The sequence below is a fragment of the Stieleria mannarensis genome (assembly GCF_014154935.1).
GTDB classification, from domain to species: domain Bacteria; phylum Planctomycetota; class Planctomycetia; order Pirellulales; family Pirellulaceae; genus Stieleria; species Stieleria mannarensis.
Genome location: NZ_JACEHH010000007.1, coordinates 173,015 through 230,685, shown reverse-complemented (window position 1 = coordinate 230,685; position 57,671 = coordinate 173,015). Strand labels below are relative to the sequence as shown.

The 57,671-nt window shown below is 60.1% G+C and carries 43 protein-coding genes (1 of these 43 cut by a window edge); 31 read left to right on the top strand and 12 right to left on the bottom strand.

Annotated elements, in window-relative coordinates:
• Positions 1–77 precede the first annotated feature (77 nt).
• Positions 78–1,382, top strand: a complete 1,305-nt coding sequence (locus H1B37_RS07305) for a hypothetical protein (RefSeq protein WP_286177501.1) — start codon at positions 78–80, stop codon at positions 1,380–1,382.
• 80 nt (positions 1,383–1,462) lie between these two features.
• On the opposite strand, the gene H1B37_RS07300 is transcribed toward H1B37_RS07305, so the two are convergent.
• Positions 1,463–2,452, bottom strand: coding sequence for a threonine ammonia-lyase (locus H1B37_RS07300; protein ID WP_182865967.1), 990 nt, complete (start codon positions 2,450–2,452; stop codon positions 1,463–1,465).
• A gap of 24 nt (positions 2,453–2,476) precedes the next feature.
• Positions 2,477–3,682, bottom strand: a complete 1,206-nt coding sequence (locus H1B37_RS07295) for a Trx7/PDZ domain-containing (seleno)protein (protein WP_220498084.1) — start codon at positions 3,680–3,682, stop codon at positions 2,477–2,479.
• A 461-nt stretch (positions 3,683–4,143) separates the two neighbouring features.
• Between H1B37_RS07295 and H1B37_RS07290 the strand changes: the two genes are divergently transcribed.
• The 6 genes from H1B37_RS07290 to H1B37_RS07265 all read left to right on the top strand — a co-directional run bounded on the left by H1B37_RS07290 (position 4,144) and on the right by H1B37_RS07265 (position 13,166).
• Positions 4,144–5,178, top strand: coding sequence for an AAA family ATPase (locus H1B37_RS07290; RefSeq protein ID WP_436298242.1), 1,035 nt, complete (start codon positions 4,144–4,146; stop codon positions 5,176–5,178).
• A gap of 11 nt (positions 5,179–5,189) precedes the next feature.
• Positions 5,190–6,080, top strand: a complete 891-nt coding sequence (locus H1B37_RS07285) for a DUF58 domain-containing protein (RefSeq protein ID WP_182865965.1) — start codon at positions 5,190–5,192, stop codon at positions 6,078–6,080.
• A gap of 3 nt (positions 6,081–6,083) precedes the next feature.
• Positions 6,084–8,093, top strand: a complete 2,010-nt coding sequence (locus tag H1B37_RS07280; RefSeq protein WP_182865964.1) for a vWA domain-containing protein — start codon at positions 6,084–6,086, stop codon at positions 8,091–8,093.
• A 332-nt stretch (positions 8,094–8,425) separates the two neighbouring features.
• On the top strand, positions 8,426–9,001 hold the full coding sequence (locus H1B37_RS07275) for a hypothetical protein (RefSeq protein WP_182865963.1): 576 nt from the start codon (positions 8,426–8,428) through the stop codon (positions 8,999–9,001).
• A gap of 96 nt (positions 9,002–9,097) precedes the next feature.
• The gene (locus H1B37_RS07270) at positions 9,098–10,453 is read left to right on the top strand and encodes a polysaccharide biosynthesis/export family protein (RefSeq protein ID WP_182865962.1); all 1,356 of its coding nucleotides are present in this window, start codon (positions 9,098–9,100) and stop codon (positions 10,451–10,453) included.
• A 70-nt stretch (positions 10,454–10,523) separates the two neighbouring features.
• Entirely contained in the window at positions 10,524–13,166 is a 2,643-nt protein-coding gene (locus tag H1B37_RS07265) for a VWA domain-containing protein (RefSeq protein ID WP_353620797.1), read from the top strand.
• Positions 13,167–13,310: 144 nt separating this feature from the next.
• Here the strand turns inward: H1B37_RS07265 and H1B37_RS07260 are convergent, their stop codons facing one another.
• From H1B37_RS07260 to H1B37_RS07250, 3 genes are all read right to left on the bottom strand, one after another.
• Positions 13,311–14,162: a DUF2092 domain-containing protein gene (locus H1B37_RS07260; RefSeq protein WP_182865961.1), complete on the bottom strand. Its 852-nt coding sequence runs from the start codon at positions 14,160–14,162 to the stop codon at positions 13,311–13,313.
• A gap of 195 nt (positions 14,163–14,357) precedes the next feature.
• The gene (gene dusB, locus H1B37_RS07255) at positions 14,358–15,428 is read right to left on the bottom strand and encodes a tRNA dihydrouridine synthase DusB (protein WP_182865960.1); all 1,071 of its coding nucleotides are present in this window, start codon (positions 15,426–15,428) and stop codon (positions 14,358–14,360) included.
• A gap of 36 nt (positions 15,429–15,464) precedes the next feature.
• On the bottom strand, positions 15,465–16,514 hold the full coding sequence (locus tag H1B37_RS07250; RefSeq protein WP_182865959.1) for a transporter: 1,050 nt from the start codon (positions 16,512–16,514) through the stop codon (positions 15,465–15,467).
• A 428-nt stretch (positions 16,515–16,942) separates the two neighbouring features.
• On the opposite strand from H1B37_RS07250, the gene H1B37_RS07245 reads away from it, so the two are divergent.
• The 6 genes from H1B37_RS07245 to H1B37_RS07220 all read left to right on the top strand — a co-directional run bounded on the left by H1B37_RS07245 (position 16,943) and on the right by H1B37_RS07220 (position 25,385).
• Positions 16,943–20,095, top strand: coding sequence for a hypothetical protein (locus H1B37_RS07245; RefSeq protein WP_182865958.1), 3,153 nt, complete (start codon positions 16,943–16,945; stop codon positions 20,093–20,095).
• 330 nt (positions 20,096–20,425) lie between these two features.
• Entirely contained in the window at positions 20,426–20,689 is a 264-nt protein-coding gene (locus tag H1B37_RS07240; RefSeq protein ID WP_436298241.1) for an RNA-binding S4 domain-containing protein, read from the top strand.
• Between the two features lie 279 nt (positions 20,690–20,968).
• Positions 20,969–21,499 carry a translation initiation factor IF-3 gene (infC, locus tag H1B37_RS07235; RefSeq protein ID WP_147870874.1) on the top strand — a complete coding sequence of 177 codons (531 nt, stop codon included), beginning with the start codon at positions 20,969–20,971 and terminating at the stop codon, positions 21,497–21,499.
• Between the two features lie 185 nt (positions 21,500–21,684).
• Entirely contained in the window at positions 21,685–22,482 is a 798-nt protein-coding gene (locus H1B37_RS07230; RefSeq protein ID WP_182865957.1) for a Nif3-like dinuclear metal center hexameric protein, read from the top strand.
• 511 nt (positions 22,483–22,993) lie between these two features.
• A complete protein-coding gene (locus H1B37_RS07225; RefSeq protein WP_182865956.1) occupies positions 22,994–23,761 on the top strand; it encodes a glycosyltransferase family 2 protein in 768 nt (255 codons plus the stop codon).
• Positions 23,762–23,768: 7 nt separating this feature from the next.
• Positions 23,769–25,385, top strand: coding sequence for a hypothetical protein (locus H1B37_RS07220; protein ID WP_182865955.1), 1,617 nt, complete (start codon positions 23,769–23,771; stop codon positions 25,383–25,385).
• 268 nt (positions 25,386–25,653) lie between these two features.
• On the opposite strand, the gene H1B37_RS07215 is transcribed toward H1B37_RS07220, so the two are convergent.
• Positions 25,654–26,658: a leucine-rich repeat domain-containing protein gene (locus tag H1B37_RS07215; protein WP_182865954.1), complete on the bottom strand. Its 1,005-nt coding sequence runs from the start codon at positions 26,656–26,658 to the stop codon at positions 25,654–25,656.
• A 154-nt stretch (positions 26,659–26,812) separates the two neighbouring features.
• On the opposite strand from H1B37_RS07215, the gene H1B37_RS07210 reads away from it, so the two are divergent.
• The 16 genes from H1B37_RS07210 to H1B37_RS07135 all read left to right on the top strand — a co-directional run bounded on the left by H1B37_RS07210 (position 26,813) and on the right by H1B37_RS07135 (position 50,865).
• Entirely contained in the window at positions 26,813–28,120 is a 1,308-nt protein-coding gene (locus H1B37_RS07210) for a hypothetical protein (protein WP_182865953.1), read from the top strand.
• 126 nt (positions 28,121–28,246) lie between these two features.
• Positions 28,247–29,860, top strand: coding sequence for an ABC transporter permease (locus H1B37_RS07205; RefSeq protein WP_286177500.1), 1,614 nt, complete (start codon positions 28,247–28,249; stop codon positions 29,858–29,860).
• Between the two features lie 306 nt (positions 29,861–30,166).
• Complete coding sequence (locus H1B37_RS07200; protein WP_182865952.1) at positions 30,167–31,957, top strand: arylsulfatase; 1,791 nt, start codon at positions 30,167–30,169, stop codon at positions 31,955–31,957.
• Positions 31,958–32,368: 411 nt separating this feature from the next.
• Entirely contained in the window at positions 32,369–33,349 is a 981-nt protein-coding gene (gene folK, locus H1B37_RS07195; RefSeq protein ID WP_182865951.1) for a 2-amino-4-hydroxy-6-hydroxymethyldihydropteridine diphosphokinase, read from the top strand.
• A gap of 186 nt (positions 33,350–33,535) precedes the next feature.
• On the top strand, positions 33,536–34,225 hold the full coding sequence (locus tag H1B37_RS07190) for a cytochrome c3 family protein (protein WP_182865950.1): 690 nt from the start codon (positions 33,536–33,538) through the stop codon (positions 34,223–34,225).
• 70 nt (positions 34,226–34,295) lie between these two features.
• Positions 34,296–37,628, top strand: a complete 3,333-nt coding sequence (locus H1B37_RS07185; RefSeq protein ID WP_182865949.1) for a TAT-variant-translocated molybdopterin oxidoreductase — start codon at positions 34,296–34,298, stop codon at positions 37,626–37,628.
• Between the two features lie 123 nt (positions 37,629–37,751).
• Positions 37,752–39,182: an NrfD/PsrC family molybdoenzyme membrane anchor subunit gene (gene nrfD / locus H1B37_RS07180; RefSeq protein WP_182865948.1), complete on the top strand. Its 1,431-nt coding sequence runs from the start codon at positions 37,752–37,754 to the stop codon at positions 39,180–39,182.
• Positions 39,183–39,225: 43 nt separating this feature from the next.
• Complete coding sequence (locus H1B37_RS07175) at positions 39,226–40,710, top strand: quinol:electron acceptor oxidoreductase subunit ActD (RefSeq protein ID WP_286177499.1); 1,485 nt, start codon at positions 39,226–39,228, stop codon at positions 40,708–40,710.
• Positions 40,711–40,818: 108 nt separating this feature from the next.
• Positions 40,819–42,096 carry a hypothetical protein gene (locus tag H1B37_RS07170; RefSeq protein WP_182865947.1) on the top strand — a complete coding sequence of 426 codons (1,278 nt, stop codon included), beginning with the start codon at positions 40,819–40,821 and terminating at the stop codon, positions 42,094–42,096.
• A gap of 82 nt (positions 42,097–42,178) precedes the next feature.
• Positions 42,179–42,508, top strand: a complete 330-nt coding sequence (locus tag H1B37_RS07165; RefSeq protein WP_182865946.1) for a hypothetical protein — start codon at positions 42,179–42,181, stop codon at positions 42,506–42,508.
• Complete coding sequence (locus tag H1B37_RS07160; protein WP_182865945.1) at positions 42,483–43,439, top strand: SCO family protein; 957 nt, start codon at positions 42,483–42,485, stop codon at positions 43,437–43,439. Before H1B37_RS07165 ends, H1B37_RS07160 begins: the two co-directional genes overlap by 26 nt.
• Before the next feature lie 85 nt (positions 43,440–43,524).
• The gene (locus H1B37_RS07155) at positions 43,525–44,706 is read left to right on the top strand and encodes a cytochrome c oxidase subunit II (protein WP_286177498.1); all 1,182 of its coding nucleotides are present in this window, start codon (positions 43,525–43,527) and stop codon (positions 44,704–44,706) included.
• Positions 44,707–44,986: 280 nt separating this feature from the next.
• Entirely contained in the window at positions 44,987–46,756 is a 1,770-nt protein-coding gene (locus H1B37_RS07150) for a cytochrome c oxidase subunit I (RefSeq protein ID WP_182865943.1), read from the top strand.
• 119 nt (positions 46,757–46,875) lie between these two features.
• Entirely contained in the window at positions 46,876–48,141 is a 1,266-nt protein-coding gene (locus H1B37_RS07145; RefSeq protein WP_182865942.1) for a cytochrome c oxidase subunit 3, read from the top strand.
• A 70-nt stretch (positions 48,142–48,211) separates the two neighbouring features.
• Positions 48,212–48,577 (top strand): cytochrome C oxidase subunit IV family protein, encoded by a 366-nt coding sequence (locus tag H1B37_RS07140; RefSeq protein WP_182865941.1) that lies wholly within the window; start codon positions 48,212–48,214, stop codon positions 48,575–48,577.
• 716 nt (positions 48,578–49,293) lie between these two features.
• Positions 49,294–50,865, top strand: a complete 1,572-nt coding sequence (locus H1B37_RS07135) for a prenyltransferase/squalene oxidase repeat-containing protein (protein ID WP_182865940.1) — start codon at positions 49,294–49,296, stop codon at positions 50,863–50,865.
• Positions 50,866–50,924: 59 nt separating this feature from the next.
• On the opposite strand, the gene H1B37_RS07130 is transcribed toward H1B37_RS07135, so the two are convergent.
• Positions 50,925–51,653 (bottom strand): YqjF family protein, encoded by a 729-nt coding sequence (locus H1B37_RS07130; RefSeq protein WP_182865939.1) that lies wholly within the window; start codon positions 51,651–51,653, stop codon positions 50,925–50,927.
• 93 nt (positions 51,654–51,746) lie between these two features.
• Here H1B37_RS07130 and H1B37_RS07125 point away from each other — a divergent pair, with 93 nt between their 5' ends.
• Entirely contained in the window at positions 51,747–52,202 is a 456-nt protein-coding gene (locus tag H1B37_RS07125; protein WP_182865938.1) for a DUF3859 domain-containing protein, read from the top strand.
• A gap of 47 nt (positions 52,203–52,249) precedes the next feature.
• Here the strand turns inward: H1B37_RS07125 and H1B37_RS07120 are convergent, their stop codons facing one another.
• The 5 genes from H1B37_RS07120 to H1B37_RS07100 form a co-directional block, all read right to left on the bottom strand.
• The gene (locus H1B37_RS07120) at positions 52,250–53,242 is read right to left on the bottom strand and encodes a ThuA domain-containing protein (protein ID WP_182865937.1); all 993 of its coding nucleotides are present in this window, start codon (positions 53,240–53,242) and stop codon (positions 52,250–52,252) included.
• A 469-nt stretch (positions 53,243–53,711) separates the two neighbouring features.
• Entirely contained in the window at positions 53,712–53,906 is a 195-nt protein-coding gene (locus H1B37_RS07115) for a hypothetical protein (RefSeq protein WP_182865936.1), read from the bottom strand.
• 28 nt (positions 53,907–53,934) lie between these two features.
• On the bottom strand, positions 53,935–55,185 hold the full coding sequence (locus H1B37_RS07110; protein WP_182865935.1) for a DUF1559 domain-containing protein: 1,251 nt from the start codon (positions 55,183–55,185) through the stop codon (positions 53,935–53,937).
• 223 nt (positions 55,186–55,408) lie between these two features.
• Positions 55,409–56,188: a metallophosphoesterase family protein gene (locus tag H1B37_RS07105; RefSeq protein ID WP_182865934.1), complete on the bottom strand. Its 780-nt coding sequence runs from the start codon at positions 56,186–56,188 to the stop codon at positions 55,409–55,411.
• Entirely contained in the window at positions 56,189–56,956 is a 768-nt protein-coding gene (locus H1B37_RS07100; protein ID WP_182865933.1) for a metallophosphoesterase family protein, read from the bottom strand.
• Between the two features lie 171 nt (positions 56,957–57,127).
• On the opposite strand from H1B37_RS07100, the gene tsaB reads away from it, so the two are divergent.
• Positions 57,128–57,671 carry the 5' portion of a tRNA (adenosine(37)-N6)-threonylcarbamoyltransferase complex dimerization subunit type 1 TsaB gene (gene tsaB, locus H1B37_RS07095; protein WP_182865932.1) on the top strand. 170 nt of this gene lie beyond the right edge of the window, so 544 of the gene's 714 nt are visible here — the first part of the coding sequence; the start codon lies at positions 57,128–57,130; the stop codon falls past the right edge of the window.

Sequence of the window (57,671 nt, the reverse complement as noted above, 5' to 3'; positions counted from 1 at the left end):
GGGAATTTGCCTCCAGTCACAACTGGCACCTGCGTTTCCTCTCCCGCCACCAAGCTCTCCGATTTCAAATCATCACCATGCACAGCGGCGTCATCGATTCGCGGATCACCCCTCGTCTGTTGCAGATCGTGTGCGTGATTGCCGCGATGGGAATTGGACTGCACTGCCGGCCGCTCCCGGCTCAAGTCGACCTCAGTATTGATCTCGAAGAGCCGCCGTTTGAATACACCAAGACCGAAGCAGAAAATCCGGTCAGCCGGCTGATCGAAGGGTTGGAGGCCAAGACGATTCAACTGGAGTACACGCGCGAGACCGGTTACCTGCGTTCGGTTCTTAAGGCGCTCGAGATCCCCGAGTCGTCGCAAGTCCTGGTGTTTTCCAAAACCAGCATGCAGGTGCAAGCGATTTCGCGTCGCAATCCGCGGGCGATCTACTTCAACGATGACACCTATGTGGGATGGATTCGCGGGAGTTCGTTGATGGAGATTTCGACCGCAGATCCGAAGCTGGGAACCGCGTTTTACACCGTCGACATGATGCCCTGGCGGGCCAAGATCAAACAGGCACATTACGACTGCCTGGCCTGCCACGCCACCTCGATGACGCAGGGCGTTCCCGGGCACACGGTCCGCAGCGTGCACCCGGAGGTCGACGGCAGCGTGGCGTCGCAGCGGGAATCGTACATCACCGATCACTCCAGCCCGTTTTCGCAGCGGTGGGGCGGATGGTACGTGACCGGACGGCACGGCGAGATGCGTCACATGGGCAACACGTTCCTGCGGGGTGGGCAATTGGATGTGCGGGACAACGGAAATCGATTGAGTCTATGGGACGAGTTCGATACCCACGACTACCTTTCACCTTACAGCGACATCGTCGCGCTGATGGTGTTGGAGCATCAGACTCAAATGCACAACGCGATCACCCAGGCCGATTTTACGGTGCGTCAGATGGTGCATGATCGTGACGCCGACGAGAGTCGCAACGTGGACCAGGACGAGTGGAACGCTCGGCTGCAATTGATCGCCAAGCCGGTGGTGGACTATGCGTTGTTCTGCGATGAAGCACCCTTGACCGATCCGGTCAAGGGGTCGGTGATTTTTGCCGACGAATTCACCCGGCGCGGACCGGTGGATAGCCACGGTCGATCGCTGCGCGACTTTGACTTGGAGACCCGGATGTTCAAATACCCGTGCAGTTACCTGGTTTATTCGCCCGCGTTCGACGCGATGCAAAAGCCGCTCAGACGTGAAGTCACGCGTCAGTTGTTGGCCGTGCTGACCGGTGCGAACCAGGACGCGGCCTATCGGCACCTGGACGCACAAACGCGGGCCGACACGCTGGAGATCTTGCGTGAAACGACCCCCGAATGGTTCGAGTGAACGGCGCCATTGATTTTGACACGAGCGACGCTCGCCAGAGCGCCGAGAAACGCTGTGGATCCACCTTCTGGCGAAGGTAGCTACGGAGGGCAGCTCATCACATGGCGATTTCTGCCCAGGCTGCAATCCCCGAAATTTAGGTTCCCGCCGCTGATGATGACCGCGACAGATCGGCCGGCAAAACGTTCGGCGTTTTCGACCAATCCCGCGTATGCCACCGCGCCGGACGGCTCGGCCACCAGATGCGCGTCTTCGGCGATCGAGCGCATCGCCGACAGGATTGATTCCTCAGAAACCAGAAACAGGTCATCGACCAACGCTTGGATGATCGGGAACGTGTGGTCGCCGACCCCGGTCCGCAGCCCGTCGGCGACCGTGTCGTAGCGCGTCGGCGGTTGTGGGGATCCGGCGGCCAGGCTGCGCGCGGTGTCATCGGCGAATTCCGGTTCGACGGCAAAGACTTTGATCTCCGGCCGCAGCGACTTGATCGCGACCAGGATTCCCGCCAACAGGCCTCCACCGCCGACGGGGACGAACAGGGCGTCCAAATGGCTGATCTGCTGAAGCAGTTCCAGCGCGACGGTGCCCTGGCCGGCCATGACCGCCGGAGTTTCAAACGGATGAATCAACGTCGCGCCACTTTGTTGCTGCAGCTCGGCGGCCGCCTGTTCACGTTGCTGCGTCGACGGGCCGCAAAACACCGGTTGGACACCGTGCGATCGGACCGCGGCGATCTTGATGGGTGATGAGTTTTCGGGCATGACGACGAACGCGGGGATGCCGCGCAGCTTGGCCGCGCGGGCCAGTGCGGCGGCATGATTGCCCGAGGAATGGGTGACGACGCCGCGGCGGGCAGCTTCGTCACTTAAGCTCATCACGGCGTTGACCGCGCCGCGCGCTTTGAACGCGCCGACATGTTGCAGGTTCTCAGCCTTGAACGCGACCTGACAACCGAGCCGTTTGGAAATCACTTCGTTTGTGATCGCGGGGGTTCGGACTACATGGTCGGCGATCCGTTGCTCAGCCGATCGGATGTCGTCGAGCGTGATCGCGTGTCGTTTCGATGCCATCGACATGATCCCTCCTGCGCGAACTCATTTCTGAATCGGCAGCGTATAGCTCAGTTCCTTTCCGCCGCGCAAGACGGTGACGTCGACCTTGTCGCCCGGCTGCTTCGACGTGACCACATACGTCAATAAATCCTGTTCGCTCGACAGATTCGTTCTTCCGTCGAAGGACGTGATCACGTCGCCCTCGCGAATGCCGGCTCGCTTGGCGGCTCCGTGGGCTCCGTACTTGCCGACGCGTTTGACGTGCAACGCCATGGTCGCGTTTGGGGCCGTATTCGATCGGGCTTCGGATCGGGTCGACGGTTCCAACTGCATTCCGCCGGCAGCGATCCGTCGCAGCCCCCACGTGGTCACGCGCCAGGACAGGTCACCGGCGCGGCGCCAATCCTTAGGAAACCGCAACTGCGTGGTGACCGTGGATCCGGCGCGGTTGATTTCGGCGGGCACCGTGCCGCCGTCGGGATCGACGTTGTGCAGCACCCATTGGATGTCGGCGATCGACAGCAAGGGCTGACCGTCCAGCGTGGCGATCACGTCGCCGCTGCGAAGGCCTGCCCGGGCGGCAATCGAATCCGTGGAAACCTCTTTGACCGTGGCCATTTCGTTGGGGTCCATGATCAATCCCACCGACTTGGGATGCGGGTACGGCCACAGCACTTTGTCGGGAATCGGTTGCTTGGCGTGCCAGTAATACTCGCGTTGGGCGTCGCCGATCTGGTGGCAGTGGATGCAGCTTTTCACGACATCGCCCTGATAGTTCAGCTTGTCGGTGAACTTGTCCTTCAGCGAGGGATAGAGTTCCGGCGAAGCGACTTCCATCGGCTGGCCGCGTTTGCCGGCCAAGGCGTCTTTGACCTTGGCGTGTTCGGCATGCAGGTCCAATGCCCCTTGCAGCGCTTTGGCAAGCCCTTTCAACGAGACGTCGCCCATCCATTCGGTGCGGTGCGAACGGGTGCCGAAGCGTCCATAGATGGTCTTGTCGGCGGCCAGGAAGAAAACGGCAAACGATTGATCGGTGTCGTACTGGAACAGGTCCAGATCCAATCCGTTGGTCGCGACCTGACGCACGCAGACGAATTGCTCCAACAGCGGCCGGATCACCGGATCGGTATCGACCAATTCATCGTCCAATTTGACGCACTCGTGACAGGGCAGGCAGCGGAGCACGACGACGATCGGCTTTCCCGTCCGTTCGGCTTCTTCAAAAGCCCCCGGAATGTCGTTGTACATCCAGAAACCTTCCCGCTGGACTTTCTCTTTGTCCCCGCGAACGATTTCCTCTCGGGTCTGGGCGGGCAGTGTGGTCGTGAGGGTAACGGCAAGGCCGAGGACAAGGGGGCCTAGGACAAGGGGACCTGGGACAAGGGGACCTGGGACAAGGGGGCCTGGGACAAGGGGACCTGGGACAAGGGGCCACGTTGAAAATACGCGCATCGGATTTTGAAAGAGGTGGGTTGATGAAGTTCGATTCGCCATCGGTGATCATCAATGTACCGCAACGAAGACGCGGCGGTTGGCAGGTGTCGCCCCCGATCGATCGGGGAGCGAAAGATTTTTTCCAGACAATCCGTCTAACGAAATTGACCAAATCCTTTGCATCTGCTGACCAGAACGGTTATCACTAACGTCCCGATGCCGGGGGATGGCGGACCGGTCAATCCAGCCGGCAGATCGCCCCGATCAGATTTCCAATGCGAGACGGAATACAAACGATGCAGTTGTCCGAGGAAGAGTTTCGTGCCGAGCTGAGGCGTTTCCGCAGCGAGTTCGAGCAGTTGCGAGCCGAGGTGGCCAAGCGAATCGTCGGACAGGAGCCGATCGTCGACGGGGTGTTGATCTCGATGATCGCCGGTGGGCACGTGTTGCTCGAAGGCGTGCCGGGGTTGGGGAAAACGTTGCTGGTGCGAACGCTCAGTGAAGTGTTGGAGGCACCGTTCAGTCGAATCCAATTCACACCCGACTTGATGCCCGCCGATTTGATCGGGACCAACATCCTGGTCGAAGGCGACGGGGGGCAGAAGGAATTTCAATTTCAGCGTGGGCCGTTGTTTGCCAACGTCGTTCTGGCGGATGAAATCAACCGTGCGACGCCGAAGACCCAGTCCGCGTTGTTGGAGGCGATGCAGGAACACAGCGTGACGGTCGCCGGCACGTCACACCAGTTGGACGGCGTGTTCTTTGTGCTGGCCACGCAAAACCCGTTGGAGATGGAAGGCACGTATCCGTTACCCGAAGCCCAACTGGATCGTTTCCTGATGAAGTTGCTCGTTCCGTTTCCGACGACCGAGGAAATGGAAACGATCATGGACCGGACGACCGCCGGTGAAATCCCTCCACCGGGAAAAGTGATTTCGGGCGATCGGGTGTTGCGGCTGCGTGATCTTTCGCGGCAGATCCCGATCGCCGATGAAGTGCGACGCTATGCGATTTTGTTGGTGATGGGCACCCATCCCGAACACGAGGCGGCCACGGCGATGGTGCGTCAGTTCGTGCGTTACGGCAGCAGCCCCCGCGGTGCCCAGGCGCTGATCTTGTGTGCCAAAATCAAAGCCGTCTTGGACGGCCGTTTCCACGTCTGCAAAGACGACCTGAGGTCGGTCGCCCACGCCGTTCTGCGTCACCGGGTGATGTTGAACTTTGAAGGCCAGGCCGAAGGCATCGTGGTCGACAAGATCATCGATGACCTGCTGGAGAAGGTGGGTCAGGAAGCGGCATTGGCCGGGTAGCCGCATCATTCATGTTCGACTCCGATTTCCTAAAACAGCTCGAATACCTGTCTCTGCTCAGCAAGCGGATGTTCCAGGGCCAACTGCTCGCACAGCGGCGGACGATGCAGACCGGTGGCGGCATCGAGTTTTCCGACCACCGCGAGTACATGCACGGCGATGACCTGCGCTACCTGGACTGGAACGTGTATGCGCGGCACGGCGACTTGCTGCTGAAGCGGTTCCAGGAAGAAGAGGACTTGCACGTCTACCTGTTGCTCGATGCATCGCAGAGCATGCACGTGGAAACCAACGGGGCGGTCGACCCGGACCCGCCGAAATTCACGCTCGCGCGGCAGATCGCCGCCGCCTTGGCCTACATCGCACTGGCGGATTTGGACCGGGTGTCGATCGTCGCCTACGCCGACGGTGTCAAAGTGGTGATGCCGCTGGTGCGCGGGAAAGACCAGATTTTGAGTGTGCTGCGGTTTCTGGAAGGGCTGAAGTGCCATGGCGAAAAAACGGACCTGCGCCGCACCGTCGGCGAGTTCGTCGGACGCGCCCCACGAACCGGTTTGGCGATCGTGATCAGCGACCTGTTTGATCAAGAAGGGTTTCGCGAAGGCGTCGATCGTTTGCGTTACGCACAGTTCGAACCCCACGTGATTCAAATTCACACCCGCAGCGAAGCGGACCCGAAGCTTTTGGGGGACGTCCAGTTGGTCGATTGCGAAACGGGCACGGAGAAGAAAGTGACGGTGACCGAACGAAAGCTTCGACAGTACCGCCAGCTGTTCGAAACGTTTGTGCAGGACGTCGAAACGTATTGTCGAACGCACGGGTTGGCCCACACACGCACCACAACGGACGTCCCGTTTGATGCCGTGTTGTTAAAAATGATGCGCGCCGCGGCGGTGGGGTAACCGATGTCATTTGCTTCTCCGGACAAATTGTTTTGGCTGTTGGCCGCGCTGCCGATCATCGCCTTTTACATTTTGAAAACTCGGTTGCGCCGGCGTCCGGTGGCAACGTTGTTGTTCTGGGACCAGGTTTTCGAACAGAAGCGTCAACGATCGCTTTGGCAGAACTTGCGACACTGGATTTCGCTGTTGCTGCAATTGGTGTTCGTCACCTTGCTGGGTTTGGCGATCGCCGATCCGCTTTGGAATTCGCAAGAAGACACCGGTCAGGATCTGATCCTGGTCGTCGACAACTCGGCCAGCATGCGGGCGGTCGACCCGGCGTCGGGCAAGAGTCGGTTGCAACAGGCGATCGAGCGGGCATCGGACGTTGCCGGAACCCTGCGTTCGGGCGACAACATCGCCTTGATCACCGCCGGGGCCAGTGTCCGCGTGGTGGTGGGGATGTCCGATTTCGCGCCGACCGTGCAAGAGGCGTTGTTGGAAATTCAACCGACCGATGGTCCGACCCGAATCGGCGAGGCGATCGCTGCGGCGCGGCGATTGGCGGCCGATGATCAAAAGCGGCGGATCGTCGTCTTCAGCGATGGCGGCATCCCGGATCGCGACCGGCTGGCCGGTCAACAGTCACCCTCTGGCGTGCTCAGCGATGACGCCGAATTCGAAGCCGCCACGGTGCGACCCGACCTGCTCTCCGGTGACCTGCTCTCCGGTGACGATGTCCGCTGGATCCAAGTCGGCACTTCGGCCGACAACCTGGCGATCACCACGTTCCAAGTCCGACGTTCCACCGTCGATCCGATCGGGTATTCGCTATTGGTCGAAGTCAAAAACTTTTCCTCCGATCCGGTCGAGACCCGGCTGACGCTCCAATTGGACGACGCTCTGGTCGATGTGATCCCCTTAGAGATCGAAGCCGAGGGGGCGTTTCGCAAACAGATCGACGGTACGTCCAGGGCCGGAGGCGTGTTGACGGGAAAATTGAAAACGGACGACGTGTTGCCGGCGGACGACGTCGCGCGGGCGATCTTGCCCGATCGGCCGGAGATCCCGGTCAGGCTGGTCACCGGTGATGCGTCCGAGTCGTATTACCTGCGACGTGTATTGGAGTCGATTCCGTTGGTCCGGATCATGGCTCCCGATTCGGAAAGCAACGACGCGACGACGCCGTTGAGTGTGTTTGCAGGCACCGTCCCCGAGCGTCTTCCCGATGGACCGGTGTTGTTGGTGGACATTCCGGATTCGGGGCCGCCTGTTGGTCCGGACGGGCAGCCGGCGTGGCGGTTGGGCCAGCGGGTCGAGCAGCCGATCATTGCCGACCAAGACAAACAGTCTCCGCTGCTGCGGCACGTGCAACTGCAAAACGTGATTTTGTCCGGCGGGCGTGACCTGGAGGTCAACGAAGCGTTGGGCGCGCCGACGACGTTGTTGGAAACCGCCGGTGGGGATCGCGTGTGCGTGTCGATCGAACGCAGCGAAGGGCGGATCTTGTTGTTGGCGTCGGATTTGGACAGCAGCGATCTGCCGCTGCGGATCGCCTTTCCCGTCTTGATGACCAACGCGATGAATTGGTTCTATCGCGAAACCGGCGAGATTCGTCCGGCGATCGCGACCGGCCAGACCCGCGATGTCCCCTGGGACGTTGCCGACGAATCGTCGTCACAAACGGCCCAGCTGATCGCGCCCACGGGTGAACGTTCGTTGGTCACCGTTGATCGCAACAAGGTCAAACTGGGGCCGCTGGACCAGACCGGTGTGTATCGTTTGGCCAGCGAAGACGACGCCGACGCAGAGCGTGCAGAAACCGCAACGCCCGGTGCCGGTGACGACGCCAATCTGGTCGCCGTCAATCTTTCCAATGCCAACGAAAGCGATTTGCGGGTACCGGAATTGCCCGAAACGTCCGCCGGGGAATTGCCGCCGGCCGGTCGCTCTCCCTGGTTCTATCTGATCCTGCTGGCCGCCGGGCTGGTGATCACCGAATGGGCGCTCTACCAGCGCCGGGTCGTCGCGTAGGGCGATCGCTTGCGTAGCGTACGATTGTCCCTTCCGGGGTGGCGCCCGTGGGGCTCTGCCATGCGCGTCCCTCTGGCCGTCTTTATTCCGGCTGTAACACTTGTCGCGGATGAACCGACTCGGCAGGAATCAGGCGTCTCGGCGCCGCGAGCTGCCGATCATGAACACTGGATCGGTCGGCAATCCTTGCACGGCATGCGGTGCGTCGATCCGAGACGAAGTCTCAGACAGGTGTGCGACAACGGAGTGACGCAATGCACGAAAACCATCCTCAGCTTCGGGGCAACCCGAGACGTTCCGTCGCACGTTCGGCTTCGCTTCGCTGCGGCGGCATGATCGTTGCACTCGCGACACTTTGTAGCTCCGGATGCGTGGTCGACGCGTTTAAATCGACGTTGCAGCCATTTGCATCGGCGGCAAAACGCAACGTCATCAAGATTCGGGCCACCAAGGAGGCACAGCGCAATTGGGAGCAGAGCTACCAGAGCAGTTACGCTTCGTCGCCCTGTGCGTCCGACGCCGAAGCGGGGTACATCGCGGCCTACGTCGATACCGCGATGGGAATGGGCGAGTGTCCGCCGCCGGTGCCCGAGCGGCGACTGCTGAGTGCCCACGCGATTCACCAAACCTATCCGGCGGCCGTGCCGTGGTACCAGGGTTACAACTTTGGGCACGTCGATGCGGTCGCCCGCGGCGTGGACCGATGGCGTTTGGCACCGCTCAATCCCGAACTGGCGTTGGCGTTGTGCGGTTGTCGCGGAGAAGCCCAGACGACCACGCCGGAACCGACCGAGAGGTACGAGTTGCTCCCCCAGCAGCCGCCACAAACGGCGCCGGAGGTGGAGCTGGAAATGCAGCCGCTGCCCACTCCCGAGACACCGGAAGCAGACAATACCGATTTGATTTAGGTCAAGGACTGTCTTGCAAGCGTCGCACATGGACCGGTGCGGCATGTTGAACGATCGAGCCCATATAAGATTCCCGTTTCGGCAAGGATGCCAAGAATGGACAACCACATTCACAACGTCGCCTCTGTTTGCAGGCTCGCCTTGTATGCCTTGCTGGTCGTGGCAAGCAGCGGCTGCACGTCCGTGTTGACACCGGTGACCGGGATTCCGGTTTTCGATCTGCCCGATGAGTTGTTGGGCGTGCCCAAACGCGACCAGGTGGACGTCCCCGCCGTCTTGCTCGCTCGTCCCAACGAAGACGTCTACATGCTGGACGAGGGCGATGTGTTGAGCGTTTACATCGACGGCGTGCTGCCGTTTTCGGCTCCCAACACTCCGCCGACACCGCCGCCGGTGAATCTTCCGACCGACCAATCGTTTCTGCAACCGTCGATCGGGTACCCGATTCCCGTGCAAGAAGGCGGCGTGGTGAACCTGCCGCTGCTGCCCGCGTTCTCCGTCGCCGGCATGACGCTTGACCAAACCCGGGAGGAGATCACGCGGCGATACCGAGAAGAAGAGATCTTGCCGCCCGGAGTGAATTATCCGGTGGTGTCGTTGATGCAGCGTCGCTCTCACACCATCACCGTCATCCGGTCTAACGCGAGCAGTGAGCGAACCGACGGAACGGCCGCCGGCTACACCCTGGATTTGCCGGAAAAACGAAATGATGTCCTGAACGCGTTGATGGAGTCCGGCGGGATGCCCGGATTCAACGAGAAAAATGAGGTTGTGATTTACAAGACGTCACAAATCCCGGCCGAGCGACGGCATGAATTGATGAGCCAGTTGTTGGCGCAGGATTGCGGCGGCGGATGTTTCGGCCAAGGCGTCCCGCTGGTCCATGATTATCTTTCGACCGATCCGAATTGCATCGCGTTCGATGAACACCTGTTGGAAAAGCAATTCGTGGTTCGGATTCCGCTGCGATACTACCCCGGTAACGAACCCAATATTCGCCCCTCTGATGTGATCCTGCAAACCGGTGACATCGTGATGGTCGAATCGCGAGAGACCGAATTGTTCTACACCGGCGGGTTACTCGGCGGAGGGCAGTTTCCGTTGCCACGTGATTATGATCTGGATGTGCTGGGCGCAATCGCACTCGCCGGTTCTGGCGTGGCCTCGTCCGGCCAAGGTGGAATGGGCGGTGGCGGTGGAATGGGCGGCGGAATGCTGGGAGGTTTGGGCGGACCCAGTCCGTCACAACTGTACATCATTCGCAAGCTGCCTTGCGGACGGACCTACAACATTGCCGTCGACCTGCAAGTCGCGATGAACAACTCGCGAGAGAACATTTTGGTGCAGCCCGGCGACACGCTGATCCTGCGTTACAAACCCCAGGAAGAGCTTGTCAATTTCGGCATCGCAACTTTCTTCACCTTTGGGATCCGGGAGTTGTTCCAAGACTAAATCGGAACCACAGACCTGCTATAGTCTACGCTGTTGCGAACTCCTGTTTTTCACTCGGGGAAACGTTCCAGTGCAGTGGTCCGATTTTACCTGGTTGTACCTGTTGATTCCGGCAGTGCCGTTTTTGATCTGGTACCACCTCCGCTCGTTGAGCGATTTTCCGATCTGGCAAAAACGTGTCTCGCTGGTGTTGCGGGCGGTGGTCTTGGGGTTGCTGGTTGCGGCGCTGGCCGGGCCGGTGCTGATGCGAGAAACCGATCGGCAAATGGTCGTGTTTGCGATCGATCGCAGCGAGAGCATCGACCAGGCGGCGCGGGAGAAAGCGGACACGTTTTTGCAGCAGTCGATCAAGGCGGCCGAACAGGCGGACGTCGAGGTTCGCTTTCTGGAATTTGACCGCCAACCGAGACAGTTGCAGGAACAGTGGTCGTCCGTCGCGGCGGACGAACCGGCGGGGGAAGACGCATCGCCGGACGCTGAGGCAACCGGCGATCCGCTCGCCGCCGATGAAACGTCTCCGCCATCGACTGGCGCGGCGGACGAACCGGCAGATGATCCGGCAGCGCGTCGCGGGACCGATTTGGAAGCCGCCGTCCGGACCGCGATCGCATCGATGCCGCCGTCGCGGGTTCGCCGAGTGGTGTTGTTGTCCGACGGCAATGCGACCGAGGGAGGCGACGTGATCGCCACCGCGGCCCAGGGCGGTGTGCCGATCTGGACCGTCCCGCTGCCGTCACGTAGCGATCCCGAAGTCCAGCTGACGCGCGTCGACGCTCCGACACAGGTCCGGCAAGGCCAACCGTTCTTCGTCGAAGTTGTCGTCAGCAGCAATCGGGACACCGAGGGCTACATCGATCTGTATCGCGGCGACATCCAAATTGGAGACGAAGAACCCAAACCGGTCAAAATCAAGAAGGGCGAAAACACGTTTCGGTTCCGTCAAACCGTTTTGGGCAAGCGGCAGGAATCGTTTGCCGCGCGGTTGCGTGGATTCGATGACACGTTATTGGACAACAATGCATCCGAAACCGTGGTCTATGCCCAGGGACGCCCACGTGTGTTGTTGATCGACCCGGACGTGGACCAAACCGATTCACTGCGTTGGGCCCTGGACGAGCAATCGATCGACGTCGAGGTGCGACCGCCCGAGGGGATCCCGAGCGATCTGACGGAGATCCAAGGCTATGAGTGTCTGGTCCTGTCGAACGTTCCCGCGACGGCCATGTCGATGCGGCAGATGGATTTAATCCGAATCTACGTCAAGGAACTCGGCGGCGGATTGATCATGCTGGGCGGTGACCAGTCGTTCGGGCTGGGCGGTTATTACCGAACCCAAGTCGAGGAGATCTTGCCGGTCCGCAGCAACTTTGAAAAGGAACGCGAGAAGCCTTCGTTGGCGATGATGTTGGTGATCGACAAAAGCGGCTCGATGGGCGGCCAAAAGATCGAGCTTGCCAAGGACGCCGCCCGCGCCGCGGTGGAATTGCTCGGGCCGCGTGACGCGATCGGCGTGATCGCCTTTGACGGTTCGGCGTACACCGTTTCTGAATTGCGGTCGACGTCGGACAAGGGGCAAATCATCGATGCGATTAGCACCATCGAAGCCTCCGGCGGCACGAACATGTATCCCGGTATGGTCGACGCCCTGGACGCCCTCCGCGCGGCGACGGCAAAACTGAAACACGTCATCTTGATGACCGACGGCGTTTCCTCGCCGGGGGATTTTCAGGGCGCCGCATCGGACATGTCCGCCAACCGGATCACGCTGTCCACCGTCGCGCTCGGCCAAGGGGCCAGTGAGGACCTGTTGGAGGAACTGGCACAGATCGGTGGCGGACGCTATTACTTCTGCGATTCGCCCGATGCCGTCCCCCAGGTGTTCGCCAAAGAAACGGTGGAAGCGAGCAAGTCGGCGATCAACGAGTTGCCCTTCACCGCACAATTGGTCCGTCCCACCGCCGTCTTGGAAGGCATCGATTTGGAACTGTCACCGCTGTTGCTCGGCTATGTGGTCACCCGTCCCAAACCGACCGCGGAGTTCATTCTGGCCAGCGAGTCGGGAGATCCCTTGTTGGCATGGTGGCGGTATGGATTGGGCATGTCGGTCGCGTTCACCAGTGATGCCAAAAATCGTTGGGCCGGTGAATGGTTGGCGTGGCCGGACTTTGGACCGTTTTGGGCTCAGATCATTCGTCACGCGATGCGCAAGGATGACAATCGAGGCGTGTTCGTCGATGTCCGCCGCGAAGGTGAAACCACGTTCGTCTCGCTCGATTCGGTGGACCAAAACGGTGCGTTCATTGACAACGCCACGACGGAGTTGACGTTGATTGATCCCGGTTTGGACCGCAAGAAACTGTCAATGCGGCAGACCGCTCCGGGACGTTTCGAAGCCCAGATCAAAACCGATCGACGGGGGGCGTATCACCTGGATCTGGCCCAGACGCGGAAATCCGGATCGACCCAGCGCTCCTCGCGCGGGATCTCGGTCGGCTACAGCGACGAATTGCGGTTGTTGCCCACCGCGACAAAGACCCTGGAGCGGGTTGCGACGGTCAGCGGCGGTCGATTCGATCCGTCGCCCGAAGCGATCGCCGAACCGGTCGAGGCGACCGCCCGCGAGCCGATGCCGCTGTGGCCCTGGTTGCTGATGATCGCGATGTCGGTCTTCGTCGCCGACGTCGCGCTGCGACGCATCGAACTGGCGCCGTGACGATCTCACCGCTTCCCTCGCTTCATTATTCTGCCCCGAATCATTCTGCCTTCCCTCCTCTGGTTTCTACCGGATTGGCAGCGCCGTAGAGAGGTAGGAAGATTTAGGAGGTAGGAAGATTTTGGGGGAGGAAGATTGCATCGATCACTTTGTTTGATCGAAGTACGCCTGGACCGATTCGTACTCCTTCGCGCCGGTGATCTTCTTGTAGCGAAACAACGATTCGGCATTGGGGTGATCGATCCGCCACGTGGTGAAATCGAATCGCAGTGCGTAGCGATAGCCGGCGGGCAGTTCCAACCCGCCGCTGGCCCGCAACATCTCCGTCAGATCCACACGCAGACGCAGCGGTCGGGGCGCTTTGTCTTGCGTGATCCACAAGTCCCATTGGACGTTGTCTTCTTGAATGCCCTGGAAGTGGATCGCCGGGGTTTCGCCGCGAAACGGATTGCGGTCGACCAGACGCACCGACTTCATTCCCGCGGTCAGCGAAAGTGCGGGATCGATGCCCGAGAGCGTCAGGGCCAAAACGGGTTCCGGATACGGGCCCATCGCCAGCGGCAACTCGAACACCGCCTGCTGCATCGCGAGCGGCTGATCGAGCTGAGTGAAGGCCTGTTCGGACAGGGCCACCGTCGTGGTTTTGCCGTCGCTGAAAATCCGCACCCGTTGGTTGGGGTCCTTCAAGTAGATCGTGTAGTGATCGGGAGCCTGTGATGCGATCTGGTACACCGAGGTTTGGGTGTTGATCACGGCGCCGTCGATGATCGTGTCGGCGGACAGTTCGACGGTCGCCCGAGTCGATTTCGCTTGGGTTAGCCGGTCGAACAAGGGCTGCAGTGCCTTTAGGTCCGGCGTGGATTCGGCCGACTCTGGCGCGTCGGGTTGCGTTTCCTGCGCCCTCACCCCGGCAAGAGGCATCGTCAAGACGACAAGGGAGACGAACGTGTGAACACGATATCGTGCCGCTAGCAACATCGGGATAACGTCCGTCATTGGCTGAAAGAAATGCAACATTGCACAGGGAGCATCTTGGATTGCCGGCGGATTCCCGACCCGGCGATCAAATTGTATTCGATCGGGTCAAACCGTCGCCGTCCTCTCCGAGGTCGGCGCGGGGGCAAAGCTCTGCTTTTCCGCGTACGCCGAGTTCGGAGAACACGGCGACGCTTGCGACACACCGTCAAGTGGCTACGTCATTGAACTCGCCTGCTCGGCTTCGCGCTCGGCGCGAATTTCTTCTTTGGTCTTCATCGGAAAGTATTCTTCGACCACTCGGTAGAACTCCTCGGCGCTGGACACGCCGGCCACATGGGTGCGGAAATGTCTGGCCCCGTACTTTCCTTGGGCGTAACAACAGGCGTATTTCCGCATCAAAATGGTGCCTTTTTCTTCACCGAAACGTTCCTTGACCAGGTCGTAGTGGTGCAGCATGCATTGGCGTTGCTCACTCAGGCTGGGTTCGGGTGGGATCGGCTGGCCGCGGAGAGCGGCGGCGGCTTGGGCGAACAGCCAGGGCCGACCGAGGCAGGCGCGGGCGATCATGACGCCGTCGACGTCGTAGTTTTGAAACGCATGGACGACTTTTTCCGCCGAGTCCAAGTCGCCGTTTCCGATCAGCGGAATCTGTTTCAGGTGGGCTTTGATTTCGCTGATGCGGTCCCAATCGGCGTGGCCGCGAAACATGTCTTTGGCGGTCCGGCCGTGAACGGTCAGCGCCGCCGCCCCGGCTTCTTCGACCACCCGCGCGACCTCGTTGCAATTGACCGATTCGGGGCTGCAGCCGAGGCGAATCTTGGCGGTCACGGGGGTCGGGGCACAGGCCTTGACCAGTCGCGAAATGATCTCGAACATCCGCTGCGGGGTCCGCAGCAGATAGCTTCCGCTGTGTGCCTTTTCGGTGACCTGACGCACCGGGCAGCCGAAATTAATATCCACGACGCTGACTTGGTACTCTTCGGCCAATCGGCGACCGACCTTGGCCATGGTTTCCGGATCATTGTCCCAGATTTGGACCGCCAACGGGCGCGGTTCGTCTGCCACGCCCCACAAACGCTCGGGGTGCTCGGCTTCGTTTTCGTCCATCCAGACGAAGCCTCGAGCGTTCACCATCTCGGTCGCGATCAGCCCTGCGCCGCCGTATTCACGGACCATCTGCCGGAACGCGGCATTGGTGAAGCCCGCCATCGGGGCTTGCAAAATCGGCGGATCGACGACCAAATCGCCGATTCGAAAGGCTGGTGGGGGGAAGGGGCGTGGCATGGCAAGCGTGTTTACGGGGAATCGTTCCCCGTCACTCTAAAACGCTCGCGACCAACTGGCAATGATCGAATAATCCGTCTCCAACTGGATCCCGTCCAAGTCCTGGGCCAGCGTCGGCACGATTTCGAAGTTCAGGTAGTGGCCTTTCCAGTTCAGCTGGCCGCCGACACCCAGGTTGTACCAGTATCCGCCGCGAAAACTTTCGACGTTGGTACTGATTCCCATGTCAGGGGTCGCCGGGTCCGCACCCTGGATGTCGTCCCGCCAGACGTGTTCCCCCCGCAGCGACAGCGCGAAGTGGTCACAAACCAGATACTGGGTCCAGGTGTTCAGCCGGACTTCGGCTCCCAGACGGTAATCCCGATAGTTCTTGCCCATCGGCAGATCCGACTGGATCTGGCCGCCCCAGCTCCAGCAGTCGGCAAAGTAGCGCACGGTCATGCCGGGGCGGGCGTTGAAGGTCCCGCTGCCCAGTCGCATCGGGTAGGGCAACGCCTGGGACATCATCCCGCCGGTCGGCGTCGTCGAGGTACGAAAGATGTCGCCGGTCGGCACCGATCCGCCCAGGTTCAGCATCCAATCGCAGCGCTCGGTGCTGTACAGTCGCAGCAGTGCGCCGATCGCGGTGTCGCCGAAACCGCTGTTGTGCGTGGTGAACTCGGTCCCCGGGCCGGCGGGGTTCATCGGACCGCGGATGTGGTCCATCGTCAGGCTGGGCAGCATCAGCATTGTGTACAGCGTCACGTTGTCGGTGGCACCGTACATGATGTGCGCCATGTGCATTTCCATGGTCATCTGGGTCGGTGCCGCCATCCGGTTGGTGACCGGTGAACTGGTCGCACCGAAGGCGATCGCTTCGGAGTCGCTGACCGTCCGATCGCCGATCCGATTGTCCTCCATGTACATGTTCATGTACTTGTACTCGACCATCCATTCCCCCTTTTCGTGGACGTGGTCACCGGCGATCCCGGCCGGACCATGTTTATCGGCCAAGGACTTGCGGCCGGGATGGTCGGCGACGGCTGCGAACTGAAGCAGCAGCAGCGACGCCAGGGCTGCGAGGGAACGAAAGGTTTTCACCGTCATGGGAGTGCATCCTTGCAGGGGACAAACAATGGTTTGGGACCCGATTTTCAATCGGCGTAGGAGCCGTCGCGGCGACGCGCGGCCATTGACCGCTAGGAGAGCGAAACTCTTGGCGAGTTCCGCTACGTCATTGCGGGCCCATTCACGGGGGCGGTTTCGTTTTCATCGTCCCGTGGCGGCGCAAGGTTCATCGGCTGCCGTTGGGGTGACTCCAGCCCTCACGACCGGGCAAACCGATTGTTCGCAAACTCGGCTCGACGTGTTCTCCGGCGATTTGCTATAGCCGCCGGGGTGGTGCCAAACTCCGGTGCCGGGCTCCCAAGGGATGGCGAGCCCAATTTCGCAAAACACCGTATCTTTCCGAGTTTCTCGACATTGAGACAGCCCGGTCGCAGCGGTTGGTCATTGACGCAGGACGGATTCGACTGATGGGCGTAATCTTCGGTTTACCGGTTGTTTCGATTTTCATCTTCATTGCCGCCGGACTGTTGCTCGGGCACCTGTTCTGGTACCGCGACACCAGTGGGCTGGACGCAAAGATCAGCGAACTGGAGGAACAGCTTGCCGCTGCCGGCGGTGATTCATCCGATCCAGACGGCTCCGATCGCGATGCCGAGGTCCGCTCGCTGGAGCAATCCCTGCAACAGCACCGCGACGATTTGCAACAGGCGCGCGAGGAAGCCGTGACGCTGCGCGAGGAAGCCACGACGCTGCGCCAAGAAAACGCCACGCTGCAAGCATCGATCGACGAAACTTGCGAAACTGCGACGATCGAAAACGGTGACTTGCAACGTGCTCAAGAAAGACTGCAAGCGTTGCAAGACGACTACGATTCGCTGAAGAGTGAATTGGAGGAGGCGCTGGCCGACAAACATGCCGCGGAATTGCGGATCACGGCCAATGAGACCGCCGCGCTGGAAGCGGGCGACGAACTGGGGCGTCAAACCGCAATCATCGAGTCGCTGACGAAGACCAATGAGGCTCAGGCCGCGGAACTGCAGCACCTCAAAGAGCAAGTGGAACGTCTGGGGGAGGCCAGCGAATCGGACGTCGCCGAGCGCGAGGCTTTGATCGCACGGCTGAAGAATGAGCTGTCCGAAACCGAAATGTACCGCCAGGCGACCCAAGAGAAACTGGATGAGGTTCAAGCCAAAATCGAAGCCTCCGAAGCCTCCGCCGAGCAACTCGCCGAGCAGCGAGAGCAGACGATCGAAGCGCTCGAACGGCAACGCGACGAGTTCCGGCAACAGCGCGACGAGGCGTCGCAGAAGTACGCGTCGGTCGTTACCAGCATCGAGACGATGCAGCAGCAACTCGCCAGTGCCCTGGACCAAGCCGAACGGACCGCCGACCAGAACGAACGACTGGCCGATCTGATCGAACAGAAACAAAACCAGATCACCGCCGCCGAAGAAGACTTGGAAACGGTGCGTGCCGAACTCGCCACCAAAACCGAAACGCTGACCGATCTGGAAATCCGACTCGACGCTGCGACTGGCGAGCTGCAGCAGCGTGACGAAGTGGTGGAATCGCTCCGCAGCGAAATCGACGAACTGAGGATCGCCCGACAAGAAGGTGCCGATGCCCAAGCGGAGGTCCGCCAGCTGCTCGAACAACTGCAGCAGCTGAAACAGGTCAATGAGGCGTTGCATGACAAGAACAACATTCAATCCGAAGAACTCCGGCAGCTGGCGGAGTTGCAAGAACGGATCGAAGAACAGGATGCCGAATTGGAGTTTTCCGCCAGCGAACTCGATGACGAGCGCGCCATCCGCGGCGAACTGGAACGCAAGCTGAGCGAAAAGACGACGACGATTGCCGATCTGTCGAGACGCTGCGAAGCGATCCTGCCGCTGGAAAACGAAGTCAAATCGCTGACCGGCCAGTGCGCCTCGGGCCGGGAAAGCATCGATCGACTTTCGGCCAAATTGAACGAAAGCAACCACATCGTCACCCAACTGCAAGAACGTTTGCAGGTGATCGATTCGCTGGAAACCGAGAAACAGTCACTGCTGGAAAACTTGGACCAGGCCTCCGCGACGATCGACCGGCTGACCGGGAAACTGCAAGACGCCGAGCAAACCGTCGCCTTGCAATCCGAGCGGCTGGAACTGATCGGCACCCTGGAAGGCGAAAAGGGATCGCTGTCGCAGCGACTGGAGGCCTCCTTGGAATCGATCCAACAGTTGACGACGCAATTGCAAGACAGTGAAGCAGCCGTCGCCCACCATTCACAGCAGTTGGAGTTGATGGAGGCGATTGAGAACGACAATCAATCGCTCGCCGGCAAACTGCAATCGAATCTGGAAAAACTCGATCACATGGCGACCAACCTGCGTGATCGCGATGCCGAGATCGTCGAACTGACCGAACGATGCGAACGGCTCGAAGCACTGCAATCCGAAATCGAATCGCTGTCGCAAAAGGTCCAGGAAGGCCAAGCGACGATCGACGATTTGACCGAGCAGCTGGGCGGCCGAGACGACGAGATCCGTGATTTGACCGAGCGATGCGAAACCGTCAATTCCTTGATCGAGGAGAAGCAATCGTTGGCCGAAAGGGTGGCGAAGCTGGAACGGGCCGAGGCGGGGCTGCGGGAATGTTTGAACGATCAAGACCGAGAGATCGAAACCCTGCGGAACAGCGAGCGTGAGCTGGCGAATCTGCAGCAGCGTTACGAGGAAACGCAGTCCGAACTCCACGAAACCGATGCCCAATGCAACGCGTTGCTCGAGACCATTGATGGGCACCAATCCGAAATCGAAACCCTACGAGAGCAACTCGGGCAAGTCGACTCGCTGCGGGCAGAATTGGAGACGAGAGACGAACAACTGGCCAAATCGAGCCGCCAGGCCGAAACCTTGTCGGCGCAGTTGAGCGAGCGCGAGGCGGTGATCGCGGACCTGAATCGACGCATGGGGTCGGTGGTCGATTTGGAAAAACAATTGCACATGCGAGACCGCGACGTCATCGAATTGAAGGAACAGAGCGATCTGCAGACCCGGGCGTTTGCCGAGCAGCGCGACGAATTGTTGCGGCTGCGTCACGGCGTGGCCGAATTGGAAGCCACCAACAAACAGTTGACGATCACCCGCGAACGCTTGGAAAAGGCCAGCACGCGGTGCGACGAACTGGTCGCCGCCAACGGGGCATTGGAAAGCCAGGTCGCCAAGCTCGGCAAAGACCTGGAAGTGCAGGCCGTTTCGGTCGACGATCTGGATCGACGCTTGGCGACAAAGTCGAAACAGCACGACACCGCGATCGCGGACTTGCGTCAGGCGTCCGAGCAGTTGCAGCAGCAAACGGCAACCGTCAAACGACTGCAATCACAATTGGAAGAGTTGGATGAATTGCGGGCGGCCAACAAGATGCTGGCCGCCAAGAGTGCGGACCTGATCGCCCATCTGAAACGCGTCAGTGCCGAACACGAGGACAGTTTGCAAGCCAACGAGCGGGCTCAGGCGACGATCCGCGAGCTGCAAAACGAAATCCACTCGCAAGTGGCCACGATCCGATCACTGCGTCGCGAGCGAGGCTCGATCGGCGGCCTGGATGGCGACGACGACCAAAAAGCGGCGTAGCATTTCGCCCCTCGCTGCCGAGGTCGTGCGTTTTTTGGGAAGCAACCCTCCTGGCAGGAGGGACGAGCGCAGCGAGGGGAGGTCGAACGGTGAATCGCCGGACAAGCTTTCGTTCGCCGGTCGCGTCAAGTCGCGGGGCAACCCTCCCCGCGTCGTCGCTCACTCCTCCGCGACCCTCCCACAGGGAGGGTGAAGTCGTAAACGCCTGTTAAATCAGAGGATATAAACCGCTCGACGTTGGAAGGGAGGGACGCATCAGGCTACGATACGCGCCGTGAAACGTCGGCGTTGCGCCCGACCACGCCCTCTCCTGACGACGTTCCTGATCCGATGACCGACCCAAGTGCTGACGACGACTCCCCGCAACCTGCCGCCGGCCGCTCCGCCGACCGGCCGATGATGCGGCTGGACGATGTGCTCAAGCGGGCCGGACTGGTGGGCACCGGCGGTCAGGCGAAAATCTGGATCCAGGACGGCCAGGTGAGCGTCAACGGCGAAGTTGAGACGCGGCGGCGAAAACAGCTGTTTTTGGGCGATGTGGTGGAAACCATGGGCCAACGCGTCACGCTGGACGAAAGCTTTTTCGATTGTTAGCTGAAAAGTCGTTGAAACCGGCAGTTTCACTGTTGACGCTCCCCGATCCCCCGCCGGATACTGCGCAGAGTCGAGAAATCCGGCGGCGGCAAAATTTCCGCCCTTCTCGGTCTAGTTCACTTCGGTGAGCTACAGTTGACGAACCCGATTTTTTGGACGTTCCAAAGAATCGTGGTCGAACCCCTAAGACAGGAGATTGGTTGATTCAATGCCGCTCCGGTCTCAAGGCCTTTTTTATCGGATGTCCGGAATGCCCACCGGCAGGAGCAGAAACTTTTAGTGGCGTTGGCACGACGAAACCCTCAACCAGACAATCGCGACACCGTTCGCATCAATTCCAGTATCCGCATCAGTCCGATTCGAGTGGTCAGCGAAACCGGCGAACAACTCGGAGTGATCGCGACCGAAGACGCCCTCGAGCGGGCGCGTGATGTCGGACTCGATCTGGTTGAAGTCGCTCCCAATGAGCGGCCCCCTGTTTGCCGAATCATGGATTACGGCAAATACAAATACGACAAGAACAAAAAGACGAACCGCAATCAAAGTCATACCAAGACGAAAGAAATTCGCTTGCGGCCGAAAACCGGTGACGAAGATATCCGGACCAAGATTCGTCGGGCCGAAAAGTTCTTGAAGCACAAAGACAAAGTGCAGGTCAGTGTGCTGTTCCGTGGTCGCGAGATGGCCCACATCGAAGAAGGCCGCAAGGTGATGGAGCAGGTCATCGAATTGCTGGACGAAGTCGGCAAGGTCGAAACCGCCCCCCAGCAACACGGCCGCCGCATGATCTGTATGATCGCCCCACGCTAGCCACACCCCGTTGGATAGCCTTGGTTTCCCCGCAGTGGACGAGGCGACGAGTCCATCCAGGTAATCAATTGCGAGGACTCCTCGCTTGGTTTTTGGGGCGTGGACGAGGCGACCAGTCCGTTCGGATGACCGATTGCGAGGACTCCTCGCATCGTCCACGACCGCTTCCCTTCGCGAAAGGCACCATGCCCGCCGTCACCGTCGATGCCGTTTGCCAAGCACTTGCTCAGTGGGCTCCGCTGAAACTGGCGGAATCCTGGGACAACGTGGGTTTATTGGTCGGGGACCGCGGCCGCGAAATCGCACGCGTTCTGACCTGTTTGACCCTCACGCCCGACGTGGCGACCGAAGCGGTCGATCAGCAGGCCGACCTGATCGTCACCCACCATCCGATCCCCTTTCGCCCGCTGCCACGAATCAATTGCGACTCGATCACCGGCGAAATCCTGTGGCGATTGATCGGTGCCAAAATCGCCGTTTACAGCGCCCACACCGCGTTCGATTCGGCTGCCGAAGGAATCAACCAAAGTTGGGCTCAGTCGCTAGGGTTGGAGTCGGTCCGCCCGATTAACGCCCCCACCCCCGAAAACGAATTGGGCAGCGGACGCTATGGCGTGCTGACAACCGAGATGACGGCGCGTGAAGTGATCCGACGCTGTGCCACGCTGGTTCAATCCGCTTCCGCACCACGCGGGGTGGGACCGTTGGACCAACCGGTCACCAAAGTCGGCTTTGCCTGCGGCAGCGGCGGTTCGTTCGTTGCCCAGGCGGCGCGCTGCGGTTGTCAACTGTTGGTCACCGGCGAGGCGAGTTTTCACGACTGCTTGGAAGCCGAGTCGCGCGGGATGACGCTCGGATTGCTCGGGCATTTCCATAGCGAACGGTTCGCGATGGAACGGCTGGCGGTCCGGATCGGCGAAGAATTCCCGGCGCTGACGGTCTGGCCCAGCAAGGCCGAGGCCGACCCGATCCAGCCGGTGTGACGCGGTTTCGCGCTAGCCGACGCGTAAGAGGTCGTGCCGTTTTGAACCTCTGATTTAACAGGCGTCTACGAATTTACCCTCCCTCTGGGAGGGTCGCGGAGGAGTGAGCGACGACGCGGGGAGGGTTCGTTGTCGCGCAGAAGAACTCAACCACCACGAATCAACCCTCCCCTCGCGACGCTCGACCCTCCCTGCCAGGGAGGGTTAATCCGTCGAGGCGTTTACGACGACGGCCCGGAAGGGGCCATCGTACCTGATCGATCGCCCAGACCCGGCCGCCGAGGGTACCGCGGCCGGATGTCTGTGGCGCGCCATTTGCAACGTGGTTTTCCAGGGCGTGGATTCATGCGACAATGGGCGGTTTGCGACTGCCACAGCGACGCCGAATTTCGCGCTCCCGCTGTAAGGCCGGACTGTGCGGACGAGTACTCTCCCACGGGCCGGACACATCCGTCCCGCCGCCGCAGCCGGCAGCAAACCGAAGTGAACCGACCGTGACGATGGAGTCGAAATGACGAGACGAGAGAAATGGCTTGCCGCCCTGCCGGTTTACAACGAAGTCGATTACGTGGTCGAGATTTTGGACCAGGTCGTTCAATACTCGTCCAACGTGTTGGTCGTCGATGACGGCTCGACCGACGGGACCGACAAACTTCTCGCCCAGCGTGGCGATGTGACGGTGATTCGTCACGAGCAGAATCGGGGCTACGGGGCGGCCCTGCAAACCGCATTTGATTACACGATCCGGCATGGGTTTGACGGCGTCGTGACGCTCGATTGCGACGGCCAGCACCAGCCGAAACGGATTCCCGCCTTCATCGACATGGCCCGCGAGGCCGACATCGTTTCCGGCAGCCGCTACCTGCAGTATTTTGAGGGCGATGATGCACCGCCGGAAGAACGGATGTTTATCAACCGCCGCATCACCGCCGATTTGAACCGCCGGCTGGGTCTGAAATTGACCGATGCGTTTTGCGGGTTCAAAGCCTATCGTCGCGAGGCGTTGCAGCACTTTTCAATCACCGACACCGGGTACGCGATGCCGTTGCAGTTGTGGGTCCAGGCGGCCGAGGCGGGGTTGCGAATCGTCGAAATGGCGGTGCCGCTGATCTATCTGGATCTGCAGCGATCCTTCGGCGGGGCCCTTGATCACGCGGAGACGCGGCTCGCCCTCTACAATCAGGTGATCGACGACGAGATCGCCAGGTTGTGTGCCAGCGGCCGGCACGTGACCCACGCGTCGAGCGGTGATTTGGTTTGCGTTCACGAGTCCCGCTAGACGCCGAATGATCAGCCCAGACCCGACGGTTGGAACGGAGTTCGACTCGAATTTTGAAACGTATCAGGCGCCGCGCGGTCACTGCGAACGCCTGGTCCGGCCTGCGATCGGCGTTGCCGCCAAGGTCATGTCGGACAACGTGTCGCGCGGCGATGCCTATCCCGCGGAGATTTCTTCGCTCCGCCGCCCGGCGCGCGATCAATTGTTGCGTGATGCCAGACGCTACACGTCGGCTTATCGCGACGTGGATTTTGCCGGCACGTCTGAATCCGAAATCGTGATGGCCGGTCACCAGCCGACGCTGTTCCACCCGGGGGTTTGGTTCAAGAACTTTGCACTCGATCACGTCGGCAAGACGACCGGCGCCCTGGCGATCAATCTGGTCGTCGACAGCGACGTCGCCGGGCCCAGCAGTGTGCGGGTTCCGCATTTGGACCGCCGGACCGGGACGCTGCGACACGAAATCGTCGCATTCGACCGCCGCGGCGGTGGGGTGCCGTATGAGCAATCGTTGATCGAAGACCGCGAGCTGTTCGACGCATTTGATCGAAACGTGGCCGAGGCGGTTTCAGGAATCGTTGACGCCCCGTTGATTCATTCGCTGTGGCAGCACGCCCGCGATGCGATCAATCGTTGTGGGTTTGCCGGATGTGCCCTCGCCCAGGGCAGGCACAGCTTGGAGGCCGACTTGGGACTGCAGACGCTGGAGATCCCGCAGAGCGTCGTTTGTCGCGGTGACGCGTTCGCCGCGTTCGCGATGCAGATCCTGCGCGACCTGCCCAGGTTTCACGACTGTTACAACGCCGCGGCGGAATTCTATCGCGCGGCGCACGGGATTCGCAGCAAGGCCCACCCGGTCCCCAACCTGGGCCGCGACGGCGATTGGTACGAGGCTCCGTTCTGGGTGTACGGCAACCAATCGCCCAAGCGACGCAGCGTTTGGGTGCGTCTGTCCCAGGCCGGAACGGTGATGGAGATCAGTGATCGCGACAAACGCCACCGAAAAATCCAAGCGGCCGGGCAGCCCGCCGCCGCGGAAGCCTTTCTGGCGCTGGCCAGCCCCGAGTTCAAGATCCGCAGCCGGGCGTTGATCACGACCATGTACGCGCGGATGGTGCTCAGCGATCTCTTCCTGCACGGCATCGGCGGCGGGAAGTACGACCAACTGGGGGATTTGATCTGCCGGGCATTCTGGGGCACCGACCCGACTGGGATCATGGTGATTAGCGCCACCGTCTTGTTGCCGGGGCATCAACGGCATCCGGTCGCGGAGATCGACGACGCGATCCGGCGCCACAATCGTCAGCTCCGCGAATTGGACTTTCAACCGGAACGTCATGCCGAACAAGGCGGTTTGGATCCGGACAAGGTCGCGGCCAAATGCCAGTTACTGCAGTCGATCCCGCCAGAGGGCCGACGTCGCGATTGGCACCAACAAATCACGACGCTCAATCAACAGATGGCGTCCCAGTTGCAACCGCTGCGCGACCGACTGACCGCAGAAAAGGGCCAACTGCAAGATCGACGCCGCGAGGCAGCGATCTGGAACAGCCGCGAACACTCGTTCTGTATCTATCCGCTGGAATATTTGAGGGACGCGTACGCGGAGATGCTAAACGCGTAGGGCACGTAGGGGGGCTGAAATGTATTGCTGATTCATTACGATGCGTTCCCTCTCTAAAATAGCTCCCCTCTCCCCCGGAAAACCTGACTCGCTGAAGCTCGCCAAGTTTTCCGGGGGAGAGGGGAGCCAGAATCATCAAGACCGTCTTGCAAAGAGACGAGACTACCAAGCTTGGACTGGCAACATTGCCTTGCTCGCAAGGGTGCAACAAGTTTCACATCCCGAGCATGCCACTCGGGATCGGCCAAAGGTCACGCACAGTGCGACCTTACTGCTTGACCTTCACGCCGCAGGCTTTGAGGGCTTCGATGGCGGCGGTCTTTTCCTTTTCGGGGATCTCGTTGCCGCCCAGGAACAACCGCAGGTAGGGGGCGAAACGATTCTCACCGGCCTGGTCCGCCTGGCACGCCTTGACCAACGGCGTCAGGTCTTTGATCGGATTGTTGTTCAGTTGCAGGATGTTCAAACCCGGCAGCTGCGCGATCGGCGTGACGTCTTCGACGTAGTTGTTGCGCAGGTCCAGCGACGTGATCCACTTCAGCCCGGCGATCGGTTCCACCGTCTTGAGTTCATTTCCCGACGCATCGAGCGACCAGATTTTCGACAACGCCGCGATCGGCTCAAGCGACGCGACCCGGTTCTCGGCCAAGTAAAGCGTCCGCAGGTTGGACATCTTGCCCAGCGGGCTCAGATCCTGGATCTCGTTGCGGGAGACATCCAAGTACTGCATCCCCGTCAATTCATTGATCGGTTCGAGGGTCTTGATGCGGTTGCCGGCCAGGGTGACCGATTGCAACCGTTTCAACTTGGCGATCGGCGACAAGTCGGAGATCTGGTTGTCGGCCAAGTCGATCAACATCAGGGCGTGGCAGTGTTCCAGCCCCGACAGGTCCTTGATTTGTTTGCCGACCCCGACGACGCGAGAGATATTGGCCACGTCCTCCTTGGTGATCGGTTCGTCATTGAACCGTTTGGCGAACACTTCGGCCCGCACCGCCTGTTCGAGCGCCTTGTCTTTGAAGGCCGACACGACCGGTTTGGGAGTCTCTTTCTTGGGCTCTGCCTTTTTCTCCGCAGGCTTCTTCGCCGCAGGTTTCTTTTCGGCGGGCTTCTTAGGCTCGGGCTTCTTTTCCTCGGGCTTTTCCGCGCCCACCTTTTCAGTCTTTTCCGCCTCCGGTTTGTCATCGGAGAGGGCCGGGCCAGCCGAAACGGCTAGAAATGCAGCGAGCAGGACTGGTACAAGGAGACGCGATGGGGCGACGAATTGTTGCATGGCAGGCATCAGACGCACGTAGAATGGAATCGGGAGGGGGGGACAGGAAGGTTGGCGCCATTCTAATTGGTTTGCCAAGCTTTGGTGAGTGCCGACGAAAAACGCCCGGCTCCGGGCCCTGCCGCATTTGTTTTCACCACGGAATACGAACGATTTGAAACGGACAAGAAAACGGCTCCTGGGTGTGGCGGTCTGGGCGGTCGCGCTGATCACGGCGGGCGCCGCTGCGGTCCACTGGATGCGAACGGCCGAAAGCGACGATTCGACGCGATCGACCGTCGCGTCGATCGCCCGCTATGTGATGCGGCAGCAGACGGTGATCCAGGTGGTCGACCCGATCGAACGATTGCGTCCGGGAGACCCTGTGTTTTTGGCGACCGAGTCGGGGCAGTATCACCAGGCCGGGCGGGTCGAATCGATCCTGCCGCCGGATCGTGGTGTCCCGACCGACACCGCATTGTTGGGTGGGCGTCGGATCGCGATCACGTGGTACGACTGGGACGTCCCGGCCGATCAATGCCAGCTGTTTCAATACCACAGCACGGGGCGGCTGAGCGAAGTGGTCGAAACGCTATTTCCGCCGGCCAAGCAGAATGCGATTCGCGACGAGTTGTCTGCCGCGATTGCGGCGCACGGCGATGATTTGTCGCGGGCGTTTATCCCATTGGTCGAAGACAGTTTGAAGCAGTCGTTGCCGGTGATCGAGGACGAGTTTCGTCTGGCGGTCGCCCGGCATCGCGACAAACTGGACGCCGCGGCGGAACGATGGGAAGATCAGCTGGTCCAAGAACGCTTGATCCCGCTGGCGCGGCGAGAGATTTTGCCGATCGTCAAAAAGCACGGTCAGCCGCCGGCCGAAGAGATCGGCCGCGAGATGTGGGATCGTGCGTCGCTGTTCCGTTTCGGCTGGCGGGCGATCTACGACAAGACGCCGTTGCCGCGGAAGGATCTGGTGCGCGAGGAATGGCAGCGGTTTGTCGAAGAAGAAGCTGTTCCGGTGTTGGAAAAGCACATGGACGAGGTCGTCGTCGCGATCCAACGCAGCGTCCGTGACATCTCGGCCAGCCCGGCGATCCGCAGGGAACTGGCCGGGGTGGCCGAAGAGATCGCGTCGGATCCTGAGAGTCGACAACTGATTCAAACGATCTTGAAAGAAACGTTTGTCGAAAATGAACGCTTGCGCGACGTTTGGCGTGGGGTTTGGAGCAGCCCCAAGGCCCAGGCGGCCTTTGCCATCGCCGGCGAGCGACTGGAGCCGGTGATCCGCAAGATCGGCGACGAAATCTTCGGTTCCGAGCAAGACGGCATCAATCCCGATTTTGCCCGGGTGCTCCGCAGCCAGATCCTGCGGAAGGACCGCCGCTGGATCCTCGCCTGGCACACCGGCGCCAGCAACGGTACGGTCGAGGTGGCGCGAAAACCGGTGCCTTACCCGATCGTCTATCTGGCGGACGAGCGATAAATGGACAGCGATCATTTGCACACGAAACGTTGTCAATCGCCGAGCCGTCGTAGCTACCTTCGCCAGAAGGTGGATGCCCCGCGTTTCCACGCTCTGGCGAGCGTAGCTACAAAGTGGTGTTGAAACATGCCTGCTGAATCCACCCCCTCGACGACGCCTCCGCTGGAGGACATGCCGGTCAGCCCGCTGTGCTTGAAAGACCTGTGTGTCGTTGCCGGCGATCGCTGTTTGCTCGATCAGGTCGACGCACGATTTCCCGAGGCCAAGATCACGGTGGTGGTCGGGGGCAGCGGCGCGGGAAAAAGCGTCTTGTTGCGGATCTTGGCCGGGCTGTTGCCGCGTCACGGCGACGCGATCCGTTGGTCTGGGGTGATCGGACGCAACGAAACCGGATCAGACCGTCCCCGGGTCGGGATCGTGTTCCAGCAATTCGCATTGTTCGACGAATTGTCGGCCACCGCAAACGTCCAGTTTGCGATCGATCATCGCCCCAAACGGCTCGCCGCGGATTGCAAAAGCCAACCGGTCTCGTGGAACGCGACCGAGTGGTTGGAGCATTTGGGGGTTCCGCTGAAAACCTCCGTCGCCGATTTAAGTGGCGGTCAGAAGCAGCGTCTGGCGATCGCGCGGACCTTGGCCGCCTCGCCGGATGTCTTGCTCTACGACGAACCGACCAGCGGACTCGATTCGGCCAGCGGTCGATTGGTCGCCGAGCTGATTCGGGAAACCCAGTCGACCTATCACCGGACCAGCATCGTCGTGACGCACGACTACGAGACGTTGTTGCCGATCGCGGACAAGGTGTTGTTGCTGGACCCTCAGAAACGAGACCTGGTGGAAATCCCGCGCGAGCAGTGGGGCGAGATCGCCGATCGGATGGTGCCGGTTTCCAGTTTAGAGCGCGACGAGAGTTCCGCAGGGGCGAAACCCACGTCGATGATCGGTCGCATATTTAACCCGTTGTTCGAGACGACCGGTGGGGCGGTTTCGGCAGCGTTCTGGTTGCCGCTGGATTTGTTGCCGATCGTCCCCCGTGTCCGCTGGGCGTTTCGATTCACGCTGCATTACTTGCGGTTGGTCGCCGGGCCGTCGGCATGGGTGTATTTGATCATCGCCGGGCTGATCGTCGGATTCACTTCGACCTACTTCACGTTCCGGTTCTTGCCGTTTCGCTTGTACACCCAGCCGTTGTTGATCGATGAGTTGTTGGCATCGATCGGATTTGCACTCTACCGCGTGTTGGTGCCGATCTTGGCGACGATCCTGGTCGCGGCCCGCTGCGGCGCGGCGGTTTCGGCGGACGTCGGCGTCAAGCAATATGGCGGTCAAGTCGATGCGATGCGGACGCTGGGCGTCGCGCCGCGGGCGTATCTGTTGTTGCCGATCGTGATCGCGTTTGTCGTCGGCACACCGATTTTGGAAACGCTGGCGTTCTATGCGGCGCGTTTTATCAGCATGGTCGCGTTCTCGGCCTCCTTTCCCGACGTGGGGCCGTATTTTTGGGAGCAGCACTTTGGGCGAAACCTTGCCGGCGAGTCACCTTGGTTGCATCACGGCTGGAAGTGGGTGTTGCTGAAAAACGTCGTCTGCGGCTTGGGCACGGCGGTGATCGCGTATTATCAAGGCCTCGCGCCCAAGCGGTCGGCCAGCGACGTCAGCCGATCGATCACGTCAACCGTGCTGTGGACGACGCTGTTCGTGTTGACCGTGCACTTCGCCGTCGCGTTGATGGAGTTTTAGTTCTCGCTGCACGACGGCCCTTCCCGGCTCCGCCCGGGGGTGCATGTACTGAGAGTGGCGGGAGCCATATCGGCAGTGCGTTCCAAGGTGGAACGAGGGATTTTTCCGGTCCAGAATCCTTTCATTGCCGCGCGCATCTTTCGCCGTATCACGCCCCTTCCGAGTCGTCACGCGGTGTTTCCTCGACGATCTTTAGTAGACCGTTGTCCCACGCGGCCGATCGCTCGGGTTAAACTCCCCACTCCCCACTCCCCACTCCCCACTCCCCACTCCCCACTCCCCACTCCCCACCGAGACCTGCTCGAGATGCTTCTTCGACGCTTTCCGTTACCACTCCTCCTCGGATTCGCTCTCTCGCTGCTGGCCGGCGCGTCCGGATGGGCTGCTGATCGACCGAACGTGATCGTCGTCTTGGCCGACGACCAGGGCTGGGGCGACTTGAGCCTGCACGGCAACCCGAACCTGTCGACCCCGAACATCGATTCGATGGCCCGCGACGGGGCTCACGTGGAAAATTTTTATGTGTGCGCGGTTTGTTCGCCGACGCGGGCGGAGTTCCTGACCGGCCGGTATCACACGCGGATGGGGGTCTACAGCACGTCGGCTGGCGGCGAACGGTTCGATGCCGGCGAACAAACGATTGCCGACGTGTTTCGCGATGCGGGTTACGCGACGGCGGCTTATGGGAAATGGCACAGCGGAATGCAGTGGCCGTACCATCCCAACGCTCGAGGGTTCGACGACTACTACGGTTTTTGCAGCGGGCACTGGGGCAACTACATTGACCCGATGCTGGAGCACAACGGTCGCATCGTCCAAGGCAAGGGGTTCATCGTCGATGATTTGACCGATCATGCGATGGACTTTGTCAGCCGATCGGGCGATCAGCCGTTCTTCGTCTACCTGGCACTCAACACGCCGCACTCGCCGATGCAGGTTCCACAGGAGTACTGGGACCGGTTCGCCGAAAAACCGATGGTTCCCGATCCAGAACCCGAGAACAGTAAACGACAAAACGTCCCGCACACGCGGGCGGCGATGGCGATGTGCGAGAACATCGATGACAACGTCGGTCGCTTGCTGGCCCATCTGAAAGCGACCGGCAAGGACCAGGACACGATCGTCGTCTACTTCAGCGACAACGGCCCCAACGGGGCGCGCTTCAACGGAGGGCTTCGCGGTCGTAAGGGATCGACCTATGAAGGCGGTCTGCGGTCGCCGTGCCTAATTCGTTATCCGGACAAGATCAAACCCGGCACGGTGGTGCGGTCGATCAGCGGCGCGATTGACCTGCTGCCCACGTTGGCGGATTTTGCGGGCATCGACTGGAAATCAAAGCAACGGGCCGGAAAGCCACTCGACGGGCTCTCTATCGCCGGCGAGCTGGCCGGCGGCGGACCGGATGCCAGCCAACAAGACCGCGTGATCTTCAGCCGCTGGCGTAAAGGCGTCTCGGCCCGCACGCAGCAATACCGGATGCATGACAACGGCCAGCTGTACGACATCCAGGCCGATCGCCGCGAAAAGACCGACCTGGCGGAGAAACGGCCCGACGTCGCCGAGCAATTGGCTGGGGCGATTGAAGACTGGAAACAAAGTTATGCAGGCGCCCTGGTCGAGGAGTCTCGGCCGTTCCCGCTGGGGCATCCGGAGGCCGAGTGGACGCAATTGCCTGCCCGCGACGCCACCTTCACCGGGGCGATCAAACGCAGCAATCGGTTCCCCAATTGCACGTACCTCTTGAATTGGAGGGACACCGAAAGTGAAATCCGCTGGGACGTCGACGTGCTCGGCAGCGGACGCTACGAAGTGCAACTGTATTACGCGTGTCCACAAGACGACGTGGGGGCGACGATCGAGTTGTCGCTCGGTGAGGCGAATCTGACGACCAAGATCACGACGGCGGTGGAAAGCCCGCTGGTCGGTGCCGAACAGGATCGGGTGAAGCGGCAGGAAGGCTACGTGCGTTGGTGGCAGCCGATGACGCTGGGCACGATCCAATTGACCCCGGGCAGAAAAACGCTGCGATTGAAAGCGACCGAGGTGCCCGGTTCCCAAGTGGCCGAGATGCGGTTGCTGATGTTCCGAAAGCTTTAGAGGGGGCTCGCATCACCGGTTCGCGCCAGCGGCATGGATCGTCGATGAGGTCGAGCGGACTTTGGGAGAAACCCTCCCTGGCGAGGTCGTGCGGTTTTGGGAAATCACCCTCCTGGCAGGAGGGTCGAGCGTAGCGAGGGGAGGTCGAACGGTGGATTGCCGAACAAACTTTTGTCCTTGGTCACATTGAATCGCGGATCACCCCTCCCCGCTCCGAGCGCTCACTCCTCCGTGACCCTCCCTGCTAGGGAGGGGGTAGTCGTAAACGCCTGTTAAATCAGAGGTTGAAAACCGCACGCCCTCCCCAGGAAAAGAGAATCCAAAGGGGGCGTTAAACGTTGCAGAAGTCCAACCGACGCCCCGCGGAGTTGAACATCGCTGATTTGCGCCAATCGGGTTACAATCCCGGCCATGAATCAACCCGGTCACTCCCTGTCGCTTCCCCTGCCCGGCAAACGGGCGGCCAAACACCGCCCCGTCTCCCAGTGCGTGATCAGCTTCGGCAGCAACCTCGGGGACCGGCGCGAGCTGATCGCGTCGGCGGCGAAACAGATCGCTGCGTGTGATTTGATTCTCGACGGCGACGTGTTGAAAACCAGCCGACTGTTCGAGACGCCGCCGATCGGAGGTCCGGGGGGGCAGGAGCCCTTTCTTAATGCGATCGGCGTGTTCCAGACCGAGGCTCCGGCGCGGGCGGTGCTGTCGATGCTGCAGCAGCTCGAACACGAACTCGGCCGCCAGCGGCGGCGGCGTTGGGATGCGCGGTCGATCGACTTGGACGTCGTTTTGCATGGCAACCTGGTCGGTGGGAACACCGGTTTGGTCGTCCCGCATCCGCGCTACACCGCGCGGCAATTCGTGTTGCAGCCGGCTTGTGATGTCGCGGCTCATTTGCGCGATCCGCGATTCGGCTGGACACTGCAAGAGATTTCCGACCATTTGTCGGCAGGTGAGCCCTCGCTGGCCTTGGTGACCGGTCGTCAAGAAACACGCGACTTGCTGTGTCGTCGTCTGGCGGACGAGTTCGGCGTTTGCGTTCGCAGCGAGGCGGTGGCGGGAGAGGAAGGCGAGACCGTTTGTGACGGGCAGCGTTGGGTTTCCAGCTTTCTGCCAAAGTTGCCCAATCGGGTGAAGTCACGTGATCGCGAAGGCCGACCCATCTTGTCTGGAGTGATATCGAGCGGCTTGCCGCGGTTGCTGGTTCGGATTCAAAAGACGAGCAGCGAAAACGGTTGGCCGGCGCCTCATCAGATGTGGCCCGGTGGTTGGCGCTGGCCGGAGTACCGGCTGGAGATCGACGACCTGGATTGGGCGGTTTCGGAGCTTGCTTCGGCGCTCGATTCAATGCGCTGTTCGGCTCAACCGGTGACCGACGACGGGCGTTGGTGGTGAAAATGTCCACCCGGGCGCTCGGTGCGACGATGCGCCCCACGTCGCTGAAGAAAAATTCGCGGCACAATGTCGCTCGGTTGTCGGGTGGCCTTGCCAATTTGCTAGTGCCCGACCGATACTTCCGCTCCGAACTGTCTTCCGTTCTTTTCTGCTTCAACGCGTCCGGATTTGACCCGGCCGATGATCATGCAACGTTTTTTGTTTCCACGCTGGTCCAACCCCTTCTTGCTGGTTCTCGGTGCCGCCTTGGGCGGCGGTGGCTTGTTTGCCGTCGCCGTTGGGGGTTTGGTGACCGACCCGGTGACCTTGAACATTGGCTACGAGCCGGAGCAACCGGTGCCGTTCAGCCATGCGATTCATGCCGGTCAGCTGAAATTGGATTGCCGTTACTGTCACAACACCGTCTTTGACGCCGCTCACGCCGCGGTCCCGCCGACGGCGACCTGCGTGAACTGTCACAGCCCGGCCAACGACCAAGGCCAGACCGCGTTGGCAGCGGTGCGTGCCGACAGTGTGAATCTGAAGCCGATCCACGAAAGCTGGAAGACCGGCAAGAGCATGCAGTGGAAACGCGTGCACAACCTGCCCGAATACGTGTACTTCAATCACGCCGCTCACGTGAATTCCGGCGTCAGCTGTGTCAGCTGTCACGGGCGGATCGACCAGATGGAAGTCGTGTACCAGCACGAGGAGCTTTCGATGGCGTGGTGCATCCAGTGCCACGAAAATCCCAACGAGCACCTGCGGCCGAAGGAGTTTGTCACCAAGCTGGACTGGGAGCCGCCGGCCGACTGGGATCAAGAGGCGTTTGCGATGAAGCAGCGTGCCGAGCAAAACATCCATCCCCAGCGCCACTGTGCCGTCTGTCACCGATAGTTCCGTCCTTCTGTCCGCTTGACCGCCCTGGCCAGTAAACACCGTTTACGACCGATCCATTCGAACCAATATGACCCACAACGAATCCAACGCGAAAAGCAACGCCCCGACTTACTGGCGCAGTATTTCGGAGCTGCACGGCAGCGAGGAGTTCCAGAACAATTACCTGCATCGGGAGTTTCCGGTGGCCGCTTCGGAGTTCCCCGAGGGGGTTTCGCGGCGACGCTGGATGCAGCTGATGGGGGCCTCGCTGGCGATGGCCGGCGTGTCGGGGTGTCGCTATCCCGAAGAGATCATCGCCCCGTTCGTGATCCGCCCCGAAGGCCGGGTTCCCGGCGAGTTCTACGAGCGGGCGACGAACTTTGAATTGGCCGGTTCGGTGCACAATTTGCTGGTCCGTTGTTTCGACGGCCGTCCGCAACACATCGAGCCAAATAAGAGCCACCCGTCGGCCGGCGGGACGAACGCTTACGTCCAGGCATCGATCCTGTCGTTGTACGATCCGGATCGGTCCCGCGGCGATGACGGCCCGGTGTTGATGCGGGGCGAGGGTGAGCGGAAGCAGGAATCGCAGTGGGAGGACTTTGTCCCGGTCGGGCGCGCGGCGATCCAAAAAGCGGCCAGCAACGAGGACGGCAAAGGCTTCGCGGTCTTGATGTCGCCGACGGCATCCCCGACGACGGTTCGCATGCTGGGCAAGCTGAAGGAAAAGCTGCCGGCGGCAACGATCGCCCGATTCGATGGCGTCAACGACGGCGTCATGCGGAAAGCGACCAAGCAGATGCTGGGGACTGAATCGAATCAAGTGCTGGATCTCAGCAAGGCCAAGGTGATCTTTTCGCTCGGCGCGGATTTCCTGGGCGGCGAACCCGGGTCGCTGACCGCGGCGTCAACCTTTGCCCAGCGGCGTGATCCGCTGGCCGGCGAGATGAGCCGTCTGTATGTGGTCGAAGGCGGCTACACGACGACCGGCAGTATGGCCGATACGCGGTTGGCGGTTCGTCCCAGCCAGATGCCGGCATTCCTGGCCGCACTGGGCCGGATGGTCGACGCACTGAAGAACGGCGAAACGCACAACCACGACGGCGACGAATTGCCGTTCAACGATCCCGAAATCACCGCCGCCGAACGGCAGTCGCGGTTCATGGATTGCTTGGCTCACGACATCGTCCAAGCCGGTGAAGACGCGGTCGTGATCGTCGGCCAATCGCTCGGTGCGAACGTGGTCGCCGCCGGAATCGCGATGAACCAAAAACTCGGTTCGCTGGGCAAGGCCCAGTCGTTCACTCCCTGTGTGGACGAGAGCCTGGAGGCCAAGTCGCTGACCGATTTGGTGGCCGCGGTCGACGCCGGCGACATCGAGTCGCTGTTGATCCTGGGCGACAATCCCGTGTTTGCCTCGCCCAGCGATATCGACGTTGCCGGGATGATCGGCAAGGTCCGCCAGGGCGGCAAAGTGTTTTACCTGGGCGAGTACGACGACGAGACCGCCGTGTTGTGCGATTGGTCGCTGCCGCTGGCCCATCCGCTGGAATCCTGGAGCGATTGCATCAACGACGACGGTCTGTATGGCGTTTGCCAGCCCCAGATCCTGCCCTTGATGGGTGGCCGAACCGTTGCGGAAGTCCTGGCGTTGATGTTGGACGAGGAAGTCATCGATCCGATGCAGCTCGTCCGTCAAACCGCCGGCGAAGTCGCCGGTCGCTCGCTCGGCGAAACGGAGTGGCGAAAGCTGCTCCATGACGGCTACTCCGACGACATTCGCTCGGCGGCGCGAACCGCCGAGGTGACCGGCACGGCGCCGGAGCTGCCGGCGGGTGATCCCGAGGTTTCGTCGGCCAAGACGATCGATCAAGACGACATCGAAGTGGTGTTCACGTCCGCCGATGGCCTGTACGACGGCCGGTTCGCCAACAACGGCTGGTTGCAGGAATTGCCGCAGTCGATCACCAAGCTGACTTGGGGCAACGCGGCGATGATGAGCCCCGCGACCGCGCGGGCGCTGGATCTGCATCACGGCTTGTACATCACCCTTCGCAAGGGCGGCAGCAAGATCGAATTGCCGGTCTTCGAAATTCCCGGGGTCGCTCCCGGCGTGGTGATGACTTCGATCGGCTACGGCCGAACTCGCGTCGGTAAGGTCGGCGGGTTCACCGCCGAAGGCATCGACGCGGTCGGGATCGATGTTTCGCCGCTGCGAACCCGCGACCAAATGTTGGTCGCGTACAAGGTCGAAGGCCGGCCGAATTACAACGAGTACGAATTCGCCACGACCCAGGACCACTGGGCGATCGACGACATCGGCCGCGAAGAAACCGAACGCCGTAGCTACAACCTGGTCCGCGAAGGCACGACGAAGTTATTGGAAGATGTGCCGACGTTTGCCAACGAGCAACCCAAAGCACCGCACGTCCCCAAGGTGGGCAAATACGGTTCGCTGGGGACCGAGCCGATCGAGGAGATCGAGTCCGACCCGGCGTTCGATTTCATGCCGCAGTGGGGCATGGCGATCGATTTGACCAAGTGCACCGGATGCAATGCCTGTGTCGTCGCCTGTCAGAGCGAAAACAACATCCCGATCGTCGGCGCCGAGCAGGTCAGGAACAGCCGCGAAATGCATTGGCTGCGGATCGACCGCTATTTCCAAGGCGACGCCGAAGACGCCCAGGTCGTTCACATGCCGGTCGCATGCGTGCATTGTGAAACGGCACCGTGCGAGCAGGTTTGCCCGGTCGCCGCGACCGTGCACACCAACGAAGGCATCAACGCGATGGCGTACAACCGTTGTATCGGAACGCGTTACTGTGCCAACAACTGCCCGTTGAAAGTCCGTCGGTTTAACTACTTCAATTACAACGAAGACGTCGGCGTCGGCTACGGGGTCCAGGCGTTCCCGGGGGCGATCGAATCGGCCAACCGAAAACTGCAGGCTTTGGTCCTCAACCCCGACGTCACGGTGCGTGGTCGCGGTGTGATGGAAAAGTGCACCTACTGTGTCCAGCGTGTCGAAAAGGCCAAGATCCAGGCCCGCAAGGACGGCGGTCGTCCGATCCAAGACGGCGACGTCGTGACCGCCTGCCAGGCGGCTTGCGGAACCAACGCGATCGAGTTCGGCAACATCGCCAACCCGAATTCCGCGGTGGCCAAGAAACACAGCGACGTACGGGCCTACGGCGTGCTGGAACAATTGAACATCAAGCCGCGGACCGAGTATCTGGCACGGGTGAGAAACCCCCACCCGCGGTTGATGACCCTGCAGCAATTGCACGACTTGGAAACGATCACGTCGCATCACGGTCACGGCGATCATGGTCATGAAGATCACGACGGTCATGGTGATCACGATGCCCAAGGCGATGACCACGATCACAGCAAAGGTGATCACAAAGAAAAGGCCCACTGACGTTCCGTCGCCGGCAATGATTCGCGGAAACGAATCAACCGGCGATCGCATGCGGTGCCCAGCGGCCCGTCCCCGAGACTGCTCATCCTACAAACCACTTCCACTTTCTAGCTAACACTGACCATGTCACTTGCCATTCCAAACGGATTGGATAACACCGTCGAACGCCCAGGCGAACGCGCCCCGTTGGTCCTCGGCGAAACGACGTACCACGACATCACCGAAGCGGTTTGCAAGGTCGCCGAACGTCCGCCAAGCAAGGGCTGGATCGGAGGTTTTCTGGTCGCGTTTGCGTTGCTGCAAATGCTCGGATTGCTGATCGTGTATTTGATCTACACCGGGGTGGGCGTCTGGGGCAACCGGGCGCCGATCTTCTGGGGTTGGCCGATCGTGAACTTTGTGTTTTGGGTCGGGATCGGCCACGCGGGGACGTTGATCAGTGCGATTTTGTTCCTGTTCCGTCAGGAGTGGCGGACCAGTATCAACCGAGCGGCCGAGGCGATGACGATTTTTGCGGTCGCCTGTGCGGGGACGTTCCCGGGGATTCACGTCGGTCGTGCCTGGCTGGCGTTTTGGTTGGCCCCGTATCCGAGTTTGAATCTGTGGATGTGGCCGCAATTCCGCAGCCCGCTGCTGTGGGACGTGTTCGCGGTATCCACCTACGGGACGGTGTCGTTGCTGTTCTGGTACATGGGGATGGTGCCGGATTTGGCGACGTTCCGCGACCGATCCAAGAATAAATACCGCCGCATGGCCTACGGCATTCTGTGCCTGGGATGGAGCGGTTCGTCGCGTCACTGGATGCGTTACGAAAAGGCCTACGCGATTCTGGCTGCATTGGCGGCCCCGCTGGTTTTGTCGGTCCATACGATCGTTTCGTTCGACTTTGCCGTGTCGCAGGTCCCCGGTTGGCACACGACGATTTTCCCGCCGTACTTTGTCGCCGGGGCGATCTTCAGCGGTTTTGCAATGGTGCTGACGTTGATGGTGCCGGCACGTCAAATGTTGAATCTTGAAAAACTGATCACGATCCGGCACTTGGAAAACATGTGCAAGATCATCCTGGCGACCGGCTCGATTGTCGGTTTGGCGTACGGGACGGAGTTCTTCATCGCCTGGTACGGCCAGGTTCCGGCCGAGCAGTTCGCGTTCCTCAACCGAGCCTTCGGGCCGTACGCGTGGGCCTACTGGACGATGATTTCGTGCAACGTGATCAGCCCGCAAATCTTCTGGTTCAAGAAAGCTCGCACGACGCCATGGATCATCGTCGTCGTGTCGATTTTTGTGAATATCGGGATGTGGTTCGAACGATTCGTGATCGTCATCAGCAGTTTGTCGCGTGACTATCTGCCGAGTGCTTGGGCGTACTTCTCCCCGACCTGGGTCGACTGGGGCATGCTGATCGGATCGTTCGGGTTGTTCTTCACGCTGTTCCTGTTGTTCTGCCGCACCTTGCCGGTGATCAACATGGCAGAGGTCAAGGCGACGTTGGCCAAGCAGGAGCACATGGCTCATCTGCACGGTCACGGTGAAGAAGCTGGCGAAGGTCACTGAGAAACTGAATCATTCATTTTTAAAGCATTAACGATCTGTTTCGATGGATCAAAAAACTATGTCGGAAACGAAAATAGAAACGACCGTTCACGGAATGATGGCCGAATTCACGACGGTCGATTCGTTGCTGAGCGCCTGTCGCCGGGTTCGGGACGCCGGTTACACGAAAACCGACGCCTACACGCCGTTCCCGGTTCACGGGATCGACAAGGCGTTGGGCATCAAGCCGACGGTGCTGCCGTGGATCTGTTTGATCGCCGGGGCGACCGGGACCTGCATCGCGCTGGCGATGCAGATCTGGATGAACAGCATCGATTACAAGTACATCATCTCCGGCAAGCCCTTTTTGTCGTTGCCCGCGTTCATTCCCGTGGCGTTCGAGCTGACGATTCTGCTCGCTTCCTTCGGGGCGTTCTTCGGGATGTGGGCGCTGAACGGATTGCCGAAGTTCAGCAACCCGATGTTCACCGACCCGCGATTCGATCGGGCGACCGATGACCGGTTTTTCTTGTACGTCGATGCCAGCGATGAACGCTATGATGCGGCCGGCGTTCGCAGCTTGATGGCCGACACCGGCAGCGACTACATCAACGAAGTGGTCGAAGACGACTCGCCCAAGGAAGTGCCCAAGCCGGTGTTCCTGATCTGGGGGCTCTCGGTCGCCGCGTCGTTGGTGCCGTTGATTTGCATCCTGACGATGCGGGTGACCAACAGCTCCCAACCGCGATTCCATATCTTTTTTGACATGGACTTCTCGCCCGCCAAGGATGCTCAACAAGTCACCAGTTTGTTCGTCGACAACCGTGCGATGCGATCCGATGTCCCCGGTACCGTCGCCCGTGGGCAGATGGAAGAGTCGCTGGACATGTTGACCGGGATCGATGTCGAAGCGTTGACGTTGACCGACCCGCCGCGGGTCGAGCGTCTGGTGCGTGCCTACATGCAAGCCGACGACCAGGCCAAAGCGGAAGAACAGGAGACGCTGGAAAAAGAAGCGGAAGCAACTGACGAAGCGACCGAAGCTGCCGAGGCAGCCCCCGCGAGCGTGATGGACACGACGCCCTGGGTGGAAAAGAACCCGTTGACCGTCGACGCCGATTTGTTGGCCACCGGTCAACAGCAATTCGCGATCTATTGCAGCGTCTGCCACGGGATGGATGGGTACGGTAACGGACTGGTCAACCAGCGAGCCCAATCGATCAGCGCCCCGACTTGGGTGCCGCCGGCATCGATGCACCAGGAAACCCTGTATGCGGACAAGTACCCCGACGGAAAGCTGTTTTCAACGATCAGCAACGGCATCCGCAAGATGCCCGGTTACGCCGGCCAAATCAAATTGAAGGACCGCTGGGCGATCGTCGCTTATGTCCGTGCGTTGCAGAAAAGTCAAAACGCGTCGCTGGATTTGGTGCCCGATGCGAAAAAGGCTGCCGTTGAAAAAGCGGTCGAAGAAGCCAAGGCCGAGCTGAAACGCCAGGCCGAAGAAGCTGAAAAGGCCGCCGCGGCACGCCAGCAAGCACAGCAATAACCACGCCAGCGACACCGGCCCGGTCGGTGTCCCAGAACGAATCCCCAACCTCACACGCCCACGCGGTCGCACCCGCGTCACCGCACCAATACGACAACCGATTTGACCATGTCAGAACACGCTGCTCCCGCTGTTAAACCGGCCGATGACCCGGCCTTCCAGCTGCCTGCATCACTCCGCAGTTTGCAGATGCCGCTGTTAGGCGGCGGACTTGTCGCCCTGCTGATCGGCATGGGCCTGGCATTCTCCGTCAGTGACGCGGACATGCCGCGGTTTGGAATGTCCGCCTACCTGACGGCGTTCCTGTATGTGTTGACGATCGTGCTGGGATGTCTGTTCTTTGTTTTGATCCAGCACCTGGTGCGGGCCGGATGGAGCGTCGTGGTGCGACGTGTGGCCGAATGCATCATGATCATGACCGTCCCGATGGCGTTCCTGTTCCTGCCGATCCTGTTTTCGGTGTTCAGCGAAGGCGCCTTGTTCATTTGGACGGACCCAGAGTATGCGTCCAAATTGCACTTGGACGAAAACATGTGGGAAACCAAAAAGCTGTTTCTCAATGCCCCGTTTTTCCTGTTGCGTGCCCTGATTTACTTCGGCATCTGGGGCGCGTTGGCCGTCTATTACTGGCGTGGCAGCGTGAACCAGGACGAGACCGGCGAACGGGCGGCGACCGATCGCATGCAATACTGGTCCGGGCCGGCCGTGATGGCGTTTTCGCTTTCGCTTAGCTTCGCCGCGTTTGACTGGGGCATGAGCCTGGCGCCGATGTGGTTCTCGACGATGTTCGGGGTGTACATGTTTGCCGGCGGAATCCTGGCCGCCCACTGTGCGATCACGTTGATGACCTATGTGTTGCAGCGAGCCGGGGCGCTCAAAGAAGAGGTCACTCCGGAACACTACCATGACCTGGGCAAGTACATTTTCGGGTTCGTCGTCTTCTGGACCTACATCTCGTTCAGCCAGTACATGCTGATCTGGTACGGCAACATTCCGGAAGAGACCGAATGGTTCTTCAGTCGTCAGGAAGGCGGGTTCGGATACCTGTCGATCGGGCTGATCTTCTTTCACTGGTTGTTGCCGTTCTTCGGAACGATGAGCCGGCATGTTCGCCGCCGACCGGGCGTGATGGCGTTTTGGGCGGCCTACATCCTGGTCGTCCACTTCATCGACATTTACTGGATCGTGATGCCCGAGGCCCGGATGGTCGAGCATCACACCATTCCCGGCTTCGGCGGGGCGCTGGGCATCCTGGCAAGTCTGCTGTGCGTGGTCGGGATGACGGCGCTGGTGGTCGGGTTGGTGCTTCGTGTGGCGGGGGGCAATCGCGTCGTCCCGGTGCGGGATCCGCGACTGCGTGAATCGATCATTTTCGAAAATATTTAGCGTTTTGGGGGACACCGCGTCGCACGTCCCTGTTTTTTCGCCCTCCAGACATCGTCCGCTCGATAAACTTCGAAACAGAGCCATGGCCAAATACGACGACCTGAACACCCGCCAGATTTTCATCATCGGAATCGCCTCTGTCGTTGTGACGGCGGTGACCATTTTGGCGGTTCAATACGTGTACTTTCTGTTGGTGGATGCTCATCAAAGCCGACTGCAGGCCGAGAGCAGCTACAAGCGACAGAACGCGATTTTGGACAAACAACTCGATGCCGTTTCCAAATATGGAGCGGATCCGCTGACCGGAAATGTCACCATTCCGATCTCCGAAGCGATGGAACTGGTGGCAAAGGAAAGCCAAGCGGAATCCGACAATCACTCAGACGATGCCGACACTAAAGACGCCACCTAACACACCCGTAGGATCCAGTCATCTGGAGACCGTGCGGCTCGCCGCCGCGATCGCGCTGATGTTCGCCGCGGTGCATTGCGCCCCACGCGACACCGTGGCTCAGGATGCGGTCCGTCTGGGGTCCAAGGTCGATTTGAACGAGGGGCTTCCGCCGGAGGCACGGGGCATCACCGTCGTTCAGAACTTGGGCGAAACGATTCCGACCAATTTGCCGTTGACCGATTCCGATGGCCGGGCGATCAAGACCGGGTACGTCATCAACGGCAACTTGCCCACCATCGTGACGCTCAACTACAGCGATTGTCCGATGTTGTGCAGCGTCCAGCTGAACAAGTTGACCGAATCGCTCAATCAGCTGGATTTACAACTCAACAAAGACTTCCGGATACTGACCGTCAGCATCGACCCCAAAGAAACCAGTCGTCGCGCGGCGGAAACCAAAGACAAATACGTGTCGGTGTTGTCCAATCAACCCGCTGCGGCCCAGGGGTGGACGTTTGCCACCGCCAAACAACCGATCATCACGAAGCTGGCCGACACGTTGGGGTTTCAGTACCGCTACGACGCGGCCAACAAACAATACAACCACCCGGCGATGCTGGCATTCGTTTCGCCTGAAGGAGTGATCACGCGTTACTCGCTGTCGATCGACTTTCCGCCGGAGCAATTGAAACTGGCGTTGGTCGAGGCCGGTGAAGGGACCGTTGGCAACGCGGTCGATCAGTTCATTTTGTGGTGCTACAGCTACGACCCGGATTCCAATTCCTACACCCCGCACGCGTGGCGAATCATGCGGCTGTGCGGTCTGGGATTCATCGGGGTGTTGTTGACCGCATTGGTGCCCTACTGGGTCGGACGCAAGGGCAACCCGCAGGCCGCCGACGAAACACCGCGGCACGTGAGCGACAACCGCGATAATCGCAACGAATAAACCGACAACGATTTTGGGGCTGCCCCGGAGGCAGTCGCCTTTCAACGAATACTTTCCTTTTCCAATGACACAAATAACTCCCGCGATGATGTCTCTGTTAGGCGACTACACCAGCAGCAAGCTCTCGGTTTTCCCAAAATCCGCGTCGTCGTTTTCCGGCGAATCCGACTGGGTGTTTCATTTCATCAGCATCGTCTGCGTGGTGTTTTTCGTGCCCATCGCGGTGGCCTTGTTCGGCTTCGCGTGGAAGTATCGAAAAGCGAAAGGCGAACCGGCCGACAGCCAGACCGATCACAACACGACGCTGGAATTGGTCTGGTCGATCGGGCCGTCATTTCTGTTGGTCGTGATGTTCTACTTCGGCGCCCGCGGTTACCTGGACATGCGTTCGATTCCCGAAGGTGCCTACAACGTCGGCGTGGATGCCTACAAGTGGGGTTGGGGGATGAACTACGGCAACGGCGTCATCCACCCGGAATTGCACGTCGTCGCCGGGGAACCGACCAAGTTGACGATGACCAGCAAAGACGTCATCCACAGCCTGTACATCCCCGCCTTCCGCGTCAAAAAGGACATCGTGCCGGGCCGATTCAATTACATCTGGTTCAAGGCGATGGAGCCGAGCGAGAAAGTGATGTCGGACGAAGAGCTTAAACAACTGGCCGCCAAGGATAAGGAAGAAAACCTGTCTTGGAACTACGACGAGCGTCAGTGCACGCCCGACGGATACACGTTCTATGACCTGTACTGTGCCGAATATTGCGGGACCAACCATTCGGAAATGCAGACGGTTGTGGTCGTGCACGAGACCCAAGAAGAACTGGACGCCTGGATCAAGCAATACAGTTCGCGTGGACCCGATGAGTCGCCGGCCGCCTACGGTGCCAAGCTGTACGAGCGGCGCGGTTGCAAAAGCTGCCACTCGATCGACGGCACGCGGATGGTCGGACCCTCCTACCAAGGCAGCTTCGGCACGATGCGAGAAATCGTCGGCGGCGATCCGGTCAAAGTCGACGAAAACTACATCCGCGAATCGATCCTCAACCCGAAAGCCAAAGTCGCCATCCAACAGGGTGTGGCCTACCAACCGGTGATGCCTAGCTACAAAGGCCAGCTTTCGGACGACGATATTTACAGTCTGATCGAGTTCATCAAGAGCCTGGGTGACGCGTCGGCAGCGGAAGAAGCTTCGGAATCGGCGGCGGACGAAGCTGCCGAAACGGCGGCGGCAGAGGATGCTGACGCCGAACCTGTGTCGGTCGAATGAACCAGTGGCGGTCGCGGCAACAAAGAATCAACAAGAAGCCGGAGTGATCTCCGCAAATTGACTCCCGAACACTCGGGAAATCTGGGACAATCGCTGTTGCGGTTGACCCTGAGAAAACAACCAACCAACCCATTTGTGAATCAAAGAGAAAACATTCAGTAGAAAGAGACGCCGCCGAAACGGCCTTTTCGATCGTCCCGCGGGCTTGGTCCGCTGGGGGCGCTCGACGGCCCGGTCGGTCGCGTGCTCTGGCCGAATGAAGTTTCCATCGAGGTGAGAGATGTCTGCAGGATCCGTGCCGTCGGGCTATGAAGTCAAAGACCCTGGCTATCCGACTTCGCAAGAGAACTACCTGACCAACTCAAAGGGGATTTTGAGTTGGGCGTTCACGCTGGATCACAAACGCATCGGCATGATGTATCTGATCGGCGTGTCGACCGCGTTCCTGCTGGGCGGGCTGCTGGCGCTCGGAATTCGTCTGCACCTGTTCGCCCCCGACGGGATCCTGTTCAACAACGGCTTGTTCCAGTGGCTGGCCCCGGACAAAGCCCCCAACGACATCTACAATCAGGTGTTCACGTTGCACGGGGCGATCATGGTGTTCCTGTTCATCATCCCCAGTATTCCCGCGGCACTGGGCAATTTCCTGGTGCCGGTCATGCTGGGAGCCAAGGACGTCGCGTTCCCGCGTTTGAACCTGAGCAGTTTTTACCTGTGGGTCGGCGGTGCGGTGTTCTTCGTCATGGCACTGTTGGCCAGCGGATTGGACACCGGTTGGACGTTCTACACGCCTTACAGCACGACGACCGATTCGTCGGTCATTCTGGCGACGACGGGAGCGTTCATCCTGGGTTTCAGTTCGATCTTTACCGGACTCAACTTCATCGTCACGATCAACACGATGCGGCCGCCGGGAATGACCTGGTTCCGCATGCCGTTGTTCCTGTGGGCGACCTATTCGACCAGCATTATCCAGGTTCTGGCCACGCCGGTGTTGGGGATCACGCTGTTGTTGTTGATCGCCGAACGCACGATGCACATCGGGATTTTTGATCCCGAGTACAACGGGGACCCGGTGACGTTCCAGCACTTCTTCTGGTTCTACAGCCACCCGGCGGTTTACATCATGATTTTGCCGGCCTTCGGCATCATCAGCGAATTGATCAGCGTGCACAGCCACAAACGGATTTTCGGCTATCGCTTCATCGCCTATTCGTCGATCGCGATCGCACTGTTGAGCTTCATCGTCTGGGGACACCACATGTTCACCAGCGGGATGAGCCCGATCACGACGATCATCTTTAGTGCGTTGACGTTCACCGTTTCGGTGCCATCGGCCATCAAGGTGTTCAACTGGGTGGCGACGATGTTCAAAGGGTCGATCAGTTTGACCACCCCGATGGTCTATGCGATCGCCTTCATCTTCTTGTTCACCATCGGCGGCTTGACCGGGTTGCACCTGGGGACGCTGGCGACCGACATGCACCTGCACGACACGTACTTTGTGGTCGCCCACTTCCACTACGTGATGGTCGGCGGCACCGTGGTTTCCTTCTTGGGCGGTGTGTTCCACTGGTGGCCCAAGATGGTCGGCAAAATGTACAGCGAGGCTGGCGGGCTGATCTCGGCCGCACTGGTCTTCATCGGCTTCAACTTGACCTTCCTGCCCCAGTTCATTTTGGGCAGCCGCGGGATGCCGCGTCGTTATGCGACCTACGATCCGGAGTTCGCGCCGCTGCACCAGATGAGTACCTATGGGGCACTGATCCTGGGCGTGGGGCTGTTTGTGGCCTTGTTCGTGTTGATCATGTCATTGATCAACGGCAAAAAGGCTCCGGCCAACCCCTGGGGTGGTGCGACGCTGGAGTGGAATTGCACGTCACCGCCGCCGTTTTACAATTTCGAGCGTGCTCCGGTGGTCGGCGACCCCTACGAGTTCGGCGACATTCGCTGGGATACGGAATTGGATCGCTATGTGAAGGTCGAACCGGAGCGTGAAGTGGTTCCGTCAGAGACGCCCGCGGAAACGCCCGCCCACGCCGGGGAGTAAAGCGCCGGCGCGTTCATCATGGACCGGATCGTCGCATCCCGATGACGGACGATTCGGTCGATTGTTATCGTTTACGAGTTGTATTTGTTTTTCATTCCTTCGCTTGCTTGATTCATTCAATGGCTACTACCGACGCTGGGCTCGTGTCCGACGCGCATGAACAACCCGGTCACGGACATTCCGACCATGGCCACGGTGATCACGATCACCCGTCGTACTTGGCGCACCATTTTGACACGCCCGAGCAGCAATTCGACAGCGGCAAGTTGGGGATGTGGTTGTTCCTGGTGACGGAAGTCCTGTTTTTCAGCGGGATGTTCTGTGCCTATGCGATCTTTCGTGCCTGGCGACCGGAGGTGTTCGAAGGTTGCAGCCAGTTTTTGAATACCAAGCTCGGTGCGATCAACACCGGCGTGCTGCTGTTCAGCTCCTTCACGATGGCGTGGGGTGTTCGCTGTGCCCAGAAAGAGCAGCACAAGCTGCTGACCGTGATGCTGGCGACGACGCTCTCGTGTGCGACGATATTTTTGGGCGTCAAGGCGATCGAATACTCCCACAAATGGCACTTGGGATTGTTGCCCGCCGGTTTGTTCAGCTACGACCCGAGCAACCCGCATCCGGTCGGCGGCCCGAATTACCTAGCCTACATCTGTGCCCCGTTCGCGATCATCACGGCCGGTGTCGCGGTCTGGTTGGTCGTCAGCTTCCTACGCGGCGCGAAGTTCCAATTTGAATGTGCCAAACCCCTGTTGGTCGTCTGCCTGTGCTTTTTCGTCGGTGTTGGGCTGGGAACGATCCTGGAAAGCGGCGGCGAAGAAGGGCATCACGAGGGCGACCACGCGGCCGTGGCCGCCGTGGAAGGCGAACACGGTGGTGCAGCCGAACATGGCGAAGAACATTCGCATGAGAAGGAAGGCGAGCACGCCGAAGAGCCTGCGGCGGACGCCGTGGTCGATCTGCCGGCGGCCGGTGCGATGGTGAACGAGAGCGCCGACTTGGCGGTCATCGAGCGACTGGCGAGCGATGCAACCAACACCGGCCTGCAAGACGAATTGGCGGCTCGACGGGCTCAGTCACAGCAGTCCGCTGGCGGTATCCTTTACGATGTGACCGATGACACGTCGGCCACCATCGCCAGTGCCCCCGAAGACGTGCTGCGACCGAGTCGCGCCGGCGTGTTCTTCAGCATCTACTACTGCATGACCGGGATCCACGCGATTCACATTCTGGCCGGGATCGGTGTCCTGGTTTGGTTGTTGGTCCGTTCAATCCGCCAGGACTTCAACCGCAATTACTTCGGTCCGGTCGACTACGTCGGATTGTATTGGCACATCGTCGATATGATTTGGATCTATCTGTTCCCGCTGATGTACCTGATTCGATAGCGGCTCCCGCGATCAGTGCCCGGCACCGGGCTGAACCCTCAACAAAACAATTTCCCAGTATCGATCTCTCATGTCTGCTCACGAAAACGCTCAAGAAGGGTACGATTTCGCTCACCCGCTGCCGCTTCCGCTGTTGGCCGGCACCTTCCTGGTGCTGACCCTGTTGACGGTGATCACGGTCGCTCAAGCAAGCTTCAACTTTGGCAGTTTGGACGTCTTGATCGTGATGGTGATTGCAACGATCAAAGCCGTCTTGGTCGGTGCAATCTTCATGCACCTGGCGTGGGACAAGCCGTTCAACATCCTGTGCTTCATCGGTTCGTTTGTGTTCGTCGGATTGTTCATCATGGCCACGTTGTTCGATAGCCGCCAAACGGCCAAAGACGACATCCCCGTGTTGGACGACGCCGTGGTCGCCGCGCCGGCCGAGATGTAGCGGAGACTGGGCCACGGGCATTGGTTTTCGAGGACTTCAAACGTTGAAGTCACTCAACCTGCCAGGCCTCGATTCGATTGCCGCCTTGGGCAACCAGTTTAAACGGGGTTGAACAACACGCGCCGCCTAACGCGCGTGAGCGTTTCGTGGTCCGTTCACATTGCGTCGTTTGTTGAACCCCGATGGGGTTCCAATTCTCATTTCTTCCCGGCACCCGGGGTGCGCTTCGCGACCCCGGGCTGTGTTGTGGCACCGCTTTGCGGTGGAAGTCGAGGGCCACGTTCTGCATCGAAATAGGCGACTGCCCTCTGGGTTGTCGGGCGACAACACTTTACTGGAAAACCAAGTCGCTCAGTAATAAGTTTCACCTCCCTGCGGCTCGGATTCTCTCAAGCATCACCAATCGACCCTCCCTTGCGGGGAGGGGTGCGTCTTCACCTCGGTGCTCGTCCCGACGGATTGCTGGGTAGGGGAGTTTGGTCCGGTGGCGGCCGACGGGTCGGTTTTTAGCGGCGAGCTATACTGGAACGGTGCCGCTCTTAACTTTTTGCGGCGAACTTCTTCCGTCAGTTCGGCCCGTCGTGACCCGCAAAACTGTCCTGACCGATTCAATGCAGACCGATTCGTCGCCAGCCGATTCGGATGCGCGGTGGCGTGACGCGCCGCCGAGCGCATCGACAGGTCACCGTCGGACGCCTGCGCAATCTCAATCTGGCGTGGCGGCGACAGCGCCACCAGCCACCGCACCCCCAATCGAACCCGCCTGTGCGGGAGAACAGCCTTCACCCGCAGTCGACCCCGATGCGTCCGCCGACCAGCAACCGCGGGGAATCGTTGCCCGACTGGCGACGATTCGCAATTCTTCCTGGCTGGTCAGTGCCGTCTTGCACCTGATCGCACTGATCATTCTGGCGCTGCTGACGTACCGGATGGGAGGCACCGAGCGGGGGCTGTTGATCGACGGGGCTTGGTCGGGTCCGGAACCGACCGCCCGGCTGGAAAGTATCACCATTGCCGAGGCGACGGCTGAGAATCAAAACGAGTCGCAGGAGTTGCCTGTCGACGTTGAGAACGTGGTTGTCAGCGACCAGCTTGCCGACGCGTCGGTCCTTGCGCCCGAACAGGCGTCGGTGATGGAAGAGAATTCGCTGCAGGGCGCGCTGTCCGGCGGAGCCACACGGGCGGCCGACCACGTCGTTTTCCTGGGCGGCGGCGGGATGTCCGCGCGAACGCCGGAGGGAAGGAAAAAGTACGGTGATCGCTACGGTGCGACGGCGGCCAGCGAGGCGGCCGTGGAAAACGCGTTGCGCTGGTTGGCGAACCATCAACGACACGACGGTTCCTGGTCGTTCGATCTGCGTTTGGCTCCCTGTGAAGGTCGATGTCGGCACGGCAGGAAGGAGAATGACGACACACCGACGCCGTCAACCGCGGCAACAGGACTGGCCCTGCTGGCGTTCCTGGGGGCCGGCTACACCTCCGAGACCGGACCGTACCAGGATGTCGTCCAACGCGGACTTTACTACTTGCGCGGCACCGCGGCACAGACGCAATTCGGGTACGACTGGCAACAAGGCGGCAGCATGTACGGGCATGGGATCGCGCTGATGGCGATTTCCGAAGCCTTGGGGATGACCAAGCATGACGATCGCTATGACAGCGATCTGTATCATTACGCCAACCTCGGCACTCGATTTACCGTGCTGGCGCAGCATGACAATGGTTCGTGGGGGTACACGCCCGGCAGCCCCGGCGACACCACCCTGACCGGCTGGCAGATCTTGTCACTGATCGGGGCCCGCAAGGCAGGGATTCAAACCCGCAGCGATACCTTCAGCCGCGCCAAAGCGTTCTTGATGAGCGTTCGCGAAGAACCGGAATTCCGGTTCGGTTATCGTTCGCCGAAAGCGGAAAAGACGACGACCGCGATCGCGCTTGCGTTGTTGATTTACTTGGGGCAATCACCCGGGTACACGTTGTTTGATGAGGCGGTCGACCAGCTGGCCGAAGACGGCCCGACGCTGACCAATGTGTATCACGATTATTACGCGACGATGGCGTTGCACCATTATCGCCATCGCGGCTGGGAGACCTGGAACGATCAACTACGCGATCATCTGGTGCGCAGCCAGGCGACCGAAGGCCACGAAACCGGCAGCTGGCACTTTCATGACAAATGGGGCGATATCGGCGGCCGCGTTTACACGACCGCGATGTGCGCGTTGACCTTGGAGGTTTATTACCGGTTCCTGCCGCTGTACGACCAGCCGCCGGAGTTTCCGCTGTGACCGTCGCGTCACTCACTCTCCGTCCGACGGACACAATGATACCGCGACGTCGCCATGCGTCAGTGCAGCGATTTGGTGTCTCGGATTGCAAACACTTCGACATCCACGCCCGGGGAGTAGTGGGCAAGGGCTGGGCGTTGCTGCGGCTTCGGTAGCCCGGCGGAGGCGATCAACTGGTCGTCTATCTCCGTCACTTCGGCCGACCACACGTCATAGGGTTTGTGGTGCACTTGGCCGCAGTACACCCGCCGGTTCTTTTCGACGAACAGTAAGTAACGCTCAAATAAAAAGTGTTCCAGCGAGTCGGGGGTGGAGGGGCCCAAGTGATCGGTCACGCGAAACGCGACTCGGTGATTGGCGCGTCCGCCACGGCGAACGCTCTGGTAGATTTGCTCGTCGCCACGCTGTTCGTTGGACATCCGTGCAAAATAGTATGGAAGCGACCAACCGATCCGTGCCGCCAGGACTGCCAAACGCGAACTGGCGTCGAGCGAAAAGAAGTAGACGCCGGGCCGGTCGTTGTGGACCACATAGGTCCGGACGTTGGTTTCCAGAAAGTTGAACGCCAAGTGGCGCGGCAGCCAGGACGGTCGTATGTGGCGCATCTTGAAGGGAACGATGCCGACGAACGCGCGGCCGCCGTACGTGTCCAATTCCATCGCAGCGGGAAGATGGGGCCGCAGTTGGGCCGCATCGAACTCCCAGTGACAAAATAGCAATGACTCCCAACGTTGCGTGCCCGAATTGGCCCCGGGAGGTCGTTGCGAGGGTGCCAAGCGATCGATCATCGACGTCGCCCATTTTTGAAGATAGGGTTATAGCGGCAGCGAAAGTCGCCAGTGACTTGTTGACAAACTCCGCTAACCCGGGGATCAAATTCGATGGCAAAACAGAAACCGGAAGTCAGCGTACGAACCTATGGACGGTATTCGAAATGGGATTCCGGGTCGAAGGAGTTGCCGTCGTTTCTTGAATCCACCACGCGGATTCCGGCGGAAGTGGACGTCGAGTTCGGATTGGTGATCAACGTGGTGGGCGGCAAGAACCTGCCGCTGCACTTTTGTATCGACCACCCCGGGATTCGTGATGCCCAGGGCAAACGCCGGCCACCCTTTGAAGACGTGGTCTATGTGAAAACCAACGACTGGGATTTCTATCTGGGCGACACCGTCTGGGAACCGATCCAAGACAAGATCGGCACCTGGCGAATGACGCTCACTTTGGAAGACCAGATCGTGGTCGAGCAAAGTTTCGAAGTCTATCACCCCGCCAACCAGCGGCGCGCCGCTGAACCGCTGCGCCGCCAGTATCGCTTGCTATGGATTCCCGGGCTTTAGCACGATTTTTCTGCCCCCCCTTTTTCTGTCCTCTCGGACCTGAGCCGCTAAAACTCCCTCGCGCTACTTTCCGTCGGACTTGGGAAATCCTCCGGCACGTCGGTCAACGTCACCTCGCCGGTCGCCGCCCATTCACAGCCGCGGACCAGTGTGGTAATGAACCCGACTCCACTGAAGGAGACGGCGTCGTGTCCCATCGTGGTGTGGAAGATCCGCCCCTTGTCGTAGTCGATCGTCATCAGCTTGGGTTCGTGGCGGCCGGTGCCCTTGTATTTGGGGTCGGCGTAGGCGGTGGCCAGGATGGTCATGTTGACCGCCGGTCCGCGTAGCTTTTGATACAGTTCGTCTTTGGTGTGCATCCAGGCGCTCGGCAGGCCTTTGACGATCGGGTGGTCGGGCGTGCGCACGACGACCTGGTACTCGTGCGCCGGTCCGTGGTTGCCGCCCGGTCCGGCGCTGGTGTCGCGGACGACTTCGCCGTCCAGGTTCAGGTAGACGTAGGGGCCGGATTGCTCATTTCGGCCGCCCCAGCCGCCCAGGCCGATCATCTTGTTGAACTCGTTCCATTCTGCAAACGAGTTGTCGGCGGCGTGGATCACGACCAGGCCGCCGCCGCCGGCGATGAAGTCTTCCAACGCCTTTTGCGTCGCTTCGGGCCAGGGCGCCGCGTTCCAGCCGAAGTTGCTGATCACGACGTCGTAGTCGGCAAAGTCGGGTTTGAAATCCGGATCGGATTTGGGTTGGGGCAGGTCTTGGTACTGCTTGCCGTCCTCGAGCGGGAATTGTTCGAGCAGTTTGCCGCCTTTCCAAGTGAATTGCGTCCGCTGGATGTCGACGGTGAAGCGGCCGGATTCCTCTAGGTACTGCTTGGTCATCATTGTGGTTTGTGGCCACGCGGCGTGGTTGTTTTGACCGTCGATGATCAACGCCCGCAGTTTCGCGTCCTCACCACTCGCTTGTGTCAGAAAGCCGGAAAGGGGGGCGAGGGCGAAAAGGGACAGCAGGGCGACGTTGATCGCGCGGCGAGTGGCTTGTTTCATGGTGGTGGAGATGTTGTTTGATAAGGTGGGGGCAAAAAAGGACTGCGGGGAATCAATTCTCCAATGTAACTCCCCTAGCCGCAACGTGTGCTCGAGGCACAGAGTTTAGACAAAACCCGCCCTTTAAGTATTGGTGTCTACACGATTTACAATGGCTCCCTTCTCCCCCGGCTTTGCGGGGGAGAAGGGCTGGGGATGAGGGGGCCAGCGCGGCGAAAACTGGTTGGGTCGATGCCCTTTCCCTCCAGCCCCGCTCTGGCCAAAACAGACCGCAGTGGAATTCACTCTGTGATCAAATAAGGATGCGATGGAACGCTGTCTTTGTCGGTTGCCTGTGTGCCCGTCAGCGAGGTCGCTCGGGGCCGTCCCGTTGAGATGTGGTGGGTACTAGGCATGTCACAAAAGAAAAAGCCCCCCGCGATGACTCGCGAGGGGCTCTGTGGCAAACGCAGACTCAGTCCGCGGCGACCTACTCAGGTTTCTGCTGGTCCGGTTCCGCATCGTTTTGGACGTTCGCGTCTTCGGAGATCATGCGTTCGTAATCGGCAAACGCTTGCTCGTCGGCGCTCTCCATCACGTTGGACGGTTGCGGCTCTCCGCACCCGGCCAAGGGCAATGCCAGCAGGGCCGCAAAAACAACGGGCCAGAAAAATTGAGGTCTCATTGCGTGACTCCTTTGGGCAAGCGGAAGACTACTGATTGAGTTGTTCTTCAATCGTTTCATTGCTTGCCCGCGTGCCCAGTGCACCCCAAAGGCCATAGGGGCTGATGCTGCCGGGGGTTTGTCCACCGGTACCATTTCGCCAAACCATACCGGCGCGACTGTTGCCGGCCTCGACCGAATCGGTCATGAACACGACCGCGCCATCACCCATCAGGATGTGCGCACCGCCCTGGTGGCGGCTACTGGGCGGAGCCAGGAAGGTCCCGCCGGGGTTCCGTTGAGCACAGATTTCCGAGTTGGGCGGCAGAATCGTGTGAATCGTGGTCATCTCGACCCGGTGATCGGCCCAGCGGAATCCGCGTCCGTTGGTGCGGTTCATCATTTGCAGGTTCGGCTCCCAGAATCGAGGACGATCCGGATCGAGGTAACCTTGGTCCTCGCACCATTTCGGGTTGTCACGAATCAACGCCCAGGCTTGAGTCGATTCATGGTCCGCCAGCGTACGTTTGTCCCGGTCACCCAGGTCGGTTGCGATTTCGGCCATCGCGATCGTGTTGGACAATCCGTCCAGCACGTCGCGGAACTTCGCCCGTTTGTGTTGAACAAACATCCCGCGGTCGGTCGCCAATGAGTGCTGCATCCAACCGCTGGTTTCCGGGTACGTTCCGTCTTCGGGGTTGGGGAACTGACGCCCGCCGCGAATCGACCAATAACACGAATCGCCCAGGTTGACGGCGTAGTTGGTTCGTCCCAGGGCCGGCAAGCCGACGCCCGGGTCACTCGGGCAGCGCAAGGTCGGGATTTCCGTCACCCAGGGGATGTACCTGGCCTGAGTGGGGACCGGTCCCATCGGTGGCCAGGGCGGATTGTAGACCACCGTCGAGTCGATGGCGTCCTTGTTGTTGGGATTGGAGATTTGGTCCCAAATCCCTTGCTGCTCCATGAACGGGGTCAGGCCAACCAGGGCGCTCAACCGCCACGAGTTAGAGTGGGAATAATTCCGCCACCAATCATGGTTCGGTCCTGTTTGGCCGAATGAGGGTGCGGCTCCGCCGGGGCTGGTCGTTCCCACCCCATGCATCGGCAGCTCTTTGTAGGCTGCGTGGTAATTGTGCACGGCGATCCCGATTTGCCGGAAATTGTTACTGCAGCTCATCCGTCGCGCCGCTTCGCGAGCCGCTTGGACTGCCGGCAGCAGCAGTCCGACCAAGATGCCGATAATGGCGATGACAACCAACAGCTCCACAAGCGTGAAGCCCGATTTCGCATGCCGATTCATAAGAGCCTCCTGAAAAGGAAATAGAAAAGAATGGCAAGGTAGCCTTCAATGTATTCCTTTTTGGGGTGGTTCTACCGGCGAAAATGTCAGTTAATGCGGTTGATTGTCACTTTTGTGGCTTTTCGGCCGTGAATTTGATCTACCAGTAGTGGACGAGGCGACGAGTCCATTCGGATTGCCAACTGCGAGGACTCCTCGCGTCGTCCACTACGGGTTGCCGATGCTAGCGGCCGTCGCGGAGTCGGTAGCCGAGAAAGTTATCGAGTTCGGTCTCGGCTTCGATTTTCGCGATCGTGTCTTCGATGTCGTATTCGACGCGGTGAAAGAAGACCTGTTGCTGGTCGTAGATCACGTAACAGCTGCGTGGATCCAGGTCGCGTGGCTGGCCGACGCTGCCGACATTGATCATCAGCCGCGTCGACGGATCGCTGACGTCGTAGCCTTCGGCGACATCATGGGGCCGCAGAAATTGCAGGTCGGTGGTAAAGATGCCTGGTACGTGGGTGTGACCTTGGAAACACAGGTGCGGGACCAGCGAGAACAACTTTTCCATCTTCTTGCTGTTCTGGATGTCCTCGGGCATGACATATTCGTTGGTCGGTCCGCGTGGGGATCCGTGCACGAACAGGATGTTTTCTTCGCGGATGGTGCGTGGCAGCCCGCACAGGAAATCCAGCCGCCGGCGGGAATCCGAGGGGGGGGCGGCGTCGCCAGCGGAATCACCGGCGTGGTTTTCCAGCTTGCTGCGGGTCCAGAAGATTGCTTGTTCGGCCGCGGCGTTGAATCCTTCGGGGTCGAACAGCGCGCTGCTGTCGTGGTTGCCGAGCACGCAGAACGCGAACTCCATCACCACGTCCAGGCATTCGCAGGGTTGGGGGCCGTAGCCGACGACATCGCCCAGGCAGACGATGCGGTCAACTTGTTGGGTTTGGACATGCTCCAGCACGGCCCGCAGCGCGGTCAGGTTGCCGTGGATATCGCTTAGGATCGCAGTTCGGGTCACTTAACGTCCGTGTTTGATTCGGTCGCCGAGTTGGTCGGACAAGTCGGGTTGGGCGTAAATCTTGTTGGCTGTCGTTTCAATGTCATATTCGACTCGGCGATAGTTGACGGTAGGACCGCCGGGGGCGTCTTTGTCCAAGATCACGTAACACGCGCGGTTGTCTTCGTCACGCGGTTGGCCGACGCTGCCGACGTTGACCATCGCTTTTTCGCTGGTCAGCCGATATTGGTAGTCGCATTCATCGGGCTGGATGAACTCACAGTTCGTCGTGAAGATCCCCGGCAAGTGCGTGTGCCCCATGAAGCAGTATTGTTTGACCTTGCCGAACAAGATTTCCATTTTCCGCTGATCGAAAATGTATTCGGGGAAAACGTACTCGTTGGTCGGATCGCGGGGGGATCCGTGAACGAACTTGTATTGATCCTCGTCACAGTAGCGGGGCAATTCGCCTAGGAAATCCCAGCGTCCGTTGACTTGGGAGGCGTTGCCGGGGCCGTTGTCCAGTTGGTCGCGGGTCCAGTAAATCGCCTGCAACGCCATCGGGTTGAAGCCGTCGGGATCGAACAGCGCGGCCTGGTCGTGGTTGCCCAGGATGGTGACCTTGCAGTGTTTCATCACCTGGTCCAGGCATTCGCAGGGATTGGGCCCATAGCCAATGATGTCGCCCAGACAGTAAATTTCGTCTACCGATTGGGTACCGATATCGGCCAGAACCGCGAGCAGCGCTTCAAGGTTGCCGTGAATGTCGCTGATCAGGGCTCGCTTCACTTTGTTTGGTCCTGGCGGGAAAAAAGGGCTGAGAATCAAAATGGGGTTCGACAAACGAATCCATCGGTCGGCGAATTGTAAAGGTAACCAAATTTTCGCGACAATCCCACGGCACAGACGCGAATCGGCGCGTCCGACGCCGCATTATTTCTAGTTTCCTCACAACCCTCGATGATTCAGCTCGCCCTGGAAACCACCGGAACAAACGGGTCGATCGCCGTTTTGGATGGCAAAAATGTGCTGCTGGATCGTCGATTCGGCCGGCTGCGACGGACTGCCGCGGAGATTGCCGGACAATTGGACGGTGCACTCCGCTGGTGCGAGCAGCAAGAGCGGCGACCGGCGGCGATCGCGGTGGCAGTCGGTCCGGGATCGTTCACGGGCCTGCGAATCGCGATCACGACGGCCAAAACGCTGGCCTATGCTCTGGAAATCCCTGTGATCCCGGTCGGTTCGCTCGCGGCGATCGCTGCAGTGACGCTACACGATCGGCCCGCCGGGCACGCTCTGGTGGGGCTGAACGCCTACCGCCGCCAAGTTTTCGCCGCCGAATTCTCGCGCGAGGAACTGACCCGCGACAATTTGATCCACCGCTGCGACGATCGCGCCCAGGTTCTCTCTCGCGGCGATTGGGACCGCCGCGTCGCCGAAACGCTTGAGTTGTCCGATTGGGTGATCGCGGGGGATCGTTCCATTCATTCCGATTCGGCAGCCG

Excerpts from the sequence above, each read along its gene's own strand:
- H1B37_RS07170 (WP_182865947.1), top strand. The coding sequence starts at position 40,819 with ATGTCAGAACACGCTGCTCCCGCTGTTAAACCGGCCGATGACCCGGCC.
- H1B37_RS07185 (WP_182865949.1), top strand. The coding sequence starts at position 34,296 with ATGACCCACAACGAATCCAACGCGAAAAGCAACGCCCCGACTTACTGG.
- H1B37_RS07305 (WP_286177501.1), top strand. The coding sequence starts at position 78 with ATGCACAGCGGCGTCATCGATTCGCGGATCACCCCTCGTCTGTTGCAG.
- H1B37_RS07165 (WP_182865946.1), top strand. The coding sequence starts at position 42,179 with ATGGCCAAATACGACGACCTGAACACCCGCCAGATTTTCATCATCGGA.
- H1B37_RS07295 (WP_220498084.1), bottom strand. The coding sequence starts at position 3,682 with ATGTACAACGACATTCCGGGGGCTTTTGAAGAAGCCGAACGGACGGGA.
- H1B37_RS07290 (WP_436298242.1), top strand. The coding sequence starts at position 4,144 with ATGCGAGACGGAATACAAACGATGCAGTTGTCCGAGGAAGAGTTTCGT.
- H1B37_RS07220 (WP_182865955.1), top strand. The coding sequence starts at position 23,769 with ATGATCAGCCCAGACCCGACGGTTGGAACGGAGTTCGACTCGAATTTT.
- H1B37_RS07175 (WP_286177499.1), top strand. The coding sequence starts at position 39,226 with ATGGATCAAAAAACTATGTCGGAAACGAAAATAGAAACGACCGTTCAC.
- H1B37_RS07120 (WP_182865937.1), bottom strand. The coding sequence starts at position 53,242 with ATGAAACAAGCCACTCGCCGCGCGATCAACGTCGCCCTGCTGTCCCTT.
- H1B37_RS07225 (WP_182865956.1), top strand. The coding sequence starts at position 22,994 with ATGACGAGACGAGAGAAATGGCTTGCCGCCCTGCCGGTTTACAACGAA.
- H1B37_RS07130 (WP_182865939.1), bottom strand. The coding sequence starts at position 51,653 with ATGATCGATCGCTTGGCACCCTCGCAACGACCTCCCGGGGCCAATTCG.
- H1B37_RS07160 (WP_182865945.1), top strand. The coding sequence starts at position 42,483 with ATGCCGACACTAAAGACGCCACCTAACACACCCGTAGGATCCAGTCAT.
- H1B37_RS07200 (WP_182865952.1), top strand. The coding sequence starts at position 30,167 with ATGCTTCTTCGACGCTTTCCGTTACCACTCCTCCTCGGATTCGCTCTC.
- H1B37_RS07215 (WP_182865954.1), bottom strand. The coding sequence starts at position 26,658 with ATGCAACAATTCGTCGCCCCATCGCGTCTCCTTGTACCAGTCCTGCTC.
- H1B37_RS07155 (WP_286177498.1), top strand. The coding sequence starts at position 43,525 with ATGATGTCTCTGTTAGGCGACTACACCAGCAGCAAGCTCTCGGTTTTC.
- H1B37_RS07110 (WP_182865935.1), bottom strand. The coding sequence starts at position 55,185 with ATGAATCGGCATGCGAAATCGGGCTTCACGCTTGTGGAGCTGTTGGTT.
- H1B37_RS07115 (WP_182865936.1), bottom strand. The coding sequence starts at position 53,906 with ATGAGACCTCAATTTTTCTGGCCCGTTGTTTTTGCGGCCCTGCTGGCA.
- H1B37_RS07240 (WP_436298241.1), top strand. The coding sequence starts at position 20,426 with ATGACCGACCCAAGTGCTGACGACGACTCCCCGCAACCTGCCGCCGGC.
- H1B37_RS07230 (WP_182865957.1), top strand. The coding sequence starts at position 21,685 with ATGCCCGCCGTCACCGTCGATGCCGTTTGCCAAGCACTTGCTCAGTGG.
- H1B37_RS07270 (WP_182865962.1), top strand. The coding sequence starts at position 9,098 with ATGGACAACCACATTCACAACGTCGCCTCTGTTTGCAGGCTCGCCTTG.
- H1B37_RS07280 (WP_182865964.1), top strand. The coding sequence starts at position 6,084 with ATGTCATTTGCTTCTCCGGACAAATTGTTTTGGCTGTTGGCCGCGCTG.
- dusB (WP_182865960.1), bottom strand. The coding sequence starts at position 15,428 with ATGCCACGCCCCTTCCCCCCACCAGCCTTTCGAATCGGCGATTTGGTC.
- H1B37_RS07190 (WP_182865950.1), top strand. The coding sequence starts at position 33,536 with ATGCAACGTTTTTTGTTTCCACGCTGGTCCAACCCCTTCTTGCTGGTT.
- H1B37_RS07285 (WP_182865965.1), top strand. The coding sequence starts at position 5,190 with ATGTTCGACTCCGATTTCCTAAAACAGCTCGAATACCTGTCTCTGCTC.
- H1B37_RS07145 (WP_182865942.1), top strand. The coding sequence starts at position 46,876 with ATGGCTACTACCGACGCTGGGCTCGTGTCCGACGCGCATGAACAACCC.
- H1B37_RS07245 (WP_182865958.1), top strand. The coding sequence starts at position 16,943 with ATGGGCGTAATCTTCGGTTTACCGGTTGTTTCGATTTTCATCTTCATT.
- H1B37_RS07260 (WP_182865961.1), bottom strand. The coding sequence starts at position 14,162 with ATGACGGACGTTATCCCGATGTTGCTAGCGGCACGATATCGTGTTCAC.
- H1B37_RS07125 (WP_182865938.1), top strand. The coding sequence starts at position 51,747 with ATGGCAAAACAGAAACCGGAAGTCAGCGTACGAACCTATGGACGGTAT.
- H1B37_RS07150 (WP_182865943.1), top strand. The coding sequence starts at position 44,987 with ATGTCTGCAGGATCCGTGCCGTCGGGCTATGAAGTCAAAGACCCTGGC.
- H1B37_RS07250 (WP_182865959.1), bottom strand. The coding sequence starts at position 16,514 with ATGACGGTGAAAACCTTTCGTTCCCTCGCAGCCCTGGCGTCGCTGCTG.
- H1B37_RS07205 (WP_286177500.1), top strand. The coding sequence starts at position 28,247 with ATGCCTGCTGAATCCACCCCCTCGACGACGCCTCCGCTGGAGGACATG.
- folK (WP_182865951.1), top strand. The coding sequence starts at position 32,369 with ATGAATCAACCCGGTCACTCCCTGTCGCTTCCCCTGCCCGGCAAACGG.
- nrfD (WP_182865948.1), top strand. The coding sequence starts at position 37,752 with ATGTCACTTGCCATTCCAAACGGATTGGATAACACCGTCGAACGCCCA.
- H1B37_RS07300 (WP_182865967.1), bottom strand. The coding sequence starts at position 2,452 with ATGGCATCGAAACGACACGCGATCACGCTCGACGACATCCGATCGGCT.
- H1B37_RS07140 (WP_182865941.1), top strand. The coding sequence starts at position 48,212 with ATGTCTGCTCACGAAAACGCTCAAGAAGGGTACGATTTCGCTCACCCG.
- H1B37_RS07275 (WP_182865963.1), top strand. The coding sequence starts at position 8,426 with ATGATCGTTGCACTCGCGACACTTTGTAGCTCCGGATGCGTGGTCGAC.